The organism is Actinopolymorpha sp. B11F2 (genome assembly GCF_040195635.1).
Taxonomy (GTDB): Bacteria; Actinomycetota; Actinomycetes; order Propionibacteriales; family Actinopolymorphaceae; genus Thermasporomyces.
The window spans coordinates 173,015-230,685 of sequence record NZ_JBEFTX010000011.1; the positions used below are offsets into that span (position 1 = coordinate 173,015).

53 protein-coding genes and 1 pseudogene (2 of these 54 running past the window's edge) are annotated in these 57,671 nt (G+C 69.0%); 21 read left to right on the forward strand and 33 right to left on the reverse strand.

Annotated features, from left to right (window positions below; all coding sequences use genetic code 11):
* Positions 1–1,022: the 3' portion of a type VII secretion integral membrane protein EccD gene (eccD, locus tag ABN034_RS20525; RefSeq protein WP_349692598.1), read on the forward strand. It extends 373 nt beyond the left edge of the window; the window shows 1,022 of its 1,395 coding nt (coding positions 374–1,395); the start codon falls outside the window, past its left edge; its stop codon occupies positions 1,020–1,022.
* A 102-nt stretch (positions 1,023–1,124) separates the two neighbouring features.
* Here the strand turns inward: eccD and ABN034_RS20530 are convergent, their stop codons facing one another.
* Positions 1,125–1,790: a hypothetical protein gene (locus ABN034_RS20530; RefSeq protein WP_349328391.1), complete on the reverse strand. Its 666-nt coding sequence runs from the start codon at positions 1,788–1,790 to the stop codon at positions 1,125–1,127.
* The gene (gene eccE, locus ABN034_RS20535; RefSeq protein WP_349692599.1) at positions 1,787–2,971 is read right to left on the reverse strand and encodes a type VII secretion protein EccE; all 1,185 of its coding nucleotides are present in this window, start codon (positions 2,969–2,971) and stop codon (positions 1,787–1,789) included. The genes ABN034_RS20530 and eccE overlap by 4 nt, the downstream gene beginning before the upstream one ends.
* 406 nt (positions 2,972–3,377) lie before the next feature.
* On the opposite strand from eccE, the gene eccB reads away from it, so the two are divergent.
* From eccB to ABN034_RS20550, 3 genes are all read left to right on the forward strand, one after another.
* On the forward strand, positions 3,378–4,940 hold the full coding sequence (gene eccB, locus ABN034_RS20540; RefSeq protein WP_349692600.1) for a type VII secretion protein EccB: 1,563 nt from the start codon (positions 3,378–3,380) through the stop codon (positions 4,938–4,940).
* Between the two features lie 371 nt (positions 4,941–5,311).
* Positions 5,312–5,599: a WXG100 family type VII secretion target gene (locus tag ABN034_RS20545; protein ID WP_349328394.1), complete on the forward strand. Its 288-nt coding sequence runs from the start codon at positions 5,312–5,314 to the stop codon at positions 5,597–5,599.
* Between the two features lie 53 nt (positions 5,600–5,652).
* Positions 5,653–5,943 (forward strand): WXG100 family type VII secretion target, encoded by a 291-nt coding sequence (locus ABN034_RS20550; RefSeq protein ID WP_349692601.1) that lies wholly within the window; start codon positions 5,653–5,655, stop codon positions 5,941–5,943.
* A 107-nt stretch (positions 5,944–6,050) separates the two neighbouring features.
* On the opposite strand, the gene ABN034_RS20555 is transcribed toward ABN034_RS20550, so the two are convergent.
* From ABN034_RS20555 to ABN034_RS20565, 3 genes are all read right to left on the reverse strand, one after another.
* On the reverse strand, positions 6,051–7,160 hold the full coding sequence (locus ABN034_RS20555) for a bifunctional helix-turn-helix transcriptional regulator/GNAT family N-acetyltransferase (protein ID WP_349692602.1): 1,110 nt from the start codon (positions 7,158–7,160) through the stop codon (positions 6,051–6,053).
* A 282-nt stretch (positions 7,161–7,442) separates the two neighbouring features.
* The gene (locus tag ABN034_RS20560; RefSeq protein ID WP_349692603.1) at positions 7,443–7,937 is read right to left on the reverse strand and encodes an Asp23/Gls24 family envelope stress response protein; all 495 of its coding nucleotides are present in this window, start codon (positions 7,935–7,937) and stop codon (positions 7,443–7,445) included.
* Between the two features lie 608 nt (positions 7,938–8,545).
* Positions 8,546–9,739, reverse strand: a complete 1,194-nt coding sequence (locus tag ABN034_RS20565; protein ID WP_349692604.1) for a DUF8462 domain-containing protein — start codon at positions 9,737–9,739, stop codon at positions 8,546–8,548.
* Positions 9,740–9,989: 250 nt separating this feature from the next.
* On the opposite strand from ABN034_RS20565, the gene ABN034_RS20570 reads away from it, so the two are divergent.
* The 3 genes from ABN034_RS20570 (at position 9,990) to ABN034_RS20580 (ending at position 12,320) form a co-directional block, all read left to right on the forward strand.
* Positions 9,990–11,078: a YbaB/EbfC family nucleoid-associated protein gene (locus tag ABN034_RS20570; protein WP_349692605.1), complete on the forward strand. Its 1,089-nt coding sequence runs from the start codon at positions 9,990–9,992 to the stop codon at positions 11,076–11,078.
* A 122-nt stretch (positions 11,079–11,200) separates the two neighbouring features.
* Entirely contained in the window at positions 11,201–11,533 is a 333-nt protein-coding gene (locus tag ABN034_RS20575) for a hypothetical protein (RefSeq protein ID WP_349692606.1), read from the forward strand.
* Positions 11,534–11,543: 10 nt separating this feature from the next.
* Positions 11,544–12,320, forward strand: a complete 777-nt coding sequence (locus ABN034_RS20580; RefSeq protein WP_349692607.1) for a hypothetical protein — start codon at positions 11,544–11,546, stop codon at positions 12,318–12,320.
* Between the two features lie 36 nt (positions 12,321–12,356).
* Here the strand turns inward: ABN034_RS20580 and ABN034_RS20585 are convergent.
* The 4 genes and pseudogenes from ABN034_RS20585 to ABN034_RS20600 all read right to left on the reverse strand — a co-directional run.
* Positions 12,357–12,440: pseudogene (locus ABN034_RS20585) on the reverse strand (ThuA domain-containing protein); the annotation flags it as partial.
* A gap of 125 nt (positions 12,441–12,565) precedes the next feature.
* Entirely contained in the window at positions 12,566–14,053 is a 1,488-nt protein-coding gene (locus ABN034_RS20590; protein WP_349692608.1) for an O-antigen ligase family protein, read from the reverse strand.
* Entirely contained in the window at positions 14,050–15,123 is a 1,074-nt protein-coding gene (locus tag ABN034_RS20595) for a PT domain-containing protein (protein ID WP_349692609.1), read from the reverse strand. Before ABN034_RS20595 ends, ABN034_RS20590 begins: the two co-directional genes overlap by 4 nt.
* On the reverse strand, positions 15,117–16,424 hold the full coding sequence (locus ABN034_RS20600) for a glycosyltransferase (RefSeq protein WP_349692682.1): 1,308 nt from the start codon (positions 16,422–16,424) through the stop codon (positions 15,117–15,119). Before ABN034_RS20600 ends, ABN034_RS20595 begins: the two co-directional genes overlap by 7 nt.
* Before the next feature lie 126 nt (positions 16,425–16,550).
* On the opposite strand from ABN034_RS20600, the gene ABN034_RS20605 reads away from it, so the two are divergent.
* From ABN034_RS20605 to ABN034_RS20625, 5 genes are all read left to right on the forward strand, one after another.
* Positions 16,551–18,257 carry a lipopolysaccharide biosynthesis protein gene (locus ABN034_RS20605; protein WP_349692610.1) on the forward strand — a complete coding sequence of 569 codons (1,707 nt, stop codon included), beginning with the start codon at positions 16,551–16,553 and terminating at the stop codon, positions 18,255–18,257.
* A gap of 240 nt (positions 18,258–18,497) precedes the next feature.
* Positions 18,498–19,304, forward strand: coding sequence for a WecB/TagA/CpsF family glycosyltransferase (locus ABN034_RS20610; RefSeq protein ID WP_349692611.1), 807 nt, complete (start codon positions 18,498–18,500; stop codon positions 19,302–19,304).
* 318 nt (positions 19,305–19,622) lie between these two features.
* Positions 19,623–20,207, forward strand: a complete 585-nt coding sequence (locus tag ABN034_RS20615; protein ID WP_349692612.1) for a hypothetical protein — start codon at positions 19,623–19,625, stop codon at positions 20,205–20,207.
* Entirely contained in the window at positions 20,207–21,784 is a 1,578-nt protein-coding gene (locus ABN034_RS20620; protein WP_349692613.1) for a M23 family metallopeptidase, read from the forward strand. Before ABN034_RS20615 ends, ABN034_RS20620 begins: the two co-directional genes overlap by 1 nt.
* A gap of 280 nt (positions 21,785–22,064) precedes the next feature.
* Entirely contained in the window at positions 22,065–22,640 is a 576-nt protein-coding gene (locus tag ABN034_RS20625) for a hypothetical protein (protein ID WP_349692614.1), read from the forward strand.
* A gap of 1,406 nt (positions 22,641–24,046) precedes the next feature.
* On the opposite strand, the gene ABN034_RS20630 is transcribed toward ABN034_RS20625, so the two are convergent.
* Positions 24,047–24,304: a hypothetical protein gene (locus ABN034_RS20630; RefSeq protein ID WP_349692615.1), complete on the reverse strand. Its 258-nt coding sequence runs from the start codon at positions 24,302–24,304 to the stop codon at positions 24,047–24,049.
* A gap of 367 nt (positions 24,305–24,671) precedes the next feature.
* Between ABN034_RS20630 and ABN034_RS20635 the strand changes: the two genes are divergently transcribed.
* Positions 24,672–25,508, forward strand: coding sequence for a MinD/ParA family ATP-binding protein (locus ABN034_RS20635; protein WP_349692616.1), 837 nt, complete (start codon positions 24,672–24,674; stop codon positions 25,506–25,508).
* Between the two features lie 59 nt (positions 25,509–25,567).
* Here the strand turns inward: ABN034_RS20635 and ABN034_RS20640 are convergent, their stop codons facing one another.
* The 11 genes from ABN034_RS20640 to ABN034_RS20690 all read right to left on the reverse strand — a co-directional run bounded on the left by ABN034_RS20640 (position 25,568) and on the right by ABN034_RS20690 (position 37,743).
* Positions 25,568–25,774 (reverse strand): hypothetical protein, encoded by a 207-nt coding sequence (locus tag ABN034_RS20640; protein WP_349692617.1) that lies wholly within the window; start codon positions 25,772–25,774, stop codon positions 25,568–25,570.
* A gap of 35 nt (positions 25,775–25,809) precedes the next feature.
* Positions 25,810–26,649: a hypothetical protein gene (locus tag ABN034_RS20645; protein WP_349692618.1), complete on the reverse strand. Its 840-nt coding sequence runs from the start codon at positions 26,647–26,649 to the stop codon at positions 25,810–25,812.
* Positions 26,650–26,808: 159 nt separating this feature from the next.
* Positions 26,809–26,994, reverse strand: coding sequence for a hypothetical protein (locus ABN034_RS20650; RefSeq protein ID WP_349692619.1), 186 nt, complete (start codon positions 26,992–26,994; stop codon positions 26,809–26,811).
* Between the two features lie 378 nt (positions 26,995–27,372).
* On the reverse strand, positions 27,373–28,284 hold the full coding sequence (locus tag ABN034_RS20655) for a PKD domain-containing protein (RefSeq protein ID WP_349692620.1): 912 nt from the start codon (positions 28,282–28,284) through the stop codon (positions 27,373–27,375).
* Positions 28,251–28,886 (reverse strand): DUF6318 family protein, encoded by a 636-nt coding sequence (locus ABN034_RS20660; RefSeq protein ID WP_349692621.1) that lies wholly within the window; start codon positions 28,884–28,886, stop codon positions 28,251–28,253. Before ABN034_RS20660 ends, ABN034_RS20655 begins: the two co-directional genes overlap by 34 nt.
* A 96-nt stretch (positions 28,887–28,982) precedes the next feature.
* Positions 28,983–30,050, reverse strand: a complete 1,068-nt coding sequence (locus ABN034_RS20665; RefSeq protein WP_349692622.1) for an NERD domain-containing protein — start codon at positions 30,048–30,050, stop codon at positions 28,983–28,985.
* A gap of 8 nt (positions 30,051–30,058) precedes the next feature.
* Positions 30,059–32,428, reverse strand: a complete 2,370-nt coding sequence (locus tag ABN034_RS20670; RefSeq protein ID WP_349692623.1) for a hypothetical protein — start codon at positions 32,426–32,428, stop codon at positions 30,059–30,061.
* Positions 32,429–32,472: 44 nt separating this feature from the next.
* Positions 32,473–35,505: an ATP-binding protein gene (locus ABN034_RS20675; protein ID WP_349692624.1), complete on the reverse strand. Its 3,033-nt coding sequence runs from the start codon at positions 35,503–35,505 to the stop codon at positions 32,473–32,475.
* Complete coding sequence (locus tag ABN034_RS20680) at positions 35,502–36,116, reverse strand: hypothetical protein (protein WP_349692625.1); 615 nt, start codon at positions 36,114–36,116, stop codon at positions 35,502–35,504. The genes ABN034_RS20675 and ABN034_RS20680 overlap by 4 nt, the downstream gene beginning before the upstream one ends.
* A 176-nt stretch (positions 36,117–36,292) precedes the next feature.
* Entirely contained in the window at positions 36,293–36,568 is a 276-nt protein-coding gene (locus tag ABN034_RS20685; protein WP_349328419.1) for a TrbC/VirB2 family protein, read from the reverse strand.
* 227 nt (positions 36,569–36,795) lie between these two features.
* Positions 36,796–37,743 (reverse strand): conjugal transfer protein, encoded by a 948-nt coding sequence (locus tag ABN034_RS20690; RefSeq protein WP_349692626.1) that lies wholly within the window; start codon positions 37,741–37,743, stop codon positions 36,796–36,798.
* On the opposite strand from ABN034_RS20690, the gene ABN034_RS20695 reads away from it, so the two are divergent.
* Entirely contained in the window at positions 37,733–38,092 is a 360-nt protein-coding gene (locus ABN034_RS20695; RefSeq protein ID WP_349692627.1) for a hypothetical protein, read from the forward strand. The genes ABN034_RS20690 and ABN034_RS20695 overlap by 11 nt on opposite strands.
* Before the next feature lie 735 nt (positions 38,093–38,827).
* Here the strand turns inward: ABN034_RS20695 and ABN034_RS20700 are convergent.
* The 7 genes from ABN034_RS20700 to ABN034_RS20730 form a co-directional block, all read right to left on the reverse strand.
* A complete protein-coding gene (locus ABN034_RS20700) occupies positions 38,828–39,013 on the reverse strand; it encodes a hypothetical protein (RefSeq protein ID WP_349692628.1) in 186 nt (61 codons plus the stop codon).
* A 736-nt stretch (positions 39,014–39,749) separates the two neighbouring features.
* Positions 39,750–40,721 carry a hypothetical protein gene (locus ABN034_RS20705; RefSeq protein ID WP_349692629.1) on the reverse strand — a complete coding sequence of 324 codons (972 nt, stop codon included), beginning with the start codon at positions 40,719–40,721 and terminating at the stop codon, positions 39,750–39,752.
* A 98-nt stretch (positions 40,722–40,819) separates the two neighbouring features.
* Positions 40,820–41,134, reverse strand: coding sequence for a hypothetical protein (locus ABN034_RS20710; RefSeq protein ID WP_349692630.1), 315 nt, complete (start codon positions 41,132–41,134; stop codon positions 40,820–40,822).
* 59 nt (positions 41,135–41,193) lie between these two features.
* Positions 41,194–42,258 (reverse strand): polysaccharide pyruvyl transferase CsaB, encoded by a 1,065-nt coding sequence (gene csaB / locus ABN034_RS20715; RefSeq protein ID WP_349692631.1) that lies wholly within the window; start codon positions 42,256–42,258, stop codon positions 41,194–41,196.
* Positions 42,255–44,441, reverse strand: coding sequence for a DUF5693 family protein (locus ABN034_RS20720; protein WP_349692632.1), 2,187 nt, complete (start codon positions 44,439–44,441; stop codon positions 42,255–42,257). Before ABN034_RS20720 ends, csaB begins: the two co-directional genes overlap by 4 nt.
* Complete coding sequence (locus ABN034_RS20725; protein WP_349692633.1) at positions 44,438–45,757, reverse strand: lipopolysaccharide biosynthesis protein; 1,320 nt, start codon at positions 45,755–45,757, stop codon at positions 44,438–44,440. The genes ABN034_RS20720 and ABN034_RS20725 overlap by 4 nt, the downstream gene beginning before the upstream one ends.
* Positions 45,758–45,971: 214 nt before the next feature.
* Entirely contained in the window at positions 45,972–46,856 is an 885-nt protein-coding gene (locus tag ABN034_RS20730) for an Fpg/Nei family DNA glycosylase (RefSeq protein ID WP_349692634.1), read from the reverse strand.
* Positions 46,857–47,316: 460 nt separating this feature from the next.
* On the opposite strand from ABN034_RS20730, the gene ABN034_RS20735 reads away from it, so the two are divergent.
* The gene (locus ABN034_RS20735; RefSeq protein WP_349692635.1) at positions 47,317–47,595 is read left to right on the forward strand and encodes a hypothetical protein; all 279 of its coding nucleotides are present in this window, start codon (positions 47,317–47,319) and stop codon (positions 47,593–47,595) included.
* A 185-nt stretch (positions 47,596–47,780) separates the two neighbouring features.
* Here the strand turns inward: ABN034_RS20735 and aat are convergent, their stop codons facing one another.
* The 5 genes from aat to ABN034_RS20760 all read right to left on the reverse strand — a co-directional run bounded on the left by aat (position 47,781) and on the right by ABN034_RS20760 (position 51,270).
* A complete protein-coding gene (gene aat / locus ABN034_RS20740) occupies positions 47,781–48,491 on the reverse strand; it encodes a leucyl/phenylalanyl-tRNA--protein transferase (protein WP_349692636.1) in 711 nt (236 codons plus the stop codon).
* Positions 48,492–48,634: 143 nt separating this feature from the next.
* A complete protein-coding gene (locus ABN034_RS20745; protein ID WP_349692637.1) occupies positions 48,635–49,051 on the reverse strand; it encodes a DoxX family protein in 417 nt (138 codons plus the stop codon).
* A gap of 172 nt (positions 49,052–49,223) precedes the next feature.
* Positions 49,224–49,913: a hypothetical protein gene (locus ABN034_RS20750; RefSeq protein ID WP_349692638.1), complete on the reverse strand. Its 690-nt coding sequence runs from the start codon at positions 49,911–49,913 to the stop codon at positions 49,224–49,226.
* Positions 49,910–50,809 (reverse strand): ABC transporter ATP-binding protein, encoded by a 900-nt coding sequence (locus ABN034_RS20755; protein ID WP_349692639.1) that lies wholly within the window; start codon positions 50,807–50,809, stop codon positions 49,910–49,912. Before ABN034_RS20755 ends, ABN034_RS20750 begins: the two co-directional genes overlap by 4 nt.
* On the reverse strand, positions 50,806–51,270 hold the full coding sequence (locus ABN034_RS20760) for a GntR family transcriptional regulator (protein ID WP_349692640.1): 465 nt from the start codon (positions 51,268–51,270) through the stop codon (positions 50,806–50,808). Before ABN034_RS20760 ends, ABN034_RS20755 begins: the two co-directional genes overlap by 4 nt.
* A 335-nt stretch (positions 51,271–51,605) precedes the next feature.
* On the opposite strand from ABN034_RS20760, the gene ABN034_RS20765 reads away from it, so the two are divergent.
* From ABN034_RS20765 to ABN034_RS20790, 6 genes are all read left to right on the forward strand, one after another.
* The gene (locus tag ABN034_RS20765) at positions 51,606–52,307 is read left to right on the forward strand and encodes a hypothetical protein (protein ID WP_349692641.1); all 702 of its coding nucleotides are present in this window, start codon (positions 51,606–51,608) and stop codon (positions 52,305–52,307) included.
* Between the two features lie 394 nt (positions 52,308–52,701).
* On the forward strand, positions 52,702–53,979 hold the full coding sequence (locus ABN034_RS20770) for an extracellular solute-binding protein (RefSeq protein ID WP_349692642.1): 1,278 nt from the start codon (positions 52,702–52,704) through the stop codon (positions 53,977–53,979).
* Between the two features lies 1 nt (position 53,980).
* On the forward strand, positions 53,981–54,946 hold the full coding sequence (locus ABN034_RS20775; protein ID WP_349692643.1) for a carbohydrate ABC transporter permease: 966 nt from the start codon (positions 53,981–53,983) through the stop codon (positions 54,944–54,946).
* On the forward strand, positions 54,943–55,779 hold the full coding sequence (locus tag ABN034_RS20780) for a carbohydrate ABC transporter permease (protein WP_349692644.1): 837 nt from the start codon (positions 54,943–54,945) through the stop codon (positions 55,777–55,779). The genes ABN034_RS20775 and ABN034_RS20780 overlap by 4 nt, the downstream gene beginning before the upstream one ends.
* A 227-nt stretch (positions 55,780–56,006) precedes the next feature.
* Positions 56,007–57,224, forward strand: a complete 1,218-nt coding sequence (locus ABN034_RS20785; RefSeq protein WP_349692645.1) for a hypothetical protein — start codon at positions 56,007–56,009, stop codon at positions 57,222–57,224.
* Between the two features lie 95 nt (positions 57,225–57,319).
* A protein-coding gene (locus ABN034_RS20790) for a GyrI-like domain-containing protein (protein ID WP_349692646.1) crosses the window boundary here: on the forward strand, positions 57,320–57,671 show its 5' portion. It continues 149 nt past the right edge of the window; 352 of the gene's 501 nt are visible here — the first part of the coding sequence; its start codon is at positions 57,320–57,322; the stop codon falls past the right edge of the window.

Sequence of the window (57,671 nt, forward strand, 5' to 3'; positions counted from 1 at the left end):
TCGCGGTGGCCGCCGCGTTCTTCCTCCTCGGCGCCGTCGTGGTGCTGCAGAGCGGCCCACCGTGGATCCTGCCCAGCATCGTCACCCTCGTCGCTTCGGTGATCATGGTGGGCACCGGCGCGGCAATGTCCCGGGCGTTCGGACAGGCCACCGTCGGCGCACTGGTCGGTGCGTTCGGCGTCGGCTACGCCGGTGTCGGCGGCTTCGTCGCACTCGGCGGACAGGTCGGCATCGATGCGTTCGGCGCGGCGCAGATGCTGCTCGCCTCGGGACTCGTCCTGCTCATGTCCACCATCGCCGGGATCGGCATCGTCGCCAGCTGGGACGGTTTCTTCGGGGCCGCCACCGTGGCCCTCGTCGGCGTACTCACCAGTGCGGCGGTCCTCATCTCCGACGCCGCGGCGGTCCCCGCCGCGGGCATCGCCGTGACGTTCGCGCTTGGCGCGGTCCCCTTCCTGCCAACCCTGTGTGCGCGGCTGGCCCAGCTGCCGCTGCCCCAGCTCCCGACGAGCGCGGAGGAACTCCGGCGGCAGACCGACGTCCTTCCCGGACCGACCGTCCTCCAGCAGGCCATCACCGCCGACAAGCTGGTCGCCGCCATGGTGGCGGCGTCCACCTTCATCTGCGTCGCGGGCGGTGTCTTCCTCAGCCAGGCCGAAGGGGTCTTCGGTCCCGCCCTCACCGGAGTGGCCGGCCTCGCGATGTTCCTGAGGTCGCGACACTTCCGCGGCCGTACGCACCGCCGGTGGCTCCTGGCCGGCGGTGTCCTGTGTGCGGCGCTCGTGGCCTTCCGGCTGGCGTCCGACGGCGACGCCCTGCTGGTGCTTCTCGCCGGCGGACTGCCCGGCCTGCTGCTCGCGGGCGGGCTCGGTGCATGGGCTGTGAGCGTCCCGGGCCGGCGGCTGTCGCCGTACTGGGCGCGGGCCGCTGACCTGTTCGAGGTCGTCGTCTTGTTGACGGTCGTTCCGCTGGCGATGGGCGCGGTCGGGGTCTACTCCGGCATTCTCAGCCTCTTCGGCTGAGCCTCGCCCAGCGACACGACGCAGCGTCGTCCGAGACTGAGCCTGAACCGCGCGTGCACGGCGCCACACCCGGGACGCACGGCACCGGACCCCGGCCGTGGCTCAGGAGACGAAGAGTCGCTGCTCCATGGTGCTGAGGCTCAACTGGCCGAAGGACAGCTGGCCCGCCGCGGCCACGGCCACCACACCTGGTGGCATCTGGGTGAGCCAGCTCGCCCGGTCCTTGGCGAGGCCGAATCCTCGCCTGGCCAGCTCGGCCGCGGCGGGTTCGAGCCGCTGGCTGATGAGCAGGTCGTAAGACCGCAACCGGGCCTCGTCAGAGACCTCGAGATTGGCCTGGACCGACACGAACGTCTGCCAGTCGCCCTGCTCCCATCGCGGCAACGCCTGATGGTCGCGGGTCGCGTCGACGACGAGCGAGGGCCGGGCGAGGCTTCCCGACGCCGTCACCCGGGCACCGGTGGGCAGGACCGTCAGCCAGGACGGTCCGCGCGGCACGGCCGACACGAGGCGTCCCCAGGCCGCCACCGCGTCGGTGACGACGGTGACGTGTGCCCCGACGGCGAGGGCGCGGTAGGCGATCAGCTGGGCCAGCTGGCCGACCGAGACGACGCAGATGCGGACAGGGTCGCTACGGAACAGACGGACGACGAGGGAACCGGCGTTGCCGGACCCGAGCACCAGACCTGCCGGGGGAAGGGTGAGGGTGAGGTCACCGAGCGCGTCGATACTCGTCTCGTGCGCCTGCACCGAAGGCGTGAGGGTCACCGGGCACCGCCTCCCATCGGGATGGTCGCGAGAAGTCCGGGCACTTGTTCGCCGTCGAGGCGGGTGACGGAGATCTTCGACTGCCCGGCCGCCCTCGACAGCTGCCGGAACGCCGTCCGCGCGGCCTTGGCGTCGGTGGAACACACCCGGACGAACGACGAGCACCGGACGCTGTGGTCCGACGGCCACGTGAAGGACAACGAAGCGGTGGCCGACAGGACGGGAAGCCCGGCCATGGCGGCCAGGACGCTCGCGAGCGTAGGCGGCCCGGACCGCGGCCAGTGGCGCAGCCAGCCCGTCACGTGGGACACGCCGTCACAGGTCCAGCCGCGCCAGGTCTCCTTCGTACGCCGGTCGCGGCGTGCGCTCGGCACATGGTGTGGGTCGACGCTCATCGAGAGCGTCAGGACCTCCCGCACCTCGCTCTCCTCCAGCGGCCGGCACGGCAGACCGGACGACGACAGCACCTTGGTCGCCCAGCCGACGCTGGCGCGGAGGGCCCGGCGAACAGCGTCGTGGTCGGTGCCGTCCAGGGTCGCCGACGTGCCGCCGGTGGCGGGTTCCAGCCGCAGCGCCACCCACCACGACATCACCGACGGGGTGTCGCCGGTGCTGATCTCGGCGTACGAGGCGCCCAGCTGGGCGCCGTAGGGCCCGAGTGTCGGGGCGGGCGCCGGCAGCGTACGGATGACGAGCTGGGCCGAGGCCAACCGGATCCCCTCCGCCTCGCCGAGGTTGGCGAGCGCGCGGAGCGGAATGTTGACCGGGTCGGCGGACGCGATGAGGTCCTCGCGGTCCGGGCCGAGCAGCACGACATAGCCCGAACCGTCATGGGCCACACCAACGGAACGACCACCACGCCGGCCAGCGACAGAGGCGAGTTCGAACCTGGGCAGCCACTCGCGCAGCGGTGCCATCGCGGGGTCGCTCGGCGGACCGGCTTCGGCCCGGAAGTTCCTGCGGCGGTACGCGGCCCAGACACGGATCCACCGCCACAGCGGCCTGCCGTTCCACCACACGACGGTGAACACGGCGACCACGAGGACGGCGATCGCACCGGCCAGGATCCAGGGCCCGCCCGCGGCGAACGCGGTCAGCCCGACGCCGATGGCGACCTGCCAGGCAATGACGGGGGCGAGCGGCAGGGGGCCGATGTGGCGGCCGGGGTAGGTCCGGTTCATGTGGACGACGGAACGCCGCGGTGGGCGCTCGGGCGGACGTGGACGCGCGGGGGCCGAGTTTCTCGGCCCGGTTGTGGGCTGCTCACGCACGGCGGACACGTGGCCCTCCTCCCGTCGACGTCCCGCGGTTCCGAATCGTGCCCCGCGGCGGCGCGGCACACCCAGGCGGGTGTCGTGGTCATCGTCCCCGACAGCCGGCGGCGCTCGCTGCACCCGGCACCGGCTCGCCGGCATATCGTAGTGTCGCTCTCGCACGCCACGGAAACGCTCCCGGTCGCCGCGGCACCTCGCACCGGGGTTTCGTTGGGTGCACGGCAGTCCGGCACTCACCGGCACCGGCAGTAGTCGTCGCGTACGTGCCGGTGACGGCATCATCGCTTCCAGATCGCGATCACGAGGGACCACGATGCAGACCCGACGGGACCAGCTGCAGGCGTATCGCTACCTTCTTCGGCGGGTTCTGGCCGCCATGCTCGGCAGCGAGCCAGAGGCGCTCGAGCAGCCCATGCGGCGGGTCTCGACATCGACGTTCGCGGGCATCATGGTCGGCGTCCTCGCCTGTGCCGGTGTCGCTCTCTACGGCTGGATCGCCGACACCCGCACCGACCAGTGGAAGCAGCAGGCCGCCGACACCCTCATCGTGGACAAGGACACCAACAGCATCTACCTCTACCTCCACAAGGACGCGCTCGCCTCCGGCGGCCAGCAAACGGGACAGCAGGGTGGTGAACAGCAGGCGCCGGATCCGGCAAACCCGACCGGCGAGGTCGACGAGAAGGACATGGTGCTCGTGGAGGTGCTCAACCACACGTCCGCGCGGCTGATCCTGGGCAAGGATCCCAAAGTGGTCCGAGTGGCGAGCGCATCGCTCGACGACGTCCCCCGCGGACCCCGGATCGGGATCCCGCTGGCGCCCAACTCCGTTCCCCGCAAGGACAATGTCACGTCGAAGCCACTCACGACCTGTTCCACCGCGCGGACGGTGAACGACGCGCAACAGCTCGAGGTCGACATGCTGATCGGTGCGACCGAGAGCGACCTCGGCGCCCGGCCCATCGGTGACCAGGCTCTGGTGGTTCGATCGCCTGACGGATCGCTCTTCCTCATCTACCGCGGCAAGCGACTCGCCACCGACGACGACGCCCTGCGGAGCCTGGACCTGAACCAGGGCACCCCCCTCACCGTCGGTGCGGCCTGGCTCGACGCCCTCGAGGAGGGCCAGCCACTCGCGGCCCCGGTCGTACCCGGTCGCCGCCAGCAAAGCACCGTTCTCGTCAATGGTGAGACCACCTGGATCGGCCAGGTCTTCCACTCGGACAGCCCCGACACCTACTACGTGATGCTCGCGGACGGCCTGACCGAGATCACCGCGGTGCAGGCCGACCTGTTGTTCGGGGAAGGCGCGGCGGAGATCAACGGCGTGGACCAGGACGAGCCCACCGATGTCACCATCAGTGAGGTCAACAACGCCGCCTCAGAGACACCGAGCATCGCGGTGCCCGACCTTCCTGCGACGACACCACGACTCGCCGAGGTCGGCACGGCCACGGACGAACCCGTGTGCCTGTGGTACGGCGGTTCGCGGGAAGGCGTTCACATCACCATGGGAGGCGAACTGCCTGCCGCACCGGTCGAAGATGAGGGCGAGGGCTCGCAGGGCAACTCCATCGACCGGGTTGTCGTACCGCCCGGCCGCGTGGCGATCGTCGGCCTTCAGCCAGGACCTGACGTCGAGCCGGAGAGCTTCTTCCTCATCACCGACGAGGGCGTGAAGTTCCCGGTGCCAGACCAGGCTTCGCTGGACGCGCTCGGCTTCGACGGGATCGAACCCGAGAAGGTGCCGTCGTCGCTGCTCCGACTGGTCCCGGAGGGGCCCGCGCTCTCGAAGCAGGCCGCATTCCGGGTGGCGTCGTTCGACCCGTCAGCCAACCAGAACGACACCGGAACCGCGGGTGGCGCAGGCGGGTGAAGGGCCAAGCCGTGAGCTGGTCCGAGTGGGTGAGCCAGCGCTGGTTGGTGAGCCCGCGGGCGTGCCGACAGTGGCTCGGTGGGCGCAGCTCGCGATGCTCTCCGGAGCCCTGGACGATCTTCACGAGAGTTATCCACAACCTCGGAGGTACCTGCTGACGCAAAGACCCCAATTCGCGTTAGCGTTGTCCAGCGTTGGGTGCCAAACCCGCACAACGACCTCCAACCGTGGTTCCGCACGGGGGGATCCGGGTCGGCGGAACCCCGGCACCCTCAGCAGCGATGCGAGTGCTCCGCGCTCGACGACAGCGCCCGGCACCGTCGGGCTAACCGGAGGAGGTAGGTGTGGGAGGTCAGCAAGACAGAGCCGAGATGGCCGAAGCCGCCCAGCGTGTGGGCGATTCGTTCGACGTCATCATCGGCATCAAGGGCAAGCTGCAGGAGTACAAGGCGGAGGCAGCCGGCACGTGGGAGGGCAACGCCTCGAGGGCGTTCGGCCGCGTGATGGACACCTTCGACCAGAAGCTCCAGGTCGTCGGCGACGCGCTCAACGATCTGCGCGAGAAGATGGGCGCCGCGCGGATGAGCTACGAGGCGACGGAAGAGCAGCAGCAGGAAGGCGTCAACAAGATCGAAGAGCTGCTCGGCGGCACCACCTGACCCCTTGAGCACGTGTCCTGCACACCCAAACTTGCACGGAAGGTTTCACCCTCATGAGTGACTTCACCAGATTCGATCCAGCGGCGCTGGACCAGCTGCAGGCCAACCTGCGCCTGGCCTACCGCGGGATCCAGGACGAGACCAACGACCTCGAGAAGGCGCTGGAAGCCAAGCTGGCCAACTGGCACGGCGGCGCCAGGGACGCATACACCGACGCCAAGGCCCAGTGGGAAAAGGCGATTGGCGAGCTCAACGATGTGCTTGGTCAGCTCGGCGCCGCCGTCGAGAACATCAAGCAGAACTACACCGAGACCGAGCGGTCCAACCAGACCATCTTCCAGTAGGCCGATTACGACAGGTCACGTGCCTCGGTCGAGCTACAGCATCACCAGAGATCCCGGTTACCTCGGTGACCGGGATCTCTTGCTGTCCGCGTTGGCGGTGCGGGCGGTCACGTCGCCTCAGTGGAGCGGGTGGGCGACTTCGCGGACTTCGCCGAAGGAAGGTCCAGGCCCCACCACTGGCCGACGAGATCCTTGCCGAAACTGTGGTGGGCCTCAGCCTTCTCCAGCCGGAACCCGACCCGCTCATAGATCCGCCGCGCCTGGGTGAGCACGTCGTTGGTCCACAACACCAACCGTCGATAGCCGACCCGCTCCGCGAACCCCACGCACTCCTCGACCAGTCGTCCGCCGACTCCGAGTCCCCTGGCCGCCGGCTCGACCAGCAGCAGCCGGAGCTGTGCGGTCTCGTCGTCCTTGCGTACGCAGAAGACCGCGCCGACCGGGTTGCCGTCCATCTCCGCAATCCATCCGGTCTCACGGGCCGGATCGTGATGGTCGATGTAGTCCGCGACGATGCGGGCGACCAGGGCCTCGTAGGTGGCGTCCCATCCGTACTCCTCGGCGTAGAGCACCGCGTTGCGATGCACGACCCATCCGAGGTCACCGGGACGTAGCGAACGGAGGACGTACGCCGGCGGACGTGGCGCATGACCGAGCAACTCCCGGATGACGCCCATGGCCGTGGCCAGGCGGGCCTGGTCACCTTCGGCGAGGCCGGACAGCAGGCGTCGTACGTCGTCTGCGGCGCGGGCGTCGAGTGACGCGAACTCGGCCCGTCCCTTGGCTGTGAGTGCGACGACCTGGCGTCTGGCGTCGGCTTCGGAGCGGTCGCGGCGTACGAGGCCGTCGGCTTCGAACCGCGTCAGGATCCGGCTGAGGTAGCTCGCGTCCAGGTCGAGGTCGCGCCGAAGGGTGAGCACGTCAGTGGTGCCGGCGGCGTCAGTGGTGCCGGCGGCGTCAGTGGTGCCAGCTGCGTCAGGGGTGCCAGCTGCGTCAGGGGTGGTGCCGGCAGTCGTGGTGAGACCGCCACGGGCAAGTTCGTAGAGGATCCGGGCCTCGGTCAGCGAGTACGGCGAATGAAGGTGGCGTCCCCCGAGCGCACCGATCAGACCTGTGTAGAAGCGGTTGAACGCCCGGACAGCACTGGTCCGTTCGGCGAGGACTGCCTCCGCCTGGGTCGTTGACTGCGGTTCCGTGGACGTGGAGGAAGCGGACATCTGAGGCCTCCGTAGCCCGAGTTGTTGGACTGAGTCCAACATATTCGCACGCGAGATCTCGCCACGCCAGCACGCATGGGATGGAGCCCCTCACGCCTGCACCCATGGGATGGGGCCCCTCACGCCAGCCACCCATGGGATGGGGCACCTCACGCCAGCCACCCATGGGATGGGGCACCTCACGCCAGCCACCCATGGGAATGGGGAAACCGCTCATCCAACAAAAGCTGTGTGGGTGTGGCGGCAAGAAGCGAAGGGGGTCAGCCCCTGGCGAGACGCGCCCTAGGAAGGCGAGGGAGAGGACGTCGCCGAGGACGCGGCGGCATCGGCCGCCGCCTGTGCGGCCTGCCGCCCTGCCTTGCGTACGACCGGCATGGCCCAGGCGGAGGCGCCCGCGATCAGCAGCGCACCGATGCCCATGAACACGTACCCGACCGCGATCGGGCCGGGGTCGGAGTTCGCATGGAGCGCGAGCGCGACCACGACCGCCGCGAAGCCGAGGGCGGTGACCACCCACCACGCCGGGCTGAACGACGCCGACGGCGCTTCGGTCGTACGCCGTGACCGGAGCAGCCACGCCACCATCAGCCCGATCACGACGAGGGCACCGATGCCGGCGAGCAGGAACAGGACGAGGTTGATGCTGTCGCTCTGTGTGGCCGCATCCCGTGTCACCTCAGCTGGATCGTCCGCCAGCTGGGCAAAGACTCCCCGCCTCGGCGCGAGCGCGAAGATGCCGTAGACCGCCGCGAGCACCGCCTCGACGGGAAGCGCCACGATGAGGATGCGCCACAGCGCCCAGGGATAGCGCGACGCGGGTCGGGGCGGTTCGGCCGGCGCCGCCGATGGCTGCTGATCCGGGCCAGGCCGCGGCGTCGTCCATCGCTGTGAGGCGGCGTGCTGGGGTGGCGTCTGCCAGGGGGCGGCGTCGTCTGATTCCGACCAGGGCGGTGACTCGTTCGGTTGGGCGGGAGGCCGGGTCCAGGACGGTCCGACAGAACGGGGCTGCTCCCGGGGCTGCGGTTCGTTCGGCTGGCCACCACCGCTCTGGGGATGGCCGCGCGATTCGCCACCGGCTTGCGCCGACGCGGGCGGCACCCACGCACCCTGCCCGCCCTGCGCCGCGCCCGCTTGCCCTGGCATCCCTGCCTGCCCCCAGTTTCCGGGCTGCCCACCGGTCTGCTGGTGAGGCGTCAACGTCATGCCGCAGCGAGAACAGGTGCGGGGGCCGTCCGAGTTGTCAGAGCCACAACGTGGACAGCGCATGTACCTGGGCCTCGCCATCGGTGCGAATGATCGGGGACGTGCGCGAGCCTACCTGGCGTCCGCAGGCACCCATGGCGGGATCGCCGAACGACGGACAGTCGAGGCGTACGACAAAAGGGCTACGCGTGTTGCGAACGCAGGAAGGCGCCGAAGTGAGGGACGGTGAAGGCGACCGTTCCGCGTTCGGCGGCGTAGACGAGGCCCTTCTTGATCAGGGAGTCCCGCGCGGGCGACAGGCTCTGCGGCTTGCGGCCGAGCATGCTGGCGACGTCGCCGGTCGGCACCGGATGGTCCGCGACCTCGGCGCCCAGCTCGGCCATCGCCCGCATGTACTCCCGCTCGGCGGGTGTCGCACGTTCGTACCGGGATCCGAAGAACCCGACCGCCAGCTCCGCCTCCGCCTCCGGTGCGGCGACCTTCACGTCGTCGATGCTGATCGGGCTTCTCGGCGCGACATCCCAGGTGGCCTTGCCGAACGCCTGGACGAAGTACGGATAGCCGTCGGTGACGTCGTGTAGGGCGTTGAGCGCCTCCGGTTCGTACTCCACGTCCTCCGTCGCCGCCGGAACGGTCAACGCGCGGTCAGCCGCGGTCCGCTCGAGCCGGTCGACCGAGACGTAGCGGAAGAGGCGTTCGGCGTAGGACTTACTCGCCGACAGCGCTGCCGGGAGGTGCGGCAGGCCGGCACCCACGACGATGAACGACGCCGCGCGTTGACTGATCTCGTGGCAGGCACCACACAAGGCCGCCAGTTCGTCCGGCGCGATGTCCTGCATCTCGTCGATGAAGACGGCGGCACCCACGCCGAGGTCACGGGCGAGTTCGCCGGCAGCGGTGAAGAGTTCGGTCAGGTCGAGTTCGAGATCGCCGGAGTCGGCGCGGCCACGGAGGGCTGGCACCTCATAGGGCGGTCGCCACCGCACCCCCTTGCGGTCCTTCGCCGTCGTCTCGAGCGCGAACGCCTTGAGGACGCCGAGGAACTCGTCGACGCGTTCGGGGTCGCGGTGCCGGGGCGCGAGCTCGCGGCTGGCGGCGTGGAGTGCCTGCGCGATCGGCAACCGGATGGACCGGTCGGGGCGGGCCTCGACCTTGCCGGTGCCCCAGGCGCGGGACAGCGCGAGGGAACGCAGTGCGTTGAGGAGCACCGTCTTGCCGACGCCGCGCAGGCCCGAGAGCACCATGCTGCGTTCGGGACGGCCGGCGGCGACGCGTTCGAGGACGACCTCGAACTGGCGTACCTCCCGGTCGCGGCCGGCAAGCTCCGGCGGGCGCTGGCCCGCACCCGGCGCATAGGGGTTTCGTACGGGATCCACGATCGGACTGTATGTCCACATCTAGCAAAACCCGTAGATTTCCTTAGATGCGGCTAGCGCGTGTCGCGGTCGCGTTTCCCGGATGGGACGGGCTGCCCGGCGTGCTCGCCGGTCACCGAACGGGGCCGCGCGCCACCGGACGAGAATGTCAAAGACGTATCGGTGGACGGACGATCTTGACACCGGACCCGCCTGGCCAGGTATTTTGCTCGCCGTTGCCACGGGCAGGGCCGTGATCGGGGGACACGTCATGGGTGCGGACCGGAGCGACCGTGGCGCTGCCGGGTCGCAGCCGTCGGCTCCGGCCGTCACGGCGTTCGGTGAGCAGCTCCGTGCCCTCGAAACCCACCTTGCCGCGCGGGTGTTCGCCGCGGAGGGTGGCCGGGGCGCCGTCCGCGTCGCAGTCGACGGCCACGCCCGGATCCACGCCATCACGCTCGACCCGGACTGGACCCGGGCGATCCAGGCGCGGGCACTCGACACCGAGGTCGCGCGGCTCTACCGGAGCGCGAGCCGGGACGCCGTCGCCGCTGCCGAGTCCCTGTACACCCCTCGAGCGGGTTCACTAAACCCACCTGCGCAGTCGACTGCCGCCGGGGCCGAGGTGGCGGTCGCTCCTGGCGCACCCGATGCAGGTCCGAGCGATGCGGCCACGAGGGATGCGAGGGATGCGAGTGCGAGGGATGCGAGTGCGGCGGCCGATGCCGGCCTCATCGATCTCGGCGAGGATCCTTACGGCGAAGAGCCAGATCTGCCCGACCTCGGCATGGACCTCACCGACCAGGACTTCCTCGACCTGGCGACCGCTGGCCTGGGGTACGCCGACCGGTACCTCGTTGACCCGACCGACGAGGCCCCGTACGACACCGGATCGCACGGCGCCGGATCGCACGACGCCAACCCGGGAGACGCCGACCTGCACGACGCCGGCATGCACGCCGCCGCCATGGGTGGACTACCCGCTGCTTCCGAGATCGGCAGGCTCGTCGACTTTCCGTGGGTCGCCGAGGCGGTGCCCGCGTTGCGGCACGTAATGGCGAAGCTCGCGGCCGAGACCGTCCGCACCGGTGACGTCCGTACCGGCGTCGCCGTCGAGTTCACCTGCGAGGGGGAGCTGATCGACATCGAGGTGCGCTCACGCCATGCCACTGAGACCGCCGAAGGGCAGCTCGCCCAGGAGCTCGTCGCGGCGCTCCGTGAGGGCGAGGAGGCCGCGGCCCGGCGGCGCGGCGAACTCGCCGCGGAAATCACCGGGGACCGGCCGATCGAGGAGGTGGCGCAGGAACAGCTCGCGCAGTTGCGGCACCGCATGGACGAACTCCGCAAGCGGCTGCCCTAGGTGGCCAATTCCAAGGGGCGCCGTGAAGCGAGCGGCTTGTCCGCGCCCGGCTCCTGTGGATGACTCGCCCGCGGCAATCGTCGAATCGCCTAACCTACGTCGGAAAGCTCGGAGGTGAACCGGTGGCCAAGACCTCGGTCGACCTGGCCGCGTTCAAGCGTGCCGCGTCGACGTTTGCCGACGTTGGCGGCACGGTGGGACGCTTCGCCGTGTCCCTGGACGAGGCACCGCTGCACCTTCCCGTCGAGGCGTGGGGACACCCCGAGAATGGCGAGGACGACCTCGCCCACGCCTATGACGCGCTTCGGCGTTCGGCGTCGGACCTGCTGCGCGACGGTGGCGTCGTACTCGATGACATCGGGGCGACGATTCATGTCGCGGCCCGGCGCTGGCAGGACCAGGAAGACCAGGCAAGCGAGGAACTGCACACCATCGGCCGCCAGCTCGACGATTAGGGGAGGGGCGTTGAGCGAGCAAGGCGCGATGCCGGCAGCCGGCCGCGGGCGTGGCGAGGCGATCGACCCGCACGGCGACCCCGTGCGATTCATGGCGTGGATGGTCGACCGGCACCTCGAGCTGCTGCCACATCCCGTCCAGGCCGCGTGGCCGAAGACCCGGGACATGGTGGTAACGCCTGGGGACGCTCGGCTCCTGCGCGCGGCGGCACAGGACTGGGACGGTGGTTCCGGAACCTCCGATGCCCCTTCGTACGAAGGAGCCGCGAGCGCATCGCTCGGCGCCCGGGTGACGACAGGCCGGACGGAGATCGCGGGAGCGGTGACGAGGCTTCTCGACTCCTGGGAGGGTCCAGCCGCCGACGCGCTGCAGACCTATCACCAGGACGTGTTGGGCACCTGTTTCGAGTCCCTACGGGAGACCTGCCACCAGATCGCCGGCCACCTGCGTACGTCGGCGGACGCCATCGAGTCGTTCAGGACCGGCCTCCGGCAGGCGGCTGTCTCGGCGGTGGCCGCGATCCTCGCGGCGACGGTGTCCGCTGGCCCGGGTCAGGTCTCCCGTGCTGCCTTGCTGGGAACGGCGCCGACGCGGTCCGTTCTCACCGCGGTACGGACGTTCGCCGAGTTCGCGATGGAGGCGGCTGGGGCGTACATCGAGTTCCGGCGGGACTCCCGGGCCAGCTTGCGACGCCTGCACACGCGCCTGCTGACCTTCGATGGTGCGGCAGGTGTGGTCGACGGCACCTGGCCACGCCCCGGTGGCCGACTGGCCGCACCACGCTGAGCATGCCCGCGGCGGTTGAATGACCACGCTGAGCATGACGGGGTACTCCTGGTCGCCAGGACTGAAGTAGAACACTCGCCCGTGTCCCCGGCGATAGGCACAGCCGCTACGGAAGACCTCCCGGGGGCGAGCTTCGGTGGGTTCGGCGAGCTGCGGGGATGAGTCGTATCCGGCCCTCGTCCCGCGGGTAGCACCTGCAGGCTCTCGCGCGATCTACGTTTGTCTAGCGTAGACAGTAGATTTGTTTAGATCCGCCTAGGTTCAAGGTTTCCCGCCGTCTTGGCGAGGTCACGCGAAGCGAGCGAACCAGCACCCGCCACGTCCTCGTCTGCCGTCCGGTCGAGCCAGGGCAGAGCGCAACCGCCGAGCAGCATCACCAGCGCGCTCGCCGTCAGCGTCACCGTGAACAGGTTGTTCGCCATCCCCTGCAACAGGAAGGCCAGCATCGCCACGCCGATGGCCAACGGTTCGGTGCGGAGGGAGTTGGCCGACCGGCTCATCGCCCGCGCCCGCCGGATGACCGCAACCGCGACCGCGACGAGGGCGAGGTTGAGCACCAGCGCCCCGAGGAGTCCGAGGACTCCGTTCTCGGCGGCGGCGAGCAGCACCGTGTTGTGGGCGTTGTTGCCTGCCACGCCGTACGGTGTCGCACGGTAGAGCTCTGGTGCCGCCGCCGTGAACCGAGCCTGCTCGCCTGGGCCGACACCGGCGATCGGATAGTCCAGGAACACCCGGACGGCCGAGGTGTACAACGCCAGCCGATCCGTTCGGTCGTGGATGATCCGGTCGAACGCCGGTGTCAGGAAGAGCAGTGCGACGAGGACCACCGTACCGACCGCCAGCCACCGTAGCCGCCCACGAAGAGCGACCAGGACCGCGCAGGCGAGGAGTGTCACCGCGAGCGAGCTGCGGGTGTAGGTGAGCACGAGCGCCCAGGTCTGGACAACGACAGCGAGCGCCCACCCCAGCTGCCCCCAGCCCCCGGCCCCGGTCTGGACCGTCGTGGCAGTGCGACCAAGCAACCGGCCGAGCAGGGACCGGACGTACGTATGCCACCGCGTCGCGGCGTCCAGCGCGATCCCGAGCGTGACCGGGATAGAGAGGACCAGCAGGGCGCCGAGGAAGTTCGGGGAGAGGCCGAGGGTGCCGGTGACCCGGCCCGGGATCTCCCCGACCAGACTGGTGTTCCCCTGCGCCGCCTGCAGACCGAATCCGCCCGGCAGTCCGATCGCGTACGCCAGCACACTGAACGCCGCCTCGAACGTTCCAACCGCGGCGAGGCCGCGGGCCACCACGGTCCGGGTCCGCTCCCGCGGCAGCTGCGCCACGATGACCACGACCATCACGACGTACAGCAGCAGTCGGATCGGGCCGCGCAGCAGCAACGCGGCCGTGTCAGGGAGCCCGTCCGCATTGACGAACGCGGAGATCGTCGCGCCCGCGACGAGCAGTCCGGCGCCGATGGCGAGCGGCCAGACGTACGGAAGCCGCCCTGCCGCCGACCCGCCTCCGGCGCGGGAGCGCAGGGCGTACGGCAGCAGCATGCCGAGGCCCAGCACGAACAGGGCGTCGTCGGCGCCGACTCCGAGAACGATGGTCTGGTGCGGTGGTACGACCGTGAAGGTGGCGATGAGCAGGCCGGGCGCCGGTGGCCAGGAACGCAGCCAGGGAACCCGCCACCACACGACGAGCGCGACGGCCACCGCGGCGACGCCGAAACCCACCGAGGTCACTGCTCGCCTCCGCTGTGTTCCAGGTGCCCCGGCACGTCCGTCTCCAGGTCCGGGTGATCGGAACGCCGATCGGACGGCTGGTCAGAGGGCTGGTCGGAACGCCGATCGGACGGCTGGTCAGAGGGCTGGTCGGAGCGCAGGCCAGAAGGCCGATCGGACGGCTGGTCAGAGGGCTGGTCGGACGGCTGGTCGGAGCGCTGGCCAGAAGGCTGGTCGGAAGGTCGGTCAGAGCGCTGGTCGGCATCGAGGACGTTCTCACGGACGATGTGTTCGACCCGGATGTCAGCCGCACCGGGTTCGATGCGTACCGCGTGAACGGCGCCGACGACCATCAAGTCCTTGATGCGCACGTGGCGGGACTCCCCCGACAGGCAGAGCGCGTCGCCGTCCTTCACGATCACGGGGTACCGGTTCGGGTCGGCCCGACTGGTGCGGGCATAGACCTCCCCACCCTCCCACCACGCCGCTTCGTCGACCGATGCCGGCGGCCTGCGCGGATAACCGGTGAGGGCGATGCCGCCGATCTTGACGAACCCGACGTCGGGGTCACCCGTCAGCCGGATCTTGCGCGGCCACGGCATTGACCAGGTACGTGAGCCGCCCTCGCTTTCGTGGCGACGCTTCCACCCGCCGTGCACCATGTGGTCGGTCGTCAACACCGCCGGCGAGAGGGTGTTGGTGTAGACGTTGCGGCGGATCACGATCGGCCGGTCGGGCTTGCCTGCGAGGGTGACGCAGCGCGTCCCGGTGCCGGTGTAGGTCAACCTGTCGCCGTAGCCGGTCAGCAGGATCTCGGCACCGGGTTCGGCGCGGCGGACCGCTTCCCCGAAAGTCGCGAGCGGCTCCTCCGGCGTCCGCCCGACCGCCGCGTCGTCGCCGATCCGGGCATCGACATAGAACGTGAGCGGCATCCGGGCGCTGGCCGGCGGGAGGAGGGCATCGGCCACCAAACTGGCCGCGAGGACGGCAGCCGTACCGACCGCGCCCACCGCGAGAGCGAGCCGCCGTCCCCGGGTCGGCAGCGGCGTACGCATGGCGGCCCGCGTGCGCGTACGGAGGCCGGTCAGCATGGGCGGACTGACGATCGACGCGCGGTACGACTGAGGCCGCTGTAGTGCTCGATCGTGCGTACGGCGGCGGCGTCGACGTCGTGCCGCCGGGCGAGCGTGTCGCCGGCCTCCCGCAGCGCCGCCCGGCTGGCCGGATCGCGAACGGCGGCGACCGCCTTGACCAGGGTGGTGGCGAGCGCTCCCGGGTCCTCGGGCGGGCAGGTGAACCCGGTGACCCCGGCGGTCACCGACTCGGCGAGACCGCCGACGGCAGCCACGACGGGTACGCACCCGGCGGCCATCGCCTCCAGCGGCGCGAGCCCGAGCGCCTCCTCGCGGGAGGGTACGACCAGCAGGTCGGCCGAGGCCATCTCCGCGATCACGGCGTCGTGCGGCAGCTCACCGGCGAAGGCGACCGGCAGCCCCGCCTGCTGCGCCCGTTGGGTCAGCGCGGGTCGCTCCGGACCGTCGCCGACGACCCGGAGGGCGGGTACGTCGTCACCACGCTTGGTCAGTTCCGCCAGGGCGTCGAGCAGGATGTCGAGGCCCTTGCGGTGGATGAGATTGGCGACGAACAACAGCTCGTGGCGTCTTCGTCCGTCGCTCTGCCGGCCGGCGGCCGCCGCTGCTAACACCGGTGCGGGAGTCGCTGGACCTGCGGCAGGCGTACGAGTCGCGAGTCCTGCGGCGGGCGCGGTGTTCGCCGAGCCTTGCGTAGCCGCCGCGGCGGCCAGGTCGGCGTACCGGATGCCGGGTGACACGCAGACGATCCGCTCTGGGTCCACGCCCAGACGCGCCTCGACCTCGCCGGCGAGATACGTACTGTTGGCGACCACCAGTGCCGCCCGGCGGAACACCGCCCGGCACAGCGCCCGGTCGAGACCCGACCTGCCCGGCAGCCGCAACACGTCACTGCCGTGGGCGAACAACACGAGTGGCACCCCTAGCCGAGCGGCGAGCGGCCAGGCGAACAGACCCGTCGGATACGCGATGTGGGCCTCCACGACGGTCTCCACCACGCCCTCACGCTGCTGTGGCACCTGGGTTCGCCGTGGGCCCCGGGCTCGCCGTCGCTCCACCGCTCGCCGTCGCTCCACCGCTCGCCGTGGGCCGCCCGGTGCTCGCCGTGGGCCCCGCATCCCGCGCAGGACTGCGGTGAGCAGGCTCGCATAGCGGCGTACGGAAGAAGGATGGTCACGCACCGCGACGAGATCGACCTCGTGCCCCAGCCGCCTCAGCGCCTCGACCCGGCTGGCGACGAACGAACCCCAGGCCGGACGCAGTTCGCTCGGCCACAGGTTGGTGACGACGACGACGCGCAGCCGAGTCTCCTACTGAGCTGTTCGGAAGTCTGAACTGTTCGGAATTTCCTGGGTGTCCTGAGTCCGGGGGTGTCGCGGCCGGTTGAGTACCGTGAGCGCGAAACTTCACCCTCTGTGGACGTAACCGTGCCGAACGATACCCTGCCCGGCTCAACCGACACCCCGGGCGACACCGCCGCCAACACCCCGCGCGACACCACAACTGGCGCGGCGACGCTGGCCTCGGCACGGCGCCGGCTGGCCGCCCGGCTGGTCCGCGGCACGCTCTGGTCGATGCTCGGAATCGCCGCGCTGGGTTTCACCCGGCTGGTCTACACCGCCCTCCTCGGTCGTACCGGCGATCCTGCCCGGCTCGCCGAGATCAACGCGCAGGTGTCGCTCGCGTTCTTCGCGACGTTCGCGACAGCCGCCGCGACCGGTGCCGGCGCGGCGAAGTTCCTGCCGCTCGCGACGGCCCGATGGGGTCCGGCCGCGGCGGTGAGCGTACGCCGGAAGCTCAGCCTCTGGACCCTCGCCGGCTCGGGCCTCGTCGTCGGGTTGCTCGGCGTCGCCGGGCGCTGGGTCCTACCCGGCGCCGGGTGGCTCGACGTGGCGACGGCGTGTGCGCTCACGGCGGCCTACTCGGCGTACACGTTCGCCAAGTCGGTTCTCTATGGCCACGACCTGGCGAGGCGGTACGCGGTCCTCGAGGTGGGCGCCGACCTCGCGATCCTCGCCCTCACAGTGGCGGCGGTCGCCTGGGCGCCGCCGCCGTGGCGCGCTCTGCTGGTGCTCCCCCTGGTCATCGGGTACGCCGGGTTCGCGCTGGCCGCGGCCGCCTCCACACCACGCTGGCCAGGCGAGTTGAGCGAAGGGCGGCCCTCGCGCGAACAGCTACGGCAACAACGCCAGTCAGACCAACCACGCGAGCCAGGTCGGCAACCACGGCAGGCCCGACCGCAACGCGAACCGATGCCGCCGCTCGGCACCGAGCTCGGCGGATTCGTCGCGTTCACCGCGCTCGGCATCGCCGCCGGCCAGGGCTTCTTCCAGGTGTCGATGGTCGTGGCGGGCCACACGACCGCAGGCGCCCAAGCCGGTGTCTACGCCGCCGCGATGGCCCTGGTGGGCCCTGCCTTCTTCCTGCCGCGCGCGCTGGCACTCGCGTTCTTCCCCGCGGCCGCGGAAGCCGTCGGCCGCGGCGACGCCGCGGCACTCGCCCGGCACACGGCCACCGTGACCCGGGTACTGGCCGTCAGCATGCTGCCGGCGTTCACGCTCGCCGCCATGCTGGGTGGACCCGCGCTCGGGCTGGTCTTCGGCCCGTCGTACGCCGGCGGCGGCGCCGTCTTCGCGATCCTGGTCCTGGCGGTCCTGCTCTATGTGATCGCCGTACCGTCGGTCAACGTCCTGTCGGCGTACGACCTCTCGCTCGCGCGGATTCCGCCGCTGGCCTCCACGGTCGGGGTGGTCCTGGGCACGTTGACCTGGCTCGTGGTGACGCCCCACCTCGGCGCGGTCGGCATCGCGGTCGGTTACCTCGCCGCCATGGTCGTCCAGGCCGGCACCCCGGTGGTGGTCGCGTTCCGGCGGCTCGGCCTTGTCCGCGTTCGCACGATTGCGCGGTACGCAGCCACCGGCGCAGCCGGGATCGCGCTCGCCGGGGTGGCCGTCGCCGTTCCACGCATCGACGTGACGACAGGATGCGTTGTCGCGTTCGGCGCGGTGTTCGCGGTGCTGCAGGGACGCGAGGTCGCGGGCACGGTGCGCGCGGTCCACCGGCTCGCGGTCACGCCCACTGTCACAAGCAACAACGAAGACTCCGTACCGACACAGACCACGGACACCGCGTAGCGATCGGGCAACGGCTGATGATCCTCGGTCGCCCCCTCGTTACTGCACTGGCATGCTGGACAGGCACCCCTCGTCGGAGCACGCGACGACGTGAAGATGTGCGGCCGAGTCGTCGTGGTCAGGCACCAGGCCGGCGCAGCGACGTTCGAGGTTCGTCATTTGGCTGTATAACCCTGACTGTGTGACGTGACTCTGACCCGGGCGGTCGTTCGCGTGATCCGGGCTTCGCGGGGAGGGAACGTGACGGCACCGCGGAGGGCGGACGCCGACGACGACGGCATCGCGACCGACGCTCCCTCGTCCAGGCGTACCCACATCTGCGGCGTCCCGGTCGACGCACTCACGATGGAGGAGTCGGTCAATGCCGCCTGCGCGCTGATCCGTACCGGACAACCTCACCAGCACGTCGCCATCAACGCCGCGAAGGTGATCGCCGCACGGCACGATCCCCACCTGCGGCAGGTCCTCGAGTCGTGCGCCATCGCCAATGCTGACGGCCAGTCGGTCGTGTGGGCGAGCCGACTTCTCGGTTCCCGGGTGCCGGAACGTGTGACGGGTATCGACTTCATGCTCCGGATGTGGGAGGTCGCCGCAGAGCGCGGATTCCGGGTCTACCTGCTCGGCTCGAAGCCTGAGACCGTACGCAGGACAGCGGACGTCGCCCGGTCCCAGGGCGTGGACATCGTCGGCGCGCGGAACGGCTTCTGGACACCGGAGGGGGAGGCCTCGGTCGTCGCCGAGGTGGCCGCGGCCCGCCCTGACCTGCTCTTCGTCGGCCTGCCCACGCCACGCAAGGAGGAGTTCCTCCACCGGCATCTCGGCGAGCTTCGAGCCGGGCTGGCCGTGGGAGTAGGCGGGTCGTTCGACGTCGTGGCCGGCGTGGTGAGCCGAGCACCGCTGTGGATGCAGAAGTCCGGTCTCGAGTGGCTGCACCGGATGGCGCAGGAGCCGCGTCGGCTGCTGGGACGCTACGTCCTCGGAAACGTCGAGTTCGTCTTCCTGGTCGCTCGCGAGGCGGTGACGTCTCGCCGTCCGCCGACCGAGTAGGTGCGTTGAACGCGCTGCATGCGCGGCACGGCATTCACACTCGCCCGCACGTCGGCAGCGGCCTCCCGCCGCCCGCAGGCGACCTTCGCCTCGGCGTACGTCGAGATGGCGTCTCACCTGGGCGTCATCGTCGCGTTGGGTGCACTGCTGCGGGCTCGTGACCCTCGCGGCCCGCCGGGTTCCGTTCGTACGACGGCTGGTGTGAGGTTTGGCCGCGCTGCGAAGTTGCGGTTACGTCGCGTACGGTATTCGAGACACAGTGGTTGCCGACATGCCCGCGGCGCAGCGCCCCGGGCCTGCCCGTCGGGGGAGCGACCGATGGACAACCGGAGCGTCCGGATCACCGCGGTGACGGTGGCAGTTGCCGCCGTCGTTGCCGTCGTCGCGCTCCTCGTCACCACCTACCGCGATGCGGCCGGCTCGCAGACCTCCGCGACGGAGGAGACGCCACCACCCGCTGGTGGTACGCCGGCACCGGCCGGTCCGGTCAGCCCGGATCCGACGACGAGCCGAGGCACCGGGCACGACGACGACCGGGCGTACGTTCCCGACGCCAAGACCAAGGCGGCGCTCGCGGACGTCACCGAGCGGTTCCTCGCCGAGTGGAAACGTCCCGGCACCCCGACCGAACGCACCAAGCGGATCCGGCCGTACGCCACCGAATGGCTCACCAGCCGCCTCGCCGACGTCGATCCGGCCGAGCTACCAACGTCCCGCGTCGACGAAAGGCCGCGAGTCGTCGCGGCCACGCCCTACTCCGCCGGCACCACCACGACGTTCACCGACGGCCTCGAGGTGCGCTGCAACCTCGTCCTCGACACGACCGGCTGGCGGGTCGCCGAGGTCCTGCCCGACACCGACACGCCGCAACCGACACCGAAGCCTGACGCCGGGGCGGCCTGATGGCGGCGCCGATCCTCGCGGCCGCCAAGGTCGTCGGACAGCGCCTCGCCAAGGCAGCCGCCCGCCGGGCCGGTCGCCGCGCCGTCGACACCGCCGTACGCCGTGGCACCGGCGGACGCGTCCGCCACGCCCCACACCGGCGGGCGCTGTTCATCGCGCTGGGTGTCGCGGTGACCGTGATCCCGCTCATGATGGTGGCGCTCATCGGGTCGATGTCGATGGCGTTGTTCGCGCCACTTGGCTCCGATGGTGCGAGCACCGCGGCCCAGTGCGGTCCGATGGCGATCACGGCCAGCAACTCGGCCGAGACCAACCAGCTCGACGCCGAACAGGCCCGCAACGCCCAGACCATCATCGACATGGGCCGTCGCGCCGACATCCCCGAGTACGGCTGGGTCGTCGCCCTCGCCACGGCTATGCAGGAGTCGACGCTGCACAACATCCCCTACGGTGACCGCGACTCCGTGGGCCTCTTCCAGCAGCGGGCCGGTTGGGGATCGCTGACCGAACGCATGGATCCCGAGATCTCGGTCACGATGTTCTACACCGGCGGGCGGGGTGGCCAGCCTGGGCTCGCCGACATCGGCGACTGGGAGTCGATGACGGTCACCGACGCCGCCCAGGCGGTCCAGCGGTCCGCCTATCCCAATGCGTACGCCGACGACGAACCCCTTGCCCGGGCGATCGTCGCCGAAGCCACCGGATCCACGGGCGAAGCCGAGGACTGTGGCTTCCCGCCCGGCCTGCAGTGCCCGCCGACCCCGTGGCCACAGGTCGAGGAAGGGCTGACGCCTGACGCCGGCTCGGTCCTGCGGTGTACGCACGAGCGATTCCCGGAGATCGAGCAGTACTTCGGCGTCGGCGACCGCCCCGCCGGCGGTGACGGCGACCACTCCGGTGGGCGAGCGGTCGATGCGATGTTGCCGTTCGACGACTATCAGAGCGCCGATGCCAAGGCGTACGGCTGGAAGGTCGCCCGCTGGGTCGTCGCCAACCGTTCGGCCCTCGGCGTGAAGTACATCATCTTCGACAAGAAGATCTGGTCGGTCGCGCGGCAGAGCGAAGGCTGGCGCGACTACCGGCACTACCAGGGCTGCACGAGCGACACCTGCCTGCACTACGACCACGTCCATGTGTCGGTCTACGGCAACGCCGGCCGGCTCCCCGACACCGGCGACTGGGTCACCCCGGTGGCGCCCGGCAGCTACCACCTGACCGCGCGGTTCGGCGACTGCAGCAGCCGCTGGGAGGCGTGCCACACCGGGCTGGACTTCGCCGCCAGCCAGGGAACGCCCGCGCGGGCAGCGGCGGCGGGGACCGTGGTCTTCGCGGGGCGAGCCGGCGCCTACGGCAACATGATCACCGTCGACCACGGCAACGGCGTCATGACCTCGTACGCCCATCTGCGGACCTTCGCGCCGGGCGTCGAGGGAGCGTCGGTGATACCCGGCGAGATGATCGGAGAGGTGGGGACGACCGGCAACTCCACCGGTCCCCACCTGCACTTCGAGGTACGCGTGGCGGGACGTCCCGAGGACCCGGAGCTGTGGCTGTCCGGTCATGGCGTCGAACCGTGAGGCCGGCACGGCTGCGTTTGAGCGCGGTGGGCATGCGTGCCGCAGACACGACCGCATGGCGGGCGGGCACGGGGCACGAGCGCGGCCAGCACGGTGGGCATGCGTGCCGCAGGCACGACAGCATGAGCGGGCGGGCACGGGTCCCGAGCGCGGCCAGCACGGCACGAGCGCGACCGGTTGCACATCCCGGCCGAGCAACTACTGTTCGCGATGAGGTGGTGGCCGCGGTTGCGGTTGCCTCTCGTACGACCGTCAACGGTGTCGGAAGGGGCGAGGCGACGTGACGACGAACCCGGACTCCGGGTCCTCTGCCGTCGGCATGCCCGCTGGTCAGCCTGCTGGTCGGTCAACCGCCAACCCGCCGCCGGGCATCGCCGGACTGCCACCGGAGCGGCCTGCGCCGGCTGACGACAACGACGTACGAACGGTCCCGGACGACGCCACGCAGGACGAACCGGGAGCGGACCTGCCCTGGGACGAAGCGACGGCGTACGGCGTCGAAGGTTTTGACCCAGACGATCCGTGGAACGCGGTGCTCTGTGTCGAGAGCGACCGATCCGTGACGCTGCTGCCCCTGACGCCGAGGAGCCTCGACCATCTCGTGGGAAGCCTCGGGGAGGTACGTGAGGCGCAGCGGCTCGCGCTGGGCATGTCTGCCTCGGGCGACGAGGGTGACGTGGTTCAACAAGCACGGCATGGAGCGTTCCGGCAGGTCGCTCACGCCGCCCAACTTGCCACCGGAAGCGCTCCAGTGTCGCAACTCTGGCAGACGTCGACGAGAGGCCGGTTGATCATCATCGGAGGTGCCGGATTGTTTGTCGCCCTCGGGATCATCGCCTCCCTGTTCGCTCGGTAACGTTCGAAGCCCACGGCCAGGGAGTGAGTTGTGAGTGACCAGGAACCCCACGAGACCGAGCGCTCGGACGATGCCGCGTCGGGCGCGTCCCAGCGGTCCCGTGAGCACGAACGTGGGCCGGAGGGGGAACAGGACCGCAAGCAGCCGGACCGCGAACAGCCCGACCCCGAACAGCCGGACAAGGAGCGGTCAGACCAGCATCGGCCGGACCAGGAGCGGCCGGGCCGTGAACGAGGGCCGGACGGCGAACAGGAGCAGCACCCGGAACGCGAGGCGGACCCGGAACGCGAGGCGGACCCGGAACGCGAGGCGGACCCGGAACGCGAGGCGGACCCGGAACGCGAGGCGGACCCGGAACGCGAGGCGGACCCGGAACGCGAGGCGGACCGGGAACGGGAGAGCGTCGTGACGTCGGTCCGGAGCACGGACGCTTCCGGCGTTGCGAGCACGTCGGCTGCATCAGGAGCCGCGGGTGCCTCGGGACCAACGGGGGTCTCGGGACCGACGGATGCGACGTCGAGGTCGCGGGCGCCGGGAAGGTCCGGAGCCGGCTCGCGCAGCGGCGGTCGCTCCTACGAGGTCCACGTCGGCGTCGGGCGGCCCTATCCACATTCGCAGCTACCCGGAGCGTCCTGGCCAGGCGAGTCCAAGCCCGCGCCGCCGGGCATCTTCGGTACCGGTACCTCCGACGCCTCCGCCCCGCCAGGACGACGTGACGCGCCGTCTCGCCCGGAGGCCGGGTCTGCTGGTTCTGGTCCTGGTGTTGGTGACAGCGAAGCCGATCAGTCCGCGCGTCACGACCCGGTCTCCGTGCCGGGCGACTCTGACACCCCGTACCCCGAGGAGACCCCGCACCCCGAGCCCACCGCACACCCTGAGGGCACCGCGCACCCTGAGGACACCGCGTACCCCCAAGGGGCGCCACGGGCCAGGGAGGACAAGGGGTTCGACTCGGTTACACCGTCGGAGTCAACGCCGGAAGCACCGACCCCCACGACGCCAGACCCGGGAACGTCGGATTCAGCAACGCCCGGCCCGGCCGTTCCCGGATCATCCTCTGCTGGCCCCACGGCCTCCGGGTCCACCGCGCCCGGATCGGCCTCATCAACGGCGGCAGCCCCTGCTGCTCCTACCCCGGCCTCCGGCGCCGCCTCGTCAGGTAGCCCGCAGCACGCTGCCGGGGACCACGCCGCTGAACCGGATGCACCGGAGACAGCACGCCCATCTGCTCCCGCCGAATCCGGAGCGTCGGGTACGACGGGAGAACGGTTCGAGGCTCCGCCGTACTGGACGCCCCGCCCGAGCACCGAGGACGCCGACGCGCCCACCCCCTCGCTGACGAGACGGGGATTCGAGGACTCCTCGACGTACCGCACCGGGGTTGGTGTCGGAAGGCCGTCTCCTCGTCATGCGGGTTCCAGGCCGGGAACCCCGAACCAGCCGAGCTCGACAGGACAGCCAACGTCGGCAGGACAACCGGGCATGCCGCGGCCTCCACGCACGCCGACCGCCTCAACCACACCACCCGCCTCAACCACACCACCCGCCTCAACGACACCACCGGAGCCGAGCACACCGACCTCCTCGGGCACGGCCTCCGGCGCGCCGACCCAGCCGAGCTCACCACCTCGCGCGGGCAGCACTGCACAGCCGTACTCCCACACGCCTCCTGCGCGCGAAACCCCCGCTGCCCAATCCCAGCCTCGGCAACCCGCTCGGCCGGCGCAGCCTCAGCCGCACCCGGAAGCGGGACGCTCGACATCGACGTACGGCCAAGCGTCGCCGCCGGAGCGCCAGCGACCACAGGCTCGCCCGCCAGCCACTGGCATCGAGGCTTCTGGTTCCGGATATGCGGGGGGTTCGGCGTCGGCCGGATCACCGGGTGGATGGCGGCCGGCCGAGTCGGGCCCGCCGGCGAACGACGTCGAGGAGGACTCGTTCGTCGACGAACTCACCACGCAACGGCGCCGCCCGATTCCGCGTCATGGCTGGCAGGGTGCGCTGTACCGGCTCAGCCGGCTCAATGTCGGCATGAGCAAGCGCGACCGTGACGAGTGGGACGTTCGGCAGCGCCTGAACCGCCAGCTTCGGCGTACTCGCGGCTACTGCGGCTACGTCGGCATCGCCTCGGAGAAGGGCGGGGTCGGCAAGACGACGTTGGCGGCACTACTCGCGGCCGAACTCGCCGAAGGCCGTCGGGAGTCTGTCGGTGTGGCTGACCTCAACCCTGACCTCGGGACCCTGCCGGACCGGTTTGGCGTACGCCCCCACCATTCGATTCGTGACCTTCTCGCACATGTCGAGGAAATCCCGTGGCGTTATCACGTCCACGACTTCATGGAGAAGGTGCCCGAGATGAATGTCCGGGTGCTCGCGGCCTCGACGGACCGGAAGATCCGGCACCAGCTCAACGTGTCCGATGTCGAACTGTTGGCCGAGCTCTTCGCACCGTTCTTCTCGTTCGCGATCCTCGACAACGGCACCCACATTACGCACGAAGCGATGCTCGGCACGCTGCGCGTCGCGCACGGCATGGTGCTCGTCACCGACAACACCAAGGATGGCGCCAATCTTGCGCGGAAGACGCTGCAGTTCCTGACCGACAACGGTTACCCGGAGATACGCCGCCGCGTGGTGCTGGCCGTCGTGGCGAAGGAGACGGCTAGTCCGGTCAAGGTCCGCGCGATCGAACGCGCCTTCTCCGATCACGTACGCGAGCTCGTCGTGGTCCCCTACGATCCGGCCCTCGACGGCGGCGGCAAGATCCCGTTCCGCGACCCGAATGCGATCAACAAGCTGTTACGTCCGCAGACCCGTGACGCGGTGCGCCGACTGGCAGCCATCATGATCGACGACTTGGTCTCCTAGCGGTGCCGACGGCATCCGCTCCACCCAGTACGTACGCACCGCGTACGTACTGGCTGTGGTCATAGTGTGCCGAGGATCCGTCGGGTCAGCGTTGTTGCCGCGTCGGCGATCCGGTCGGCGTCGCCGTCGTCCAGCCGGTACGTCACGTCGATGACGTCGATCCCTTGGACCGAATGGATTTCTACCCAGCTTTCGCGGGGGAACATTTCATCGACCGCAAGTAAGCACTGACGGTCGCCAAACCTTCGCTGCTGCATGGGAATCATCAGCTCAAATCCATCGACATCATCCGCTTCTTCGGCTAACGCGTCGCAAACACTGTCGAGCGATTCGAGCGCTTCATTGCGTGCGGTGGAACCGACGGCTTCGCCGGCTTGTAGCGTGTGACGACCACGTCGAGGTGCCCTCGCCCCCTCGCCGTTCCCGTTGCCGACTCACATCCCGACGTGATCGATTGGCTTCCTCGATCGGTGGTGTCGAAGCGCAGGTCGGGGACGAGGCGGCGGAGTGTGTCCGCACCGATCAGCATGCACATATCGGTGGGCAGCGGACGAGCCTGGGGACGCTTCTGCCTCAACGTCGGGTCGTCCGGAGTCCGAAGCTGCGCTGCGATGTCCCGCGTCAGTGCGGCGCCGAGCGTCGCCGCCGACGCTGGTGAGTCACCGGCGAGCGAGAACTGGACCATAATGACATCGGCCTCTTGCAACGCGAAGCGTGTTGTAGAGAAGTCGCCTATCCGTTGCATGCATGCCTGACCATCTCGAGTCCTGCTGTCGGGGTCTTCCTTCAGCGGATCTGCGCCGGACATAAGCCTGCACATACCCGAGGCGTAGAACTCGGCGTCGTCGTCGTCGAAATAGCGGCGGACAGTTACGTCAACGTCGGTCGCATCGAACGCATCGCTCGCCGACCTCCCAGCACAGCCCGCCGACCAGTGGTCATATTCCTTGGTCGGCGGAGAACTGGTGAGCTGCGGCTGAGGTAGGTATTCGCGGAACGTGTCTTCGCCGATGAAGTCGCAGATGTCGGCGAACTCGCTCGGCGGTTTGCGGAGAGCGTCGCGGACTTCGCCCAGGGCGTACGCGCCGATGAACGCGACCGGCACAGCAACCGGCGCACCAAGCAGGATACAGATGAGCACGACCAGCAAGCGTCGCCGGCCCGACATCTGCGACCACTCGCTCCGCCGACGACGTGCCGGTGGAGGTATCGGAAGCGCACCCACGATGTGCCCCGTCCTTCAGTCGTTGGAGGTTTGCCGGCATAGAGGCCGACTGTCCTCCAACAACTCGATACGCCCTTACCGGTTACGGCTGAGCACGGGGTCGTTCTCGAGGACGGTCAGCGGGGTCGACGGGCCCTGTTGCCCCGGAATCGTCTGCGCGATCGTCTGCCATCCGCCGCCAGCGTTCCACTGCACCTGGTAATCGACACCGACCCGGATCTGACGGGTGCCGGTGTTCTCGTACTCGTGCGTGATGTCCATGTGCGGATAAGGACGGCCTGGCTGGTCGGTGACCTCCGTCTGGCCGTCGCCGAAGTGCCAGGCTGCGCGAGCGCGGTCGTCAACCCTCGGTTGCGCCCGCGCGACGGTGCGAGCCAGACGACGACCGCCACCACGAACGCACACAGCCAGAACACCAGCCCCGCTTGCAAAGGCGGCACCAGCGGCGTCTGGTCACCGGCCCACGCAGTCGTCATCGACCTGCATAACGGGTCATGCGCACCGGGATGTGTTCTGCCGAGTTGTTGGAGGCTTGTCGGGGTAGAAGACGACCGACCTCCAACTACTCGTCGCGTCGCGGACGTAGGCTCACCGGGCGCCGTGGTGTAGCGGTACAGAACAAATCTTCCGCTGGAGAGGTCAACGGCTGAGGACGTCGCGCTTGGACAGGACGGTCACGGGTGTGGACGCGTCGCCTGGCTGAGTGTAAGTGCCCGGGAGGTCGACTCGATTCCCGCCGAACTCGTACCAACCGCTGTAGGTGACGTCGACCCGGACCTCGTAGTCGCCGGTACGGCTGTAGGTATGGGTCACGTCCATGTTGGGGTATGGCCCGCCGGGTTGGCTCGTGACGTCGGAAGTGCCGTCACCCCAGGACCAGCGGTAGGACACCGGATCCGCATGCACCGTGACGATGCCGCCGGGGCCGACCTGCACGGTCTGCTCGCCGGTGAGCTCGGTGTAGAAGACATTGTCGAAGTCGACGAGAGTACGACCGTTGCCGGGGTTGACCTGTGCGCTCGCCGAAGGCAGGCCGTACTCCTCCAGCCAGCCCATCACCAGCTCCGGCGTGACCTGTGGGCGCTCCTCCTCGTCGGATCCACGGCATTCCGAACCCTGGAACTCCCATGAACCCTCGGGTACCCACTCCGACCCGTTCCAGCGTTCCGTCCGGGTGTAAACAAAGAAGCGGATCTCGCCCTCCGCTTGACACGTCTGGGTAGCCGCGCCGCACAGGGCGCCGCCATCGCCCGGAGGCGGGCCGTTGCTGGAGCAGGCGGGAGTGAGGTAGTCGTCCGTGCGAGGATCGCCGGGCTGCGGCCAGTCAGGCGCAGGGTTGTCCGGGCCCGGGTCATCTGGCCCCGGATTCTCTGGAGCGCCTTCGCATGAGCCCCACTGACATCCTGGGTCACCGTGAGAGTCGGCGTGCGCGTTGGGCACCAGCGGGTTGAGGGCCACGCCGACGAAGAGGCCGGCCGCTGCGATGGCCGCGACCGGGTAGCGCGCCAGCGCGCCGATCAGTCCTCGTTGTCGAACTTCGTGACCAGCCATCGGCCATCCCTTTCCTCGACCGTTACGCCCCACGTGGTTTGCTGAAACTGCTGTGGTGTTGGCTTCGCGCCGGCTTCGGGGATCAACTCGTAGGACTGCTTGTCCAAGAAGACGGTGACGGCCGGCGGATCCGATGCGGGAACGCGCAGCACCCTGTTGATCCGAACCTCGTAGTCACCCTGGTAGCGGCCACCGCGCTTGTAGATTCCACCGATGTAGTCGGCGACACCCTTGCAGCCCTTGCATTCCGGTGCGCTGGCCTGAAGCACTGCCGATACGTCGCCCGTCTTCTGAGCCTCGTTGATCAGATCGAAGTACTGCCGGGCCGCGGCCTTCGGATCTGATGCAGCCAACCCGGTCGGGCTGGGCTTGGCGGTTGTCGAGGGACTGTCCGTCGCCGTCGGCGATGACGTCTTCAGCGGCGTTGGTTCCGGAGCTCCGGACAGGCATCCGGAGAGCAGAACGCCGCAGCTGGCGACGAGCGCGGCTGCCCCGATAGCACGACGATGTTTCCCCATAACCCCCAAACCCTCCCAGATGCGGAGAGCAAGACTAGCAGCCGAATCCCGCCCGATCGGGCGAGCGAAGCTGGCTGGCGTCACTGCGGCAGCATCCTGTTACACGCAGTCTGGGGGTCGTTACCGTACGGCAGGATCGATCACTTGGTGTTTGCGTGTGGGAGCGGATCTTCACCACTGCTATGGCACAGGCGGGAGATTGGTCTCTACGTCGTTTGCCAGTCTGGTGAGGTTTCGCTTGCGCAGGCGCATGGGTTGTTGGCGAAGCCAGTGGTCCAACTGGTCGCCGTTCAGCAGAACAAGTTCAGCTCGAGAATTCTCGGCGAGCACCGTGAGCTCTACAGCGCCCTCTGGCAGGTAGGTGCCGTCCCAGAAGACGACGAGACCGTACGCATGCGCCGGGTCAACACCGAGCAGGTCGGCCAGCTGGCGAACGTTCCGCGCCACCGGAGCGAGGCGCGCCGCCAGCTCCGTGGTGTCGCCGTCGAGGGCGTACGCCTGAGTCGCCACCTGAACGCCAGCTTCGTCGCCAGGGGCGTCGACCAGCGCCACGTCGCCTTGCCAGCTTCGGGTTTCGACGACGTAGACACCCGGCGGACCGACCAGCACCTGCTCCACCGGTCGGGGTCCGGCACCGTTGTCAGGTAAAACCCGGGACCCGAGCACCTGCCAGCCCGATGAGCAGACAGCCGCCAACACCTCGGCTGTCCTGCCCGCTCCACGCAACTCCGCCACACGGCCGACATGCCTCTGGGCGTGAGGCGCAGACGTGGACGGTTGCGTACGTACGGATCCGCGGCAACGCCATGCCACCACCGCCATTGCCGCGCACAGGCCCGCGATCGGCGCGGCCGAAGGCGCCAGCACCACGAACGGGCTTGCCACCAAGAGCACCGCGTGCGCCATCGCAGTTGTCAACGCCCGGTTGCGCCGGTCAGGCCGCGGCACAAGCCAGACGACGACCGCCACCACGAACGCGAACAACCAGAACACCAGCCCCGCTTGCAAAGGCGACACCAGCGGCGTCTGGTCACCGGCCCACGCGGTCGTCATCGACGTACCCAGCAACGTCACCGCCAGCGACAGCACCGAGGCAGCCGCAAAAGGACTCCGGCGCCACCACGCGACAAGGGCGACGGCAGCAAGCACCCCCACGACCAGGGTCGTGGCGGCATCGCCTTGCAGGGCAGCGACAAGGACGACGAAGACGACGAGCGCACCGAGCGCGACAACCTTGATGCCCCGCATCACGTTCGTCACTCAGAACGTGGACCCGAGCGGACGCCGCCGGAGGCACCCGAACCTGAACCGGTTCCCGACGAACCCGAGCCAGGCGGCCGCGAACCGCGGGCTGCGCGCATCGCCTCACTACGCGAGCGGCGGGCTTCCTCCACGACCTTCCCGTGACGCTCCTCGGACGACTCGGACCCGTCCGAACGCCGGCGTTCGTCCGCCTCGGAGATCCGCTGCCGAGCCGCACTCCGGTAGGTCTCCCCGGCCGCACGGGCGCCGGCATGTTCCTCGGCGTGGACGAGTTCGCGCCCGCCGGGGGTGGTCATCCTGCCTCCAGTAGCCGCGCCCTGCAGCCGGCCGCGGCGTACTTCCGCGCGCCACTCCCGCGAGCCGCGCGCATAGCCGAGTCCCTCCGCCGCGGCACCGGCCGAACGACCGCCCGCACGCGCGCCCGCGCGCATATTTCGTTGGAAGCGGTAAGCACCACCGGTCGCCTGTCCCGCCCGGCCGAGCAGTGCACCGTCGGAGGGCATCATGCCGCTCTGCCCTGCCTCTTGGACGATCTGCGGGGCGATCGCGCCGGTGCGCAAGGCACTCAACAACTTCCAGATGGCCGCGGTCGCGACGAGCATGAGGAAGATCTTGATGACCGTACCTCCGCTCGCGACCTGCAGAATGTTCAACACGGCAAGGAGAAGCGCGAGCACGAGCCCGAAGACGCAGCGCAGGAACACGGCCTGCACCATGATGCCCGCGACCGTACGCACAATGCGACGTGCCGGCGGGAACGCCGCGATCGCGCCGATGAGGGGCAGGAATATCCACGCCATCAGGAACACCGCGTGCCAGAAGATCGTCAGCACGGCCAGCAGTCCGACGAAGATGAACGCGATCAGGTTGACGAAGAGCGCTGCGATCGCCGTTGCCATCCGCCCGGTCGGCTGGGTGCCGCGCCAGAATTCGTAGTTGGGTTCGTACGCCTGCGCGACCTTGTACTGCACACCCTTCCACAGCGACAGGTGCTGGTCGGTGTCGACCACCCGGCCGTCGGCCTCGTCGATGGTCTCGTTGCGGCTCATCGCCTGGGCGATCACCTGCTGGACGGCGAGGTTGATCCGGCCCTGCTGCTGGCCCGGGTTCCTCGGCCTGGTCGCGCACCGGTACTCGATGCTCTCGACGTTTCCAGGCCGTTCGTACGCCGGCGGCTGGCCGTCAGGACAGTAGTCCTTGCCGTCGAAGACAAGATCGTTGGCCTTGAGTTGGCGTTCGGTACCGAACTGGCCGTTGACCCACGGCTGGAAGAGCAGCACTTCGTAGAGCATGCACGACGACACGCGCTTGCCGAGGTTGTAGGTCAGCGAACCCTGCGGGTTGTCGGGCACCGGCCGCGCCTGGTTGCCGGCCGATCGGGTGGAGGAGCTCGGCAGATAGCACGCGCTCGACGCGTCCTTGTTCTTGTTGATGATGGCGAGATCCATCACCGCGGAGTTGAATTCGGATGTATAGGTGTCGACAGCTCTGGTGATGTGGACATAGTTGTTCCCGGCCAGGATGGCCGCCACGATCACGACGATGACTCCGGACGCGATCACACCACTGTAGGTTTCCCGCGCATCCGAACGGCGTTGCATGCGGGTCAGCACCCAGAAACCGGTCACCGCGACGGCGAGGGCGACAGCGGGCACACCGATCTTGTCGTTCAGGTTGTTCAGCAGGCTTTCCTGCGCGGTGTAGAACGACTCGAACGGTGCCTCGTTGCTGGCCAGCTGTTTCACGCCGATGGTGAGTCCACCGAAGAATCCGCCGACGGAGAACATCATCTGCGCCAGCCCCGTCGCTGACGCGTCCATGATCGAACACTTCGTTTCGAAGTTGTCTTCGGGGTCACCGGTGTCGAACTCGTCGATGTCTTCCTTCACCCGTTGCGGCGTGTACGACCACAACAGTCCCCGCGGGCCCGCGACCTCCAGCAGAGTGTGGTCGGACGGGTTGGCCTGTCGGCCCCGTTTGGCCCGGTCGGGGTCCGCCGCCGGTGGCACGTCCTCCTTGGCGATCACCGGGATCCAGGCGGTCATGCCGGCGCCGCCGTGCTCCGGTCCGGCGTTCGAGATCTCGCCGCTGCCGAACGCGCAGTCCCACGGCGCTGCCTGGGCCGGCTGCATGGCGAGCGCGACTCCAGCCAGCGTCCCGGCGACAACGCCGAACGCCGCGCACACTCGCACCACCCGTCGCCCCAGCGACCGGAACCCGCGCCGCAACCCGCGCGGGAATCCGCGCCGTCCCCGACGCTCGGGGATGGCGCAGGCCGGCACCGCGAGCGGCAAATGACCACGCTGAGCATGCCTACGGTCGCCGGGCCGGGCGTCGATGCCTTGCCCCGGTTCCGCACGCATGCTCAGCGTGGTCATTTGCGGGCGGCGCGGGAGCAGGGGGCGCCTCACACGGAGATCCCTTCGTCCGCGCGGACCGGTCGGCTCTCGCCGTCACCACCGTTGTCGTCGTACGCAGCAGGACCGTCGATGTCCGGCCCGGCGGCGACCGGCGGCGCGCCGCCTCCCGCCGCGCCCAGACCTCCGACGCCGATGAGCTGCGCCGCTTCCTCGACCACCCGCCAGTCGTCGACATCCGGCGACGGGTCCACGGCCTTGAACCGCGACTCGAGGTGCGGGTTGGATTGGATCGCCGCCGCGAACTCGAAGAACGCCCGGTCGACCTCGACACTCGCGAGTTCGGAGTCGACGTCGCGCATCACGCATTCGCCGTCCCGCAGGGATTTCAGCGTCTCGATCATCGGCCGGTCGTTGGTCGCCCGGTTCAACAGCGGCAGTGTCTGGGCGGCGTCGGCGTCGGAGTGGTGCCGGAACGCGAACACCGTGTGGATCTGGTTGGTCCCGGCCGCCTTCGCGTCGACGTCCTCGGACTCGATCCGCGCCAGGTCGCCGGCCTGCTGGGTGATGAGGACGACGCCGATGTTGAAGGCCCTGCCCTGCTTGAGCACGAAGCTGATCAGGTCCCGTCCTTCGCCGGTGCTCGCCACGCTGTACGCCTCGTCGACGAACAGCATCTGCGGGCGCCACCCCTTGACCGGATCGCGTTCGGTGGTCTCCTCCAGCATCTGGAAACCGAGCCTGGTGACGAGGTAGATGATGCCGCGCGCGATGTTGGCCGACGAGCTGGTGCCATGCGCGCGTGGGAGTCCTCGCAGCGTGATGATCGTGCGGCGCTTGCCGCTGTCCCCGACCCCCACGGTCGCCTCGCGCGCGAACGCGACCCGGGCGTACGGGTTCTTCCGCAGGTCCTCCAGCACCGCCGCCGCGAAGCGCAGGTCCCGCACCTCGGTGTCGGCGACCCCGGCGCCCTTCACCCGTTCGAACTCATCCACCACCAGCTGCAACGTGTGCCACGTGGTCGGCCGCGCGACCGCCCGCTCGACGTCGTCGCGAGTGGCGTCCGGATGGGCGGTACGAAAGGCCGCCACCTGCCGGTCGTACTCGTTCACGACATGGGAGAACGCCTCCACGACGTACCCGCTGATCCGGTTCCACGCCTGGTCGCCGAGGAAGATCTCCAGCATCGCCTGCGCGTGCATGCGTCCCTCGGTCACGGTGGCCGAGGTAAGCAACGGGTCGAGGTTGCCGGCCCGCCCACGCAGCGGGTCGATGATCTCCGTGTCCCGCCAGTACGACGGATTGACCGGCTGGAACGGACAACCGCCCTCGCCGAGGCACCCTTCCGCCGCGTGCCGCATGAACTCCGCGTCGAGCACCTGCGACCCGAAGGCGAGGTAGTACGCCATCCGGGCCGCGTCGATCTTCGGGTCGATGAACACGCACCGGACGCCGGCCTCGGACTCGTAGTGGAACACCTTGAGCGCGAGCGTCGTCTTGCCGCCGCCCGACGCGCCCACGACGACCACCCCGGCGCCGTTCTCGCGGGCGATCGCCGAATGTGCGGAGTAGTGGACGGGGTAGTGCCCGTCGCGCGTACGACCGACCAGCATCCCCTGCCAGCCCTTGGCGATCCCGTCGCGCCCGACCACCGCGCGGTCGCCCACCTGCGTCGCCGTCGTCAGCAACGCCACACCCAGCTGGTCCAACTCCTGCAGCCGCCGGAACGGCGCTATCCGTCCGATCGGCGACTTGTCCCCGTCACCGGGAAGCACGTTGTACAGCAGCCGGTACTGCAACCGTTTCGGCCTGAGCACCGTGGCGTCCAGCGTCTTGGCGAAGAGGCGCTCGAGCCGCTTGCGGCGGTTCTCCAGCTCCTCCGGTGTCGGTGCCGACAGCGTGAGCAGCAGCTGGGACTCCATGCCGGGGAACGGCTTGCTGTCCTGCTCGTCGACCAGTGTGTTGGCGCGTTCGACCTGGTCGACGAGGAGCGAGTCGATCCGCGCGCTCGCCCGGTCCATGTCGCGGGCTTCGTCCTCGAGGTTGTCGCGGATTTTCTTGCCGCGTCCCCGGAACTCCTCCGGCGGCAGCAACAACCCGCGCCACGACACGACGACCGGGAACTCCAGCCGCTTGAGGATCCGCCCCCACGCCCGCGTCTTCGCGAACCGGATCGCGTCCGGCCAACTGGTCGCCACCAGCGTGGTCAGATAGGTGGTCTGGTCCTCGCCGGTGTCGTCGTCGATGACGCTGACCTCGAGCCGGCTCTTGTGGTTGGGCGCCCGGAAATCCGCGGCCAGCTCGAACTCGTGCGCGCCCCACGGCCGCCGGTCGACCGCGGTGCCGTCGTCCGGAAGGGGGAGATGGCCGAACAGGCAGGTACGAATGACCCGGACAAGGTCGCGCCGAAGCATCGGCTGGACCTCGACGCCGGAGTCGACGGCGACGGCGTACACCTCGTCGGCGCGCTCATGCCATTCGGCGACCACGGCCGGATCGAGGTACTCGTCGTGCACGCCGGTCGCCTGGTCCGCGATCGCGGTCACCGCTGCCGAACCGGGGCCGCGGCTGTCGCCGAGCTGACCGACCCGCATCAGGAAGAGGACGTCGTACTGCGCGCCGATCCGGCCCTGGGTCAACGCCCGCTCGGCTTCACGGTCGATGAGCTTCACGTAGTTGTCAGTGGGGTGCCACGCGCGCTCGCTCACGTCGGCGACCCAGCCGGTGAGATCCGGGTGGCGCGGCACCAGCATGACCTGGAACTGCGGCCGGTGGAACTCCCGCGCGATCTGGTGCAGCAGGTTGGGCAGCTTCAGCGCCTCGGGCACCAGCTCGTCGGTGGTGATGTGCTCGTCCGTCGTCGTCGTGACGAAGAAGCCGGTCCAGACCGATCTGCCCCAGCAGAAGATGACGTCGTCGCCGTAGCGGTAGGGCAGGCGTTCACGCTCGGTTCGGGGCTCGCGGGCCTTCTGCTGCTTCGCGGGCTTGTCGTCGCTGCCGCCGACGTTGAAGACGAAGATGAGGACCGCGCCGATGCCGATGACGACGAGCGCGAGCAGGGGAAGGAGGTAGAGGGGGTTCATGCGAGAGTCCTCCCGTCGGTACGGTCGGCCGCAGACCCATGGCCGCCAGCCGCGGTGCGGGAGCCAGCGGCCACAAGGTCGCTGTCGCCGGCACCGTCGACGTCACTGGCACCGTCGCCGGCAGAGGCGTACGGACGAATCAGCCGGGACCACCGCGCGCGTCGCGCTTCTGCCAGCTTCCCGTACCAGCGCGGGTGGAGCGGATGCCAGAGGATCACCCGCCAGTGCACCACGTCCGGCTCCACGTCCTCGGCGAGCCCGTGGATCCGCCGTGGCTGCAGGAACAGGTAGTCGGCCGCCACCAGGAGGTTCTGCTCGGTCGTCAGGCCGTTGCGCCAGCGTCGCGGCCACAGGACGTAGACGAGTGCCGCGATCGAGAGACTGCCGAGAATCGACCAGACGTCGAACGCAAGGACCGGGACGACGGGCGCCAGCGCCATCACACCGCCGAGAAGCGCGAGGAAGAGTACGCCGGCGACGACGAGCGCGCGCAGGTCGATGCCGCCGATCAGCGTGAGAGGTACGCCGTCAGCGAGGTTCCACAGCTTCTTGCGCCGGCGTTCGAGGTCGGTGTGGTCGAACGCGACGTACTGCCCGGAGGACTCGGCCACCTTGCTACCGCCCCCTCACGTGCCCCGTTGGGTCGGACTTCGGCCGGTGGACGACTTGTTGGAGGTTCGTCGGTCTAGAAGGCGACGAACCTCCCACAGGTCGACGGTCGGCCGCGCCGGACCGGAACTGCTCGGCCTCGAGCACGGATCCGTACAGCTCGTACCGGTACAGCGTCTCAACCGCCGATCTGCCTGCCGACGGCATTGAGCAGCGCGGCGATCCCCGACGCACCCCCGATGAGGAGTGCGGCGAATGCCACGACACCCATGTTCTGGATCGCCATCCGTACATTGTCGCCGTTGCGGATCGCGAACATGATCTTGAATCCGATGATGATGATCGCCACCGTGAGCGCGCCCACGGCAACGCCGGCAAGCAGGCCCTCGATCCGCTGGAAGAGCGCGTCGAGTTGCGACCCGCCCGATGCGACGATCTGTTGCTCGCCCGTCACGGTCTACCTCCCCTGTTCCTTGGGACCCTGCTTCGTGCAACTCGGTGTTGTCGACGCCCGCTTCTCCACGCTGGTCCGCCGGAGGTGCCGCCAGCACGGAGCGCCTGCACTGTAGTGAAACCGGCCGCCGGTTCGTGGCTGAAACCGATGTCCCGCGCGGGTCGCTCCTGACGGCCAGCGGCGGCACGTGACAGTCGCCGGGCGTACGAATGTGGTGTCGGCACAGGTCAGCCGCCCTTCACGTCCGGAACGCCGCCGCGGATGTCCCGCACGGCCCATTCCTGGCTCGGGCTCGTCGCCTGGGTGGTCTTGACGAGCTGGAGACGGTACGCACGGGTCTCGACGGTGCTCTCCCCGGCACCGGGGGTACGCCAGCTGACCCAGACCCAGGCCTCGGCGACTTCGCCGGTCTTCCAGGCGTACGTCCCGTCGGACCGGTCGGCCCCCTCAGGCAGGAAGACGCGTACCTCCTGGATCGACGGTTCGGTCGAGGTGCCGCCGAGGCCGCTGGAGGTCCGGCTGGTGGCGTCCGGCGTCATGAACCGCTGCAGCGCCGGCCCATTGGAGTCCCCCCACGCGGTGAAGAACTGCTGGAAGAACTCGCCCTGTACCAGGGCGTCGCCGAGGCCAGCGTCGACGTCGGCGGGTTCGTCAGGCTCGGGCGCGTCGGCCAGCGTCGGCTGCGGCATCTCTCCGACGTCGCCGACGATGCGCATCCCGTCACCGGACTGGAGGTCCGCGACATAGACCGGCACCGTGACGACCCGGCTGCCGGTGGTGGTGAGGACCCTGACCGTCATCATGCGGGCCTTGCCGGCGTACCCCCCGATGTCGATGGGCTCGGACTCACCGGTCCAGCTGGCGTCGGAGACGGTCTGGGTGCCTTCGCCGTTCCAGCCGCACGTCGGGTCGGTGCCGGCCGACACGTAGCGGGCGAGCTGTGCCTCGCGCTGGTCCGCTGCGCCGGGGGTCGCGTCGTGGGTGAGGCAGATGCGGGCGTAGTCGGCGGCGAAGCGGCCGGCCTGCTCGAGCGGGAAGTCGGTCAGCCGGTAGCGGGCGATGTCGGCCTCGCTGAGCCGGTAGGTGTTCGCCCGCATGGTGGAAACGCCCAGGGAGAACGCCATGTAGCCGACGATGCCGGTCGCGACCAGGCAGGCGCACAGGATGACTGTCACCTTGACGGCGGAGTGCGCGCCACGGCCACCGGAGAACCGGCCGCCGGGCGCGGGGACGTCGAAGCCGCCGCGCGCTCTGCCGGTACTGCCGCCACCCGCGTGCCCGGTGCGGGTCCGCGGCGCTGCGCTGGTGCCGGCCCGGGTCGGCGGCCTGGTGGTCTCCGACCGGCTGGTCGCGCTCGTGGTCTGCGTCTGGGTCCGCGCCTGGGTCCGCGTCTGCCGTCGGGTCCGCGTGGAGGAGGTGGACGTCGCCGTCGCACTCGGACCGGCCCCCTGGACCATCGGTGGCGAGGTGAATGCGCGCCGGGGCCCGGGCGTGGTCTGGGCTGGCGGGATCGTCGACGGCTGACCGCCGGCTCCCGGAGCCGGATGTGAGGATGGCGGATTCCTGGTGGCCGGTGCCGGGGACGACGGAGCAGTGGATCCGGATGCGGGTGGAGCGGGGTCGTCTTCCCAGTACGCAGGAACGTCGCCGGGAGGGTGCTCCTGCCCTTCGTACTGCGCCCCCTCGTCGTACCGTGGCCCGTCGTCGTCCTGACCTGCGAGGGAGCCGGGAACGGGCGGCGCGGTCGACCGCTCGTCCGAGTCGCTCGGACGCCCGGAACCTCGCTGCCAGGAGAAGCGCATCCGGGTCAGCGGTGTGGGAGGTTCGTTCGGCTCTGTCATGACCCTACTGTTCTCGGCTGCTTGCCCGTGGTAGTCACGATAAGCGCGAACGCAACCTGTGTGCGCCGAAGGTCCACAGATGTGGTGGCCGTCGGCCTCCGCGTGGTCCGCGCCGGTGCAGAGCGTACGGGACAACCTGGACAAAGCACCCTTGAAGACAGCCACGGGGCGAGCGCCGCCGATGGATCACCACGGCAGATCAAGGTCCAGCTACAGTGGCTAGGCACTCGGTCGCCGAACACGATGCAGGTCGCCGAGTGGTGGCTTAGGCAACAACGAGACTGACCGGTAAGAACGGTCCAGTCAGCCGCCACCTGGCGCGAGGGTCGTGTCCCCGTTCAAGCGCCACTGCTCGGTTCCAACGGGCCCCGTCATACTCACCAATCGGTTGTCTTGTAGCGACCGGCACGAGGTGGCTTCATTCCACGGTGCCGCTGCTGATCCGGTCGACTCCAGCCTGGCTCCCGAGCTCGTGACGCAGCTCTGGATGCTGGTGGTAGTAGCGCAGCATGTAGTACGCCCTGGCTGGGTCTGTAGCCAGGTAACCGGCCAGGATCCGGCTGTTGGCCCGGCGAAACACATTGAGCCGACCAGCCCAGTTCACTTCAGGGTTCGAGGGCCCGCGGACTGGCGGTATGACAGCAAGTTGGACGACGAGTTCTCGACCTTCGCGCACATGGACTCCCTGGATCGAACTCCACGAGAAGAAGGAGCAAGAGAACCATGACCAGCGATATATACCATCCGGGCTCATGCCAACCCCGAGCCTTCGCCGGGCCCTCATCAAGAAGCTAAGAAGCAGCGCCACGGGGTAGAGTGCGAAGATCGGAGCAAAGAACGCCCAGGAATGGAATCTCGAATCTCTCCACGTTCCTGTCCTTGGAATCGAATCTGCAAGCAAGGGAGTAGCAATGAAGAGTATGCAGAGACTCAGCATGAACGTCACATAGAGAGCAGTAGCTGTGCGCGAATTGGGGACGATTACTGCGGTGCCCAAGTCTAGGTTGAGGCGAGCCAATTTCACCTGCGGGCGGCGACAGCGACAGGACAAGCGGGTGACGTATGCACAGGCGCCTGCGACGAGTGCCACGAAGAGAAGAGTGAATGAGAGGGCGGCTTCGGCATTGCTTCGTTCAGTCAGCGCCCGCACGCCGATGTAGCAGAAGAGAGCGCAAACGCCAGCCGCGCCGAAGAGGACCAATCTCGTTTTCGCTAAAAAACTCTCCCAAGGACGTGGCCAAGGCAGCTTCACGTCCGAGTCCGGGTAACTCACTTGTCGCACCCTCTAGCCGTCTCGCGACGCATTTCGAATGATGCCACTTCGTGTTGCGGAATCATTATCAACGCCCCCTAATCCGAGCCGGCCCAGGATCAAGGCCAGGACCTGAGTTGAGTAACTTCTGTCTTGCACTCTGGCTTTCGTCATATTCCTTATCGGCCCACTGGCTAACGAAGTAGCCTCCGACCGCCGCTACACCAACAGCAACCCACCCAGGACCTGGAACCAAGGCAGCTAGCACCAAACCGGTAGCAAGTCCCACACCATTGACAAAAATGGCCTTGTCGAGAGGATCTCCCTCGTAGAGCGAGTAGGTGATTCCGATCGGAGTGAGAAGCCGACCGCCAACCTTCAAGACACGTGCGGCTAGACCCCAGTTGGCAACCGAATTCCTGGCGGAGAGGGCCGCCCAATCCTGCGAGTGGGCCTGTTGCTTGTAAAAGGTCGACTGCCAAGATCCGTCGTCGTACTTGCTGGCGAGGCCGAGCCACTCCACCTTTGATGCGGCACGCCGACCCACTTCGGTGACGCCCTGGCTCTCGAACCAGCGCACAAGCTCAGCGGTCTCACCGACGACGAAGTCTCCCGCCGTGAAGTAGAGGTCATTCCAGCCTTCCTTCTCGGCAGTGCCGAGCCTCTCGATCAAGCCAACGATCGTCACACAAAGTCCATCAACAAGGTCCTGGACTTGCATGAAGCCACTCATCCGGTCTTCGAAGATGTCTCGACGCGTAAGTGGGGCATCGGGATGTGGTGGCTCGCTCTCGGGATCGAACTCGTCAGGGCAGTGCACCCACCCGTCTCGGACCACCAGGTTGTACTGAATGATCAGTTCCTGGCTCTGCTTCATGAGGCGCTGCGCGTGGACGAGTCCATCCGCACACTCGTCGAGCAGTGCCGCCAGCCGCTCGATCTGACCGATGAACCGGTGGGTATGGCGCGCACCATCGTCCAGCCGCCCCATGAAACTCTGCCCCGCGAAGGTCGACCAAGCCGGCCCGGACGCGTCGCGGAGGCGACGGATGTCTGTCACAGCGGCATCGAGGCGAGACGTAAGGTCGCTCCGCAACCATCGCGAAAGAGCGCGAATGCTGTCTGCGTCTCCACCAAGCTCCAGCACCGGTGCCATGTCTACCGACCTTCGTCCGGATCCTCGCCGGAGAGATCCCGAAGGAAGCCGTGCAAAGTCTCTACGTGGTGATCCTCGGTGTCCTCGTACTGGTCCGCCGCCTTGCGCACTCCTTCCGCAGCTGCTCGGACACGCATGACATGCACGGCGGTGTTGGCTGCCACTGCCTCGACCAGCCGCATGATGCCGGGGGTGAAGGGCCCAGCGTCCAGGGTCTCGGGCATCGCCCGGTCCGCGCTGTCGACCTCCGTGGCAACCTGATCGAGGTCTCTGGCTATCGAACGGATCTTGTCCACGTCAACATAGTTGGCACCCATACTCACCCTCCGTTCGCTCGTCCCACCGTTCGTGCGACCTGACCTTAAGGCTTGTGTGGTCAATCACGCAGAGTGCTTGTGGACGGTCGGTGGAGGTGGGCGGCGATCGCGTCGGCCGGGCGGGCTGCCGTCGCTCGTAACCTCGCCACGCGGTCAAGGTAGGGCCGGTCAGGACTGTCCTCGAGTGCCTTGCGTACGGACGTCACCAGGGCGGCCTGGTCGATCGGGCCTGGCAGGGTGGCCGCGACGGGTTGGCCCACCTGGGCGGCGAACGCGGTGACCTTCGGGTCGTACGACAACGCGACGAACGGACGGCCCGCGGCCGCGGCGACGAGTAGTGCGTGCAGCCGCATTCCGAGGACGGCACGCGCACCCGCGACCGCGTCCACGGCGGCCCGGTGACCACCCTGGTCAGGTTCGACCACCCGCAGGCCACCGAGGTCGGCGGAGAGCTCGCGGGCCAGCACCACATCCTGACGCGCGTGATAAGGCACCAGGGCGACGTCGACGTCGCGGGCCAGCGTGGCCAGGGCCGACCTGACGACCGGTAGCCAGGTCGCCGACCCTCTCCACGGGCGGAGCGACACCGCGAGACCGGACGGGTCAGCGCCGGATGCGGAATGGTCCAGGCCGAGGACAGGGTCGGCGACCAGTTCGGCTCCGCGTACACCCAACCGTTCGGCAAGGATCAGGGAGTCGTGGTCGCGCAGTGCCACATAGGTCGCGGACTTCAACGCCGCCGCCGTCAAGAGCCGGTTGACAGGAAGGTGGAGCGGTCCCAGCCCCTGTGCGTACACGAAGACCGGCTTGCGCAGCGCCCGCGCCATCAGCATCAGGCCGGCGTAGAACGGTACCGGGCGAGCGCTCGTGACGTCCTGCAGGAGACTGCCGCCGCCCGCGACGAGGGCGTCACAGGTACGCAGGGCGCGGACCACGCCGGTGGCATCCGTCCGGGAGATCGCCGGCAACCCGTGGGTGGAGACGGTGTACGCCGGATCGCCCGACACGACGACGAACTCCGTGTCGGCGCCGAGCGCGTCCCGCAAAGCCGCCACCTCGGCCTCCAGGATGGCCTCGTCGCCAGCGTTGCCGAAACCGAAGTACCCGAGGAGCAGCAGTCTCATCGCAGCTTCTCCCTCACCGGCGACCGACTCGTCACGCGACGTACCAGCCAGGTGGCCACGAGTCCGAGGACGAGGCCGATCACGAGGGAGTACGCCGAGCGCAGGAGCGACAACGCCAGCGGCGTGTGGAAGTGGGCGAACGTGTCGACCATCGACGCCGTACCGATCCCGGCGACGACCGACCAGCACACGACCCAGCCGGTACGCCTGCCGCCGACGGCGCCGCACGACCAGGCGACTGCGAGCACCAGCGCCGGGAAGCCGAGCAGCGCTTCCTTGAAACGGGGTCGAACGTAAAGCGTCTCGTCCAGCGCGTCCCGAAGCCACAGCTCTGCCGCCGACGCGAGCCCGGAGTTGCCGGAACGGACGAGGTAGTAGGCCACACCGACGAGGACCACCGCGCCGCCGACGAGCTGCAGCGGCCGCACCCCACCCACCCGCACGCCCCCCTCCCACCGCCTCCACCCAAGGCTTCCCGGAGCCCACGTCGACGCGAAGGTGACCAGCCCGACGACGACGGGCGGGGCGATCAGCAGAGCCTTGACACCCAGGAAGGGAACGAGGCCGGTCATGAACTCGGTGCGGCTCCCGAGCGCGGCCACCACCAGACCGGTCGCGAGTGCGATCCCCACGCCGAGCAGGTACGACCGGACGATCTGGCCGCTCAATGGTTCCCGTGCGGGTTCCGCGACCGGCGATCCCACAGGCTCCGCGACCGGCGATCCCACGGCGACGAGGACCGCGAGCGACGCTCCGGCGATCGCGACCGCGAGCGTCACCAGCTGCCACAGCGGCAGGGAGTCCACGATCAACGCCGCCACGCCCACCCCGCCGGCCAGGCCGACTCCGACGGCGGTGACCGGCCAGCCTCCCTCCACGCCGCGCCGCACCCACTGGCCGAGACGCCCTGCCGGCAAACGCACCGGCGTACGGACGATCCATCCACCCGCTGCAGCCAGGATCACCAGTGCGGCCAACAGGGACGCCGCGGAGACCACAGGACCGGGATCGACCGCCGGCATTGCGGTCGGCGGTCCCTGCGGCGTCGAACCCGACGGCACCGAACTGGGCGACGTCGAACTCGGCCGAGTCCAACCCGGCAGGTCCCGGCGGAGGTTCGCCGCGAGTGCGGTTACCGCAACCGTCCGCCGTCCAGCATCAGGCTCGGCGAGAGGCGAGCGCAGCACGAGCAGGCGTACCGTCCGCTCCTTCACCGCACGACTCCCACGCGCCACCAGGGCACGGGGATCGTCTCCTGGCCGCACATCGACGACGTGGGCACGGACGATCCGTCCGGACAGCTGCCCCGCGTAGGACGGCGCGCCAGGCAACTCCCCGAAGTCGGGAAACGCCAGGGTGAACCCGCGCGCGGCGAGGAACCTGCTGAACGCCGTCCGCTCGCCCACCAACGACGGGAACGGCGGCGAGGTGAGTACCAGTGCCGTCCAGGTGTCCGTCGCCTCCTCCGGCTCGGTGTCCGCCACCGTCCGCGCCCGGTCCATCTCGCGTTCCAGCCAGCCGTGACCGCGCGCGATGCGGGCGGGGAGGGCGAGCACGATCCCGATCCCGGACGCGTCCAGAGCCCGGACGTGGCCAAGGTCGTAACCCACCGGTACCTCGTCGAGGTCCGCCAGCTTCGCTACGCCGTCGATACGGACGAACGGCACCGCGGCGCCCTCGCTCGGCGAGCCCTCGTCGTTTGCCGCCCCGTCAACGCTTGACCCGCCAGTACCGGACCCGCCAGTGCCCGACCCGCCAGTGCCCGACCGCCCGGGAGTGGGGGTGGCTTCGGCTGTCGTGACCCGGGAGCCGAACTGTGCACGCAGCGCGGTGACGACCCACCCGAAGGCACCGTCCGGATCGCCCACACGACCGCGAAACACCACCGCGGGACCGTCGCCGGTGAGGCGCACCGGGATCGAGGAGGCACCTGGTGCGACGGGGGTGACGGACCCGTCTCCCCGGTAGTCGCGCAACGGCCGCATCCCGACGACGACGTGGGTGATGCCCGCGCTTCGCAACCGTCGTACGACCGACTCTGCCGTTCCCGCGCCCGCCACGGTCGAGTCGGTGACGGCGATCGCCACGCTGCCGGACCGCTGTTCGGCCGCTACCCGGACCACGAGCGCCGGAACGGCCAGCGCGACGGCGAGCAGGCACGCGAGCGCAGACCGCGCCCTCATCGCGTCGCTCCTGCGCCGCCGACCCGGCGATGCGGCACCCGTGCGCGCACCAGTTGCAGCAGTCGCACGAGGTCGCCGAGATCACCCGGCCGAGGTACCAGCATCAGCAGCCGCCCACCCGTCACTCTCCGGTAGCAGGCGAGCAGGACGACAGCGGTTCCGCCGTACGCCACGACTGACGCGACGGCTGCTCCCTCGATCCCCCACACCGGGATCAGCAGCAGGTCCGTGATGACCGTCAACGCCGCCCCCACACCGCTGCCGACCGACACCAGGCCTGGGCGACCGCGTCCCTTCAGGTCCGCCGCGAGCACCCGCGCCAGGGCCAGCGGCACCATGCCGACCAGCAGGATGAGCAGCGCGGAGGTTCCTTGCCGATACGCCGGACCGAATACCCACCCGAGCAACAGCGACGCCCCACCCGCCAGGACGAGCGCAGCGGCGGCCGTCGCCAGCAACGTCAACCGGCTCGTCCGTTCGGTGACCGCGGTGGCGCGCCGGTCCGGCTGGCCGGCGACGTGGGGGAAGAGCATCGAGGCGGCGGCCGTGGACGCCTGGCCGACCACATCGGCGACCCGCGTGGCCACGAAGTAGATGCCGGCCAGATCGAGCCGCAGCAGTGCGGGCACGAGCAGCAGATCAAGGCGCAGGTTGAGGAACGTCAACACATTGCCCAGCTGGCCCGCCAGTCCCAGCCGCATCGCCTCCCGGGAGAACGCCGCGTCGAACCGGGGCCGCAGCGAACCCACCGCCCGGCGTACGCCCCACAACGCGACCACCGCCGCCACCGCCGCACCGAGCGCGGTCGCGAGAAGGTAACCCTCGGCGGTACGCACGAACAGGACCAGCAGCAGGACCGTGGTGCCGAGCGTGGCTGCGCTGCGGAGGGCATCCGCGAAGACATAGGACCGGCGGCGTTCGAGCCCGAGCAGCAAAGCGCCCGCGACTTCGTACCCGAGGGTGGCCACCGCCAGGAGTGCGGCCGCGACGAACAGCAGCGGTGCCTGCCGCTCCAGGACGACCGCGCCCACGACGGGTGCCGCGGCCCCCGTCAGCAGCACCGCGGCGAGCACGGCGCCCAACGTGAGCGCGAGGACGTACGCCACCACCGCTCCGCGCGAGCCCGGCCGCCGGCCGAGGAAGTAGATGGCCGCGATGTTGAGGCCACCGTTGGCGGCGATGGCGACCGCCCACCCGACCGTCAGACCGACGCCGGCGACACCGAGCGCGGACGGGTCGAGCAGTCGGGCCGCGACGACTCCGGCGAGGAACACAGCGGCGACTGACAGCAGGCGGGCGGCCGTGAGGGCGACCATCGCCGAGCCGAGCGACCCCGAGGCCGCTGCTCGCCCGGCGCTCCGCGACGTGCCGCGCCTGGGAATGAGGCTCTCCTGACACATTGTGGGGGCTTGCCGTAAACGACCACGCTAAGCATGCCCGTGGAACCCGGGCCATGCGTCGGTGCCTCGTCGGGCTTCCACAGGCCTGCTCAACGTGGTCATTAGCCACGCTGTGCCGGGGGTAGCGGCGCTACTTGAGCAGGCGGGAGAGGCGTCGGTCGGCGAGTGGTTTGCCGCCGGTCTGGCAGGTGGGGCAGTACTGCAGGCTCGAGTCCGCGAACGACACCTCGCGCACGGTGTCGCCGCACACGGGGCACGCCTCGCCGGTGCGTCCGTGCACGGCGAGGTTGGTCTTCTTCTCCGACTTGAGCTCCTTCGCGGCGAGGCCACGGGAGCGTGCGGCAGCGTCGGAGAGCACCGACTGGATCGCGTCGTACAACGTCCTGCGTTCGGCGTCGGTCAACCCACTCGCCGGCTTGAACGGCGAGAACCGCGCCGCGTGCAGGATCTCGTCGGAGTAGGCGTTGCCGATCCCCGCGATCCGGCCCTGTTCGGTGAGGACGCCCTTGAGCTGCGATCGACCCGCGGCGGCCAGGATCTCGCCGAGCCGCTCAGGGGTGAAGTCGTCGCCGAGCGGATCGGGTCCGAGCTTGGCGACGCCAGGCACGTCGGCGGACCTCGCGACGACGTAGCAGGCGAGGCGCTTCTGCGTACCGGCCTCGGTGAGGGTGAAGCCCACGCCGTCGCCCAGATGCACCCGCAGTGCGAGCGGGTTGTTACGCCCACGCGGCCGGCCGGGCATCTCCGACAACGACGTGCTCCACCGCAGCCAGCCCGCGCGGGCGAGGTGCGTGACGAAGTGCAGGTCCTCGGCGCCTTCCTGGCGCATCGTCAGGTCGAGGAACTTCCCGTGCCGACCCACGCTCGCGATCGTCCGCCCGACGAGCGCGTCGATCGGCGGCTGGAACGTCTTGAGCGCGCTGATCGCCACGACGTCCACGCGCGTCACGGCTCGGCCGACCGCCTCCTCGCGGAGGAATTCGGCGAGCGCCTCCACCTCTGGCAGCTCAGGCATGTGCCTATCTTCCCCTGTCGCACAAGTGGTCTGGATGAACGAGTCCGTTCGTACGCATGCCGCGCGGGCGCGGGTCTCCGACACCTCGTAGATGGAGCGGTTGTCGACCCGGGCGGCGGCCAAGGTGCGGTGATCACGTTTCGTCGGCATTCGCGGGAGGTATTCGCGGTATTCGCATCGAAATGCGACGCCCCTGGGCGACCTGGGCGCTGACCGACCACTTCTTCCTCCGCCGCGGCCGGCCCGGAGGGGCTCCAGGTCAGCAGCTACGCGGCCCGTACCTGTTCGGGCGCGGCGCAGGCCTAACCCGGCGCTCGAAGCGACCCCGTCCCTGGGGGATGGGGCGCTCGCTCAGAAGTCCTGACCCGACCCACGCAGAGGTCCGTCGATATCCGGACAGGCCGCGCATAGCCGGTCGTACGCCGCCCCAACTCCCTTGCCCGCGAGGGAGGATCGAACCATGCCCGACGTCACCGCACCGCCGGTCAACGGCGAGGTCTTCCTCGATGCCAGGGGTGACGAACGCTCGCTGCGGGTCAGCTGGTACGAGCAGTCCAGCCATGACGGCACGGTCGTACTGTCGATCTGGCGCGAGGCGATATGCGTCGTTTCGTTCCGGCTCGAGGGTCGCGAGGTGCCGATCCTGATCGAGGCTCTCGCCAGGGCCTCGGACCTGTTTCCCTCCTCGGCGGGGCGCCCTCAGGTGCCGGAGCAGGCCGACTCGGCGGACAACACGTAGGACGGACGCGACCGGCCGCCCGCCGTTCCCGGCTCCTCGGCGCTGACGAAGGCCGACCCGACGTACGCGGCGAAAGGGCCCGCTTGCAGTCGTCGGGGCCGACGTCTCGTGATCATGCGAGGGAAACCGTGGATCTGGCCGGGGTAAGACGACCGGTTTCACGTACTTGATCACGGCCAAGGCCCCTACACGCCCCGAAAACCCTCATCACGGTCGATTGGCCCGCCGAACGCCGGCGGCGGGGGAAGCTTGAGCGACTGGTCGAGCAACTCGAGGTAGGTCGCCCTGGATACCTCGACGGCCCCCAGGGACGCGAGGTGAGGCGTACGCCACTGCAGGTCGAGCAGCCGCCGTTCTGCATCTCCGCCCGCGGCCAGGAGCTCCACCAGGCCCACGAGGGCGACCTTCGACGCGTCCGTCTGCCGGTGGAACATCGACTCCCCGCCGAAGAAGCCGCCGATCGCGAGCCCGTACAGTCCGCCCGCCAGCTGCCCCTCCGGCGTCCACGCCTCCACGGAATGAGCCCAGCCGAGCTGGTGCAGTCGTTCGTACGCCCGGATGATCTCCGGCGAGATCCACCCGCCGGGCCGGCCCGGATCCGCGCACGCCGCGACCACCTCGTCGAAGACTGTGTTGATCCGGATCACGTACCGCCGGCACGAACGCCGCAGCGACCGCGACACCGCAAGACCGTCCAGCGGAAGGATCCCCCGCTGCGCCGGCGACCACCAGGTCATCGCACCAGACCGCCGGACCGGCATCGGGAAGATGCCCTGGCGGTACGCAGCGAGGATGGTCGCAGGCTCGAGGTCGGCGCCCTGACCGATGAGGTCCCCGGTGCCCGCGACCTCAGGCGACGGAAACTCCCAGCGGGTGGGCGGTAGCTCGGTCGGCACGGGACCATCCTGCCGCCACCGCCCGCCCGGAGGATGGCGGCCCGACGGCAGCTGTCCCACCCGTCGGCGCTCGGTGCGCCGGGCCGTGATCATGAAGGAAGTCGGTCTATGCGCCCCGAAAACCCTCATGATCACGATCATGATCACCGGGAGGTGACCAGCGCCCACAACTGACGCGTACTGCTCCACCGTCCCCAGGCGATCAGCGCGGAGACGACGAGCAGAGGGACCGGCAGGAAGGCACCGCTACCCACGACGAGCAGCTGGATGAGAACCGCGCCCGCCATCAGCCCGACGAATCCCAGTGCGGCAAGACCGACGAGCCGCGGGATGAGCATCGCCACCGCGCCCGCAACCTCGAGGACGCCGATCAGGTAGCGGAACCAGTCGCCGAAGCCGATGGCGTCGAACGTCGCCACGACCACCTCGTCACCGGTGAACTTCCCGAGGGCGGCCATCAGGAACCAGAGTGCTGTGACGACCTGGAGAACCCAGAGCGTGATGCTCTTGGCCCGGCCGCCGGTGGTGCGTTCGGTGGTGGGGCGGGTGGTGGTTGCCATGTCCTACGTTCCTCTCCTCGGCCCGGATTCCGCCCCAGGGCAGCCACCAGTGGCGGCTTGGGGTGGTGGTGATGCTTCCTGTGGGTGGTGGACGCGCCCGGCGCCGGCGTCAGATCGCGACCCGCCGCATGGTGCTGGGATGCGATGGTGCTGGATGCGCGGCGCGCTGGCCTCAGACCGTGACGCGCCGCATGGTGGTGAACCCGCCGAACGCAAGTGCAGCCGTGGCGAGGACCAGCACTCCCGTCAGGCCGAGGGCACTCAAGGTCGCGAAGAAGCCGCCGACTCCGGACCAGCCATCAAGCCACGTGATGGCAAGCGCGGCGACAACCAGCACGGCAACCTGCGCAGCGGTGAAGATCACCACGCCGGCCTGGTTCCAGCGCCGGTAGATCAGCCCGAACCACATGCCGTAGACGAACACCAGCGTCAGCACGACGTACGACGTCAGCCAGGTCAGGTACCACGGTCCGTCGAGAATCCACGGGATCCGGAAGAAGTGCATGGACACACCCCAGCCACCGGTGGCGCCTTCAACCCCCTGGAGGACCGTGACACCCAGCGCGTAGACGGCGGCGAGCGCGCCGAAGAACGCAAGGGTGCCCAGATAGTAGGAGCGGCGGCTCAGTCCCAACGCGAAACCGAACGGCAGCAGCCGCGTGACACTCCGCGCACCGGGAAAGAACAGCAGGGCCAGCAGGGTCGACAGTCCGCCGGTGAACGCGCCGCCTGCAGGCGTCGGGACCATCGTGAAGATGACGAGGTTCACCAGGAACGCGAATGCGGTCACACCACAAGGCAGGATGACGTACTGCAGCCGGTCCATCAGGTGGTAGCGGGCGACCTTGGTCAGCGTGCTCATGCCGTTGCCCTCTTCCTTGGCTCCTCAGCCGACTCGTCGCCTGTCGTGTGCACCATCAGCTGTTGCAGAGAGAGCGGCTCCAGCTTCAGGTGCAGGGTGCTCGCCCGCGCCCGGTCGGCCGCGTCGAGTGGATCGGCGACCGTGACCGAGACCCGCGACCCGATGCCCCTGCGGTGCAGGACGCGCCTGCCGGCGACGAAGTGCTCGACGGCGGTGCCTGGGCCACTGACGGTTACCGCGCTGCCGCGTACGTCGTCGGCGGCGGCGGCCAGCACGACCCGGCCCTTGTCGATCATGACGACGTGCTCCAGGAGGTCCGCCACCTCGTCGATCAGGTGGGTGGAGAGGAGGATCGTCCGAGGATGTTGCGCGTAGTCGGCGAGCAGACGGTCGTAGAACAGTTGGCGTGCCACCGCGTCGAGTCCGGCGTACGGCTCGTCGAGAAGGGTCAGTTCCGCGCGCGCGGCGAGCCCGATCACGATGGACAGAGCCGAACGCATGCCGCGGGAGAGCTTGCAGACGCCCCGGTTGGGAGGCAGATCGAAGTCGCGCAGCAGCGTCTCGGCGAACTCAGCGTCCCAGCGAGGGTAGAACCACGAAGCTGCCTGGACGGCCTGGCGCACCTTGAGGTCGGGGAACACCTGGTCCTCGCGGACGAAGACCATCCGGCGCAGCACCCGGTCGTTCTCCATCGGATCCTCGCCGAAGACGCGCACGGATCCACCGGTCGCGAACTCCTGGGCGGTGACGAGGCGCATGAACGTGCTCTTGCCGGCGCCATTGCGACCGAGTAGTCCGGTGATCGCGCCTGCTTCGACATCGACGGTGACGTCGTCGAGCGCGGTCTGGTCGCGGAACCTGCGGGTCAGGCCAACCGCGGAGATTGTCGGTGTCATGCTGTGCCGCCTCCGGTGGTGTGGCTGTGGCTGGCGCTGTTGCTGGCGCCCGTGGTCGTGCTGGCGCCGGTGGTCGTGCTGGTGCCGTGGCTGTTGCTCGCGTCCCGGACCATCGAGACCAGGGTGTCGTCGTCGATGCCGAGGCGCCTGGCTTCGATGAGCATCCGATCGATGTACTGCTCGGCGAACCTCTTCCGCCGCTCGGTGACAAGCCGCTCACGGGCGCCGGGGGCGACGAACATGCCGATGCCGCGGCGCTTCTCCAGCAGCCCGTCGTCGATCAGGACGTTGATGCCCTTGGCCGCGGTGGCGGGGTTGATCCGGTAGTAGGCCGCAAGCTCGTTGGTCGATGGCACACGTTCCCCCTCAGCCAGGTTTCCCTCGGCGATGTCGTCGGCGATCTGCTCGGCGATCTGCACGAACAGCGGGCTTCCCTCGTCGAGCACATTCACCTCCGGCACCGTCTCCGCCTCTCACGATCAGAGGTTCAGTGGTTCATTACTTGAGTAAGGTACCTACGAACCACTGGGCTGGCAATCCCTCGCCTGAGGAGCCGGCCAGTGCGCTCCAGGTCCGCCATGATCCTGAAGGAAATGTGGCCGTATTCGCCGAATAAGCTTCATGATCACGATCATGATCACGGGAGCGAGGGGGCCCGGATCGGGGCGGGAGGACGTAGAGTTCGCGACAGATCCCCGCATCAGGTGCGGATTCGCGGCTCTGCGCCACCGGCCCCGGCCGGCACGACCGCAGCGGCCACGGGATGGGACAGGTGGACCATGAACGCAGGCACACCATGAGCGTCAGCAAGATGGTGGCCCGGAGCCTCGCGCCCGTCGCCCGGCAGATGACCCCGCGTGCGGCCACCGGGTTCTTTCGTACGATCCTGGACGCCGCGATCGACGGACGAAGCGGATTCCCCGGTGCGGTCGCGGTCGGCGACCGCCAGCTGACCAAGGCTGACGGCGACGCCACGCGCGCGGCAAACGCGATCGTCGAACAGCACGTACGCCTCGCCGGCGCACAGGGATTCGTGACGAGCCTGGGCGGCTTCGTCGTCATGGCGCTCACGCTGCCCGCCAACATCACCGGCCTCGCCATCCTGCAGGCCCGCATGGTCGCAGCGATCGCCCACGTGCGGGGCTATGACCTGTCCGATTCCCGGGTACGCACCGCAGTCATCGCCTGCATGCTCGGCGAGGAAGCGGCGGAGGAGCTTCTCCGCAAGGGCATCCTGCCGACGACTCCGTTGGGTATCGCCACGGCGCCGGTCCCCGATCCCGGGCTGGATGCCCGGGTGGCCGCCGAACTGGGTACGGCTCTCACAGCGCAGATCGGCGGCAAACGCCTCGGGCTCAGCGTGACCCGTCGGGTCCCACTCGTCGGCGGGGGCGTGGGCGCGGTCGTCGACGGGGTTGCGACGTACCGTGTCGGCCGTTATGCACAGCGTGAACTGCCACCGCGGCGTTCCGGAGAACGCCCTTCCGCATCCCACTAACAGCTATTCCAGCCGGCCGGCGCCCTACGTGCCGGCGCGCCACCGACCAGCTTTCCCACCGATCTGCGTTCCGACCCGGCCGGCGTTCCGACCCGATCTGCGTTCCGACCCGGCCGGCGTTCCGACCCAACTGGCGCCCCGAATGGGGCACAGTGCGTGACACGGTCGACGTCCTGAGCCACGACCGCGACCTTCCGGCTCCATGGACGAGTCCGGAAGTGGCAAGCATTCTTCCGCGTCTCTGACGCACGCTCTACGCTGCGGAAACGCTTCGATGACCGCAATCCGGTCTGCGAGGCGGGACAGCCGTGTGCGCTGAGGCCCGTTCGTGCCCCCGCGCCGGCTCCCACTGCTTCTTCAACCACTCGAAGCGCGACTGAAACGAGGTGAACCCATGACGCACAGCCGGCGCGCGTTCCTTGCGGCGGCCTCTGGACTCGTCGGCACCGCCCTGCTCGGCACCTCCGGTTGCGGTCGAGGCAACTATCTGACGCCTGAGGGCACGCTGAGTCTGTGGTACTGGGACCGGTCGATCAGCGACAAGCTGCTCGACATGGCGCCCGACAAGACCGGGATCCCGCTCACCAAGCAGAAGATCGGCGGCGATTTCAAGGCGAAGCTGCTCACCAGCCTCGCCGGCCAGGCGTACATCCCTGACATCACCGGGCTCAACGAGGACGTCGCGACGTACTTCCCGGACGCCGACCAGTTCATCGACCTGTACGAACTCGGCGCCAAGGACGTCGAGTCGCAGTACCTCGACTGGAAGTGGCAGCGCGGTGTGACGCCGGACGGCAGGCTGATCGGCTTCCCGATGGACACCGGCCCGACGGCCCTCTTCTACCGACCCGACATCTTCGAACAGGCGGGCCTGCCCACCGAGCCTGACGACGTCGCGGCGGAGCTCGACACGTGGGAGGCCTATCTCGAGGCCGGTACGACACTGACCGAGGCACTGCCGAAGGTCAGGATGGTCCCGAACATCGTCGACCGGGTCTACTTCCAGGCGGTCGCCCAGCAGGAAACCCGCTACCTCGACGAGAAGAACAACTTCATCGGAGACGGCCCTCAGATCAAGGGCCCCTGGGACCTCGCGGTGGACGCCTACCACCGGAAGCTGGCGGCCAACGCCGACGAATGGACGCCCGACTGGAACGCCGGCATGACCACCGGCCGGATCGCGACGTTCGTCGGCGCCGTGTGGATGGCCCAGGTCCTCAAGGACTCAGCCGGCGACACGTCAGGCAAGTGGCGGGTCTGCCGCGCACCTGGCGGGGCCGGCAACCACGGCGGCTCGTTCCTCGGCATCACCAGCTCGTGCCGGGATCCCGAGGCCGCGTGGGAGGTCATCTCCTGGCTCCAGTCACCGGAGAACCAACTCGTGTACGGCCTCAACGAGATGCAGCTGTATCCGGCCGCAGCTTCCGCGCTCGAGGACGAGCGGGCCCAGCAGGAGGACGAGTTCTACGGCGGGCAGATCATCAACGACGTCTTCGCCACCTCCGCCAGGGAGGTCAAGCCGGTCTACCTCAGCCCGTACGACAACGTGATCAATCCGGCGTTCACCGACGAGCTCGCCCTTGTCTGGAGCGCGGGCAAGGACCCCGACCGGGCGTGGCGGGACGCACTCAACGAGGTCGACCGGCAACTCTCGCACCTGGGGTTGATCTGACATGACGACGACACCTCTTGCCGCACCGCCGGAGTCCGCGCCAGGATCCGCCGTCCGCGCGGCGGCCGGCCGCAAGCGCAGCGAGTATCTCTCGCTGTATCTCGCGATCTCGCCGTTCTACATCCTCTTCGCGATCTTCGGACTCTTCCCGATCATCTTCTCGTTCTACCTGTCGTTCCAGAACTGGGACGGCATCGGTGACATGCGGTTCGTCGGGCTCGCGCAGTACGAGTTCATGCTGTCGGACCCGGTCTTCTGGAAGTCGATCCTCAACACCTTCCAGATCTGGATCATCTCGACGATTCCGATGCTGGCGTTGGCGTTGGTCATCGCCTTCATGCTGAACCAACAGATCCGCGGGCGTAGCGGCTACCGCATCGCGTACTTCATTCCGAACGTCACGTCGATCGTCGCCATCGCCATCATCTTCGGGTCGATCTTCTCCAACGAGTTCGGCCTCATCAACGCGTTCCTGCAGAGTGTCGGTCTCGGCACCGTCGAGTGGCTGAACACCCCGTGGGGCATCAAGCTCGCCATCGCCGCGATGGTGATCTGGCGCTGGACGGGTTACAACGCGATCATCTACCTCGCCGGCCTGCAGGCGATTCCGACCGAGTTGTACGAAGCCGCGCGGGTCGACGGCGCCAGCTGGTTCCAGGTGTTCTTCCGGATCACCATCCCGCTGCTGCGGCCGATCATCCTCTTCACCGTCATCACCTCGACCATCGGTGGTATGCAGCTCTTCACCGAACCGCAGGTGCTGGTCGGCAACGAGGGTGGCGTCGGTAACGAGGGTCAGACGATGGTGCTCTACCTGTACCAGCAGGCGTTCATCCTCAACCAGTTCGGCTACGGCGCAGCGATCGGGTGGGCGTTGTTCGTCATCATGATCATCTTCTCGCTCATCAACTGGCGGCTCGTCCAGGGTGCCGGCACCCGCAGCCTGCGGAGAGGGGCACGCGCATGAACGCGCAGACCTCGCAATGGTTCAAGTCCGTCATCACGCATGTGCTGCTGATCCTGGGCGTCGCCATCTCGATCTTCCCGTTCTACTGGATGTTCGTGATGGCGAGCCGGACGACGACGGAGATCTTCAGCTATCCGCCGAAGCTCCTGCCCGGCGGAAACCTACTGGAGAACATCCGCAACCTGCTCGACAGCATCGACATCTGGGGGTCAACGCTCAACACCCTCATCGTCGCGGTGGCGACGACGATCCTGGTGTTGTTCTTCGACTCGCTCGCGGCGTTCGCCTTCGCGAAGTTCGAGTTTCCGGCCAAGAACGTGCTGTTTGTCTTCCTGCTGGCGACGTTCATGATCCCGTCGCAGCTGTCGACGGTGCCGTCGTTCGTCATCATGGCGAACCTCGGCTGGGTCGGGACACTGCAGGCGTTGATCGTTCCAGGGGCGGTGAACGCGTTCGGCATCTTCTTGTTGCGGCAGTATGCGCAGGGCGCCATTCCGTCCGATCTGCTCGACGCGGCACGGATCGACGGGTGCAGCTTCCTCCGTCAGTACTGGCATGTGGCGGTGCCCCTGCTGCGGCCGGCGATGGCCTTCCTCGGGATCTTCACGTTCATCAACGCCTGGAACGACTACTTCTGGCCGTTGATCGTGCTGATCGACCCCGAACGCATCACGCTGCAGGTGGCGCTGTCGCAGCTGTTCGGGCTCTACCAGACCGACTACAGCATGGTGATGGCCGGCGCGCTGCTCGCGGTGATCCCGTTGATCATCGTGTTCTTCCTCGGCGCCCGGCAGTTCCTTTCCGACCTCGCGGCGGGAGCGCTCAAGCAGTAGGCCGCTGCCTGGCCGGGTGGTTGGGGCCAGCCCGGCCGGCCGGCGGCGGCGGCGGTAAATGACCACGCTGAGCACGCCTTTCGGACCTGAGCCAGGCATCGACGCCTGGCGTCCGGGCGGTTGCCTGCTCAGCGTGGTCATTTGCAGCTCACCTGACGAGGCACCGTGCTCAGCGTGGTCAGTTGCGCGTATCCTCGGGCGCCCTCACCTGTGGTTACTCTGCGAGCATGCGGAAGAAGCGTGCGGCTCCGGCCCTGCTCCTGCCGCATGGCGTGCGGGCGTTGGTTCCGGTGTTCGCGCCGATCGGGGGCGCCGGACGGTCGACCGTGTCCGGACTGCTCGCCCAAGTGCTCGCGCCCACCACACGCACCCTCGTCGTCGATTCGGCACCGCCGTCGTCCTCACCCTGGCCAGGCTGGCTCGGCATCGATGCCGGCGAGCGGCCGCATCCCGGGCTTCCGGCCGTCCTCAGCCACGGACCCGTCGCCGGGCTGGCGTCGGTCGTCGGTCGGCCGGTGCCGCTCGGTGGGCGGGGCAGGGGTCCGGGCCGGGGTCGGGAGGACCCTCTCGATGTCGGCCCGGGAGGATTCGGCGGCCCCAGCTACGACGTACTCACCGACTGCCGTCCGCTCACCACTCCGCCCGTCGTGGTTCCTGAGGTCCCGAGGTGGTACGTCGACGTGCTGGAGTCCGGCAGTTGGTTCGCTGGCGTGCTCGACCTCCGCGCGCCAGTGCCGGCAGCCCATGTCCAGGCCCGGAACGCCGGGCTCGCGTCGGTGCTCGACCTGTGGTGGCGGAGGGCCGACGCCGTGCCGGTGGTGGTGCTGCCGTCCAGCGGTGACGGCCTCCGGGCCACGCGACGCCTGCTGGCTCTGCTCGACCGCGACGGACTGTCCCCTGCACGGATCGTCCTCGCTGTCGTCGACGTTGCCGGGCCGGACGTGCCGCGCCATGTGCGTACGGAGATCGCGGGCCTCGGCAGGGCCGACCAGCGCGGGGCGGCGACGGTCGTGCCGGTCCCGTACGACCCGGCCATCCGGGCGTACGGGCTGAGCCGGCTCGACCAGGTATCCCACGCAGTCCTCGACGCCGTGACGGACATCGCCCGGCTTGTTGTCGCCGGCGTACGACCACACCGGCATGCGCCGGCTGAGGGCCCTGGCGGGGAGCGATCGGAGCGACGCACGTCAGCCCGAACGAGAGCACCTGGATGGGTTCCGGTCCGACATCGGGTGTCCGCCACACCGTACGACCCGTTCGTCCGGTCCGAGCCGTCCGAGTCCGAGCCGTCCGCGTCCGAGCCATCCCAGTCCGATCTATCCGGGTCCGAGCCGTCCGGGTCCGAGCCGTCCGAACCGTCGGTGTCCACTCCGTCCGCGCGGCGTGATCGGCTTGACTCCTCGGATGCGGCAGACCGGGCCGAGGAGCCGTGGAGCCGGGCTTGACCCTGCCCTTGGGGTAGACCCGACCGTGGGACCACGGCCGCCGGGGCGCGGCCGCCACGATGAACAGGTACCGCACGCTCGGAGGTGCTCCACCCATGAACATCAGCCAACCCACGATCATCGACCGGGCGGCGCAGCCCTACGTCGCGATCACGTCGTCCGTCCCGATGAACCAACTCGGCAGCGACCTCCCGCCGCTGATCGGCGAGGTGTTCGGCTGGCTCGGAGCGCGCGACATCGCCCCGGCCGGCTCGCCGTTCTGGAAGTACAACATCATCGACATGGAGGGCGAGCTCGAGGTCGAGGTCGGCGTACCCGTGGCCAGCGAGGTCACCGGTGACGACCGCGTACAGGGGGGCGTCCTGCCCGCGGGCCGCTACGCCACGCTCCACCACGTCGGCCATCCCGACGAGCTGATCGACGCCACCGCCGCTCTGCTCAAGTGGG

Coding starts and splice junctions, on each gene's coding strand:
- eccE (WP_349692599.1), bottom strand. CDS start 2,971: ATGAACCGGACCTACCCCGGCCGCCACATCGGCCCCCTGCCGCTCGCC.
- eccB (WP_349692600.1), top strand. CDS start 3,378: ATGCAGACCCGACGGGACCAGCTGCAGGCGTATCGCTACCTTCTTCGG.
- ABN034_RS20545 (WP_349328394.1), top strand. CDS start 5,312: ATGGCCGAAGCCGCCCAGCGTGTGGGCGATTCGTTCGACGTCATCATC.
- ABN034_RS20550 (WP_349692601.1), top strand. CDS start 5,653: ATGAGTGACTTCACCAGATTCGATCCAGCGGCGCTGGACCAGCTGCAG.
- ABN034_RS20555 (WP_349692602.1), bottom strand. CDS start 7,160: ATGTCCGCTTCCTCCACGTCCACGGAACCGCAGTCAACGACCCAGGCG.
- ABN034_RS20570 (WP_349692605.1), top strand. CDS start 9,990: ATGGGTGCGGACCGGAGCGACCGTGGCGCTGCCGGGTCGCAGCCGTCG.
- ABN034_RS20595 (WP_349692609.1), bottom strand. CDS start 15,123: ATGCTGACCGGCCTCCGTACGCGCACGCGGGCCGCCATGCGTACGCCG.
- ABN034_RS20615 (WP_349692612.1), top strand. CDS start 19,623: ATGGACAACCGGAGCGTCCGGATCACCGCGGTGACGGTGGCAGTTGCC.
- ABN034_RS20620 (WP_349692613.1), top strand. CDS start 20,207: ATGGCGGCGCCGATCCTCGCGGCCGCCAAGGTCGTCGGACAGCGCCTC.
- ABN034_RS20635 (WP_349692616.1), top strand. CDS start 24,672: ATGAGCAAGCGCGACCGTGACGAGTGGGACGTTCGGCAGCGCCTGAAC.
- ABN034_RS20640 (WP_349692617.1), bottom strand. CDS start 25,774: ATGATTCCCATGCAGCAGCGAAGGTTTGGCGACCGTCAGTGCTTACTT.
- ABN034_RS20650 (WP_349692619.1), bottom strand. CDS start 26,994: ATGGACATCACGCACGAGTACGAGAACACCGGCACCCGTCAGATCCGG.
- ABN034_RS20655 (WP_349692620.1), bottom strand. CDS start 28,284: ATGGCTGGTCACGAAGTTCGACAACGAGGACTGATCGGCGCGCTGGCG.
- ABN034_RS20665 (WP_349692622.1), bottom strand. CDS start 30,050: ATGCGGGGCATCAAGGTTGTCGCGCTCGGTGCGCTCGTCGTCTTCGTC.
- ABN034_RS20670 (WP_349692623.1), bottom strand. CDS start 32,428: ATGCGTGCGGAACCGGGGCAAGGCATCGACGCCCGGCCCGGCGACCGT.
- ABN034_RS20675 (WP_349692624.1), bottom strand. CDS start 35,505: ATGAACCCCCTCTACCTCCTTCCCCTGCTCGCGCTCGTCGTCATCGGC.
- ABN034_RS20695 (WP_349692627.1), top strand. CDS start 37,733: ATGACTGTCACCTTGACGGCGGAGTGCGCGCCACGGCCACCGGAGAAC.
- ABN034_RS20710 (WP_349692630.1), bottom strand. CDS start 41,134: ATGGGTGCCAACTATGTTGACGTGGACAAGATCCGTTCGATAGCCAGA.
- csaB (WP_349692631.1), bottom strand. CDS start 42,258: ATGAGACTGCTGCTCCTCGGGTACTTCGGTTTCGGCAACGCTGGCGAC.
- ABN034_RS20720 (WP_349692632.1), bottom strand. CDS start 44,441: ATGAGGGCGCGGTCTGCGCTCGCGTGCCTGCTCGCCGTCGCGCTGGCC.
- ABN034_RS20725 (WP_349692633.1), bottom strand. CDS start 45,757: ATGGTCGCCCTCACGGCCGCCCGCCTGCTGTCAGTCGCCGCTGTGTTC.
- ABN034_RS20730 (WP_349692634.1), bottom strand. CDS start 46,856: ATGCCTGAGCTGCCAGAGGTGGAGGCGCTCGCCGAATTCCTCCGCGAG.
- ABN034_RS20735 (WP_349692635.1), top strand. CDS start 47,317: ATGCCCGACGTCACCGCACCGCCGGTCAACGGCGAGGTCTTCCTCGAT.
- ABN034_RS20745 (WP_349692637.1), bottom strand. CDS start 49,051: ATGGCAACCACCACCCGCCCCACCACCGAACGCACCACCGGCGGCCGG.
- ABN034_RS20750 (WP_349692638.1), bottom strand. CDS start 49,913: ATGAGCACGCTGACCAAGGTCGCCCGCTACCACCTGATGGACCGGCTG.
- ABN034_RS20755 (WP_349692639.1), bottom strand. CDS start 50,809: ATGACACCGACAATCTCCGCGGTTGGCCTGACCCGCAGGTTCCGCGAC.
- ABN034_RS20765 (WP_349692641.1), top strand. CDS start 51,606: ATGAGCGTCAGCAAGATGGTGGCCCGGAGCCTCGCGCCCGTCGCCCGG.
- ABN034_RS20770 (WP_349692642.1), top strand. CDS start 52,702: ATGACGCACAGCCGGCGCGCGTTCCTTGCGGCGGCCTCTGGACTCGTC.
- ABN034_RS20775 (WP_349692643.1), top strand. CDS start 53,981: ATGACGACGACACCTCTTGCCGCACCGCCGGAGTCCGCGCCAGGATCC.
- ABN034_RS20780 (WP_349692644.1), top strand. CDS start 54,943: ATGAACGCGCAGACCTCGCAATGGTTCAAGTCCGTCATCACGCATGTG.
- ABN034_RS20785 (WP_349692645.1), top strand. CDS start 56,007: ATGCGGAAGAAGCGTGCGGCTCCGGCCCTGCTCCTGCCGCATGGCGTG.